General features: G+C 59.1%; 58 protein-coding genes and 1 tRNA gene (1 of these 59 running past the window's edge). 28 read left to right on the forward strand and 31 right to left on the reverse strand.

Annotated features, from left to right (window positions below):
* The 3 genes from SynMITS9220_RS10365 to plsY all read left to right on the forward strand — a co-directional run.
* Positions 1 to 138: the 3' end of a DUF3119 family protein gene (locus SynMITS9220_RS10365; RefSeq protein WP_115125535.1), read on the forward strand. It extends 270 nt beyond the left edge of the window; only the last 138 of its 408 coding nucleotides appear in the window; its start codon lies off the left edge, out of view; the stop codon is at positions 136 to 138.
* 88 nt (positions 139 to 226) lie between these two features.
* Positions 227 to 1,213, forward strand: coding sequence for a DUF3086 domain-containing protein (locus SynMITS9220_RS10370; protein WP_186989109.1), 987 nt, complete (start codon positions 227 to 229; stop codon positions 1,211 to 1,213).
* Positions 1,213 to 1,812, forward strand: a complete 600-nt coding sequence (gene plsY / locus SynMITS9220_RS10375) for a glycerol-3-phosphate 1-O-acyltransferase PlsY (protein ID WP_186989111.1) — start codon at positions 1,213 to 1,215, stop codon at positions 1,810 to 1,812. Before SynMITS9220_RS10370 ends, plsY begins: the two co-directional genes overlap by 1 nt.
* Before the next feature lie 43 nt (positions 1,813 to 1,855).
* Here plsY and pyrF read toward each other — a convergent pair whose 3' ends face one another.
* Genes pyrF through SynMITS9220_RS10390 form a run of 3 tightly spaced genes read right to left on the reverse strand, consistent with a single transcriptional unit; the run spans position 1,856 to position 4,186 of the window.
* A complete protein-coding gene (pyrF, locus tag SynMITS9220_RS10380; RefSeq protein WP_186989113.1) occupies positions 1,856 to 2,575 on the reverse strand; it encodes an orotidine-5'-phosphate decarboxylase in 720 nt (239 codons plus the stop codon).
* Complete coding sequence (gene tyrS / locus SynMITS9220_RS10385; RefSeq protein ID WP_186989115.1) at positions 2,575 to 3,819, reverse strand: tyrosine--tRNA ligase; 1,245 nt, start codon at positions 3,817 to 3,819, stop codon at positions 2,575 to 2,577. The genes pyrF and tyrS overlap by 1 nt, the downstream gene beginning before the upstream one ends.
* Before the next feature lie 40 nt (positions 3,820 to 3,859).
* Positions 3,860 to 4,186 (reverse strand): DUF1825 family protein, encoded by a 327-nt coding sequence (locus SynMITS9220_RS10390; protein WP_067095958.1) that lies wholly within the window; start codon positions 4,184 to 4,186, stop codon positions 3,860 to 3,862.
* Positions 4,187 to 4,310: 124 nt separating this feature from the next.
* Between SynMITS9220_RS10390 and SynMITS9220_RS10395 the strand changes: the two genes are divergently transcribed.
* The 5 genes from SynMITS9220_RS10395 to SynMITS9220_RS10415 are packed head-to-tail and all read left to right on the forward strand — an operon-like array spanning position 4,311 to position 8,066.
* Positions 4,311 to 5,036 (forward strand): response regulator transcription factor, encoded by a 726-nt coding sequence (locus SynMITS9220_RS10395; RefSeq protein WP_186989117.1) that lies wholly within the window; start codon positions 4,311 to 4,313, stop codon positions 5,034 to 5,036.
* Positions 5,037 to 5,070: 34 nt separating this feature from the next.
* Positions 5,071 to 5,652, forward strand: coding sequence for a type II secretion system protein GspK (locus tag SynMITS9220_RS10400; protein WP_186989119.1), 582 nt, complete (start codon positions 5,071 to 5,073; stop codon positions 5,650 to 5,652).
* A 5-nt stretch (positions 5,653 to 5,657) separates the two neighbouring features.
* Positions 5,658 to 6,245, forward strand: a complete 588-nt coding sequence (locus SynMITS9220_RS10405; protein ID WP_186989121.1) for a GIY-YIG nuclease family protein — start codon at positions 5,658 to 5,660, stop codon at positions 6,243 to 6,245.
* 49 nt (positions 6,246 to 6,294) lie between these two features.
* The gene (locus SynMITS9220_RS10410; protein ID WP_186989123.1) at positions 6,295 to 7,785 is read left to right on the forward strand and encodes a leucyl aminopeptidase; all 1,491 of its coding nucleotides are present in this window, start codon (positions 6,295 to 6,297) and stop codon (positions 7,783 to 7,785) included.
* A 26-nt stretch (positions 7,786 to 7,811) separates the two neighbouring features.
* A complete protein-coding gene (locus SynMITS9220_RS10415) occupies positions 7,812 to 8,066 on the forward strand; it encodes a hypothetical protein (RefSeq protein ID WP_067095947.1) in 255 nt (84 codons plus the stop codon).
* Positions 8,067 to 8,459: 393 nt separating this feature from the next.
* On the opposite strand, the gene msrA is transcribed toward SynMITS9220_RS10415, so the two are convergent.
* The 8 genes from msrA to SynMITS9220_RS10455 are packed head-to-tail and all read right to left on the reverse strand — an operon-like array spanning position 8,460 to position 16,545.
* Entirely contained in the window at positions 8,460 to 9,062 is a 603-nt protein-coding gene (gene msrA / locus SynMITS9220_RS10420) for a peptide-methionine (S)-S-oxide reductase MsrA (protein WP_186992114.1), read from the reverse strand.
* Positions 9,063 to 9,091: 29 nt separating this feature from the next.
* Positions 9,092 to 10,270: a lipid-A-disaccharide synthase gene (lpxB, locus tag SynMITS9220_RS10425; RefSeq protein WP_186989125.1), complete on the reverse strand. Its 1,179-nt coding sequence runs from the start codon at positions 10,268 to 10,270 to the stop codon at positions 9,092 to 9,094.
* Positions 10,270 to 11,121 (reverse strand): acyl-ACP--UDP-N-acetylglucosamine O-acyltransferase, encoded by an 852-nt coding sequence (gene lpxA / locus SynMITS9220_RS10430; protein ID WP_115125635.1) that lies wholly within the window; start codon positions 11,119 to 11,121, stop codon positions 10,270 to 10,272. The genes lpxB and lpxA overlap by 1 nt, the downstream gene beginning before the upstream one ends.
* A 5-nt stretch (positions 11,122 to 11,126) precedes the next feature.
* Complete coding sequence (gene fabZ / locus SynMITS9220_RS10435) at positions 11,127 to 11,555, reverse strand: 3-hydroxyacyl-ACP dehydratase FabZ (RefSeq protein ID WP_067096030.1); 429 nt, start codon at positions 11,553 to 11,555, stop codon at positions 11,127 to 11,129.
* Positions 11,556 to 11,597: 42 nt separating this feature from the next.
* Complete coding sequence (lpxC, locus tag SynMITS9220_RS10440; protein ID WP_186989127.1) at positions 11,598 to 12,452, reverse strand: UDP-3-O-acyl-N-acetylglucosamine deacetylase; 855 nt, start codon at positions 12,450 to 12,452, stop codon at positions 11,598 to 11,600.
* Positions 12,452 to 14,755, reverse strand: a complete 2,304-nt coding sequence (locus SynMITS9220_RS10445) for a BamA/TamA family outer membrane protein (RefSeq protein ID WP_186989129.1) — start codon at positions 14,753 to 14,755, stop codon at positions 12,452 to 12,454. The genes lpxC and SynMITS9220_RS10445 overlap by 1 nt, the downstream gene beginning before the upstream one ends.
* 45 nt (positions 14,756 to 14,800) lie before the next feature.
* Complete coding sequence (gene purC / locus SynMITS9220_RS10450; RefSeq protein ID WP_186989131.1) at positions 14,801 to 15,553, reverse strand: phosphoribosylaminoimidazolesuccinocarboxamide synthase; 753 nt, start codon at positions 15,551 to 15,553, stop codon at positions 14,801 to 14,803.
* Positions 15,550 to 16,545, reverse strand: a complete 996-nt coding sequence (locus SynMITS9220_RS10455) for a hypothetical protein (RefSeq protein ID WP_186989133.1) — start codon at positions 16,543 to 16,545, stop codon at positions 15,550 to 15,552. The genes purC and SynMITS9220_RS10455 overlap by 4 nt, the downstream gene beginning before the upstream one ends.
* Positions 16,546 to 16,646: 101 nt before the next feature.
* Between SynMITS9220_RS10455 and purD the strand changes: the two genes are divergently transcribed.
* Both purD and SynMITS9220_RS10465 read left to right on the forward strand, forming a co-directional pair.
* Entirely contained in the window at positions 16,647 to 17,963 is a 1,317-nt protein-coding gene (purD, locus tag SynMITS9220_RS10460) for a phosphoribosylamine--glycine ligase (RefSeq protein ID WP_186989135.1), read from the forward strand.
* A 24-nt stretch (positions 17,964 to 17,987) separates the two neighbouring features.
* The gene (locus SynMITS9220_RS10465) at positions 17,988 to 20,081 is read left to right on the forward strand and encodes an ATP-binding protein (protein ID WP_115125549.1); all 2,094 of its coding nucleotides are present in this window, start codon (positions 17,988 to 17,990) and stop codon (positions 20,079 to 20,081) included.
* On the opposite strand, the gene kaiC is transcribed toward SynMITS9220_RS10465, so the two are convergent.
* The 3 genes from kaiC to SynMITS9220_RS10480 form a co-directional block, all read right to left on the reverse strand.
* A complete protein-coding gene (kaiC, locus tag SynMITS9220_RS10470) occupies positions 20,082 to 21,620 on the reverse strand; it encodes a circadian clock protein KaiC (RefSeq protein ID WP_115125550.1) in 1,539 nt (512 codons plus the stop codon).
* Between the two features lie 66 nt (positions 21,621 to 21,686).
* The gene (gene kaiB / locus SynMITS9220_RS10475; RefSeq protein WP_067095928.1) at positions 21,687 to 22,046 is read right to left on the reverse strand and encodes a circadian clock protein KaiB; all 360 of its coding nucleotides are present in this window, start codon (positions 22,044 to 22,046) and stop codon (positions 21,687 to 21,689) included.
* A complete protein-coding gene (locus tag SynMITS9220_RS10480; RefSeq protein ID WP_186989137.1) occupies positions 22,043 to 22,933 on the reverse strand; it encodes a circadian clock protein KaiA in 891 nt (296 codons plus the stop codon). The genes kaiB and SynMITS9220_RS10480 overlap by 4 nt, the downstream gene beginning before the upstream one ends.
* Before the next feature lie 127 nt (positions 22,934 to 23,060).
* Between SynMITS9220_RS10480 and rplU the strand changes: the two genes are divergently transcribed.
* Both rplU and rpmA read left to right on the forward strand, forming a co-directional pair.
* Positions 23,061 to 23,435 carry a 50S ribosomal protein L21 gene (gene rplU, locus SynMITS9220_RS10485; protein ID WP_067095923.1) on the forward strand — a complete coding sequence of 125 codons (375 nt, stop codon included), beginning with the start codon at positions 23,061 to 23,063 and terminating at the stop codon, positions 23,433 to 23,435.
* A gap of 48 nt (positions 23,436 to 23,483) precedes the next feature.
* Positions 23,484 to 23,750, forward strand: coding sequence for a 50S ribosomal protein L27 (rpmA, locus tag SynMITS9220_RS10490; RefSeq protein WP_114994614.1), 267 nt, complete (start codon positions 23,484 to 23,486; stop codon positions 23,748 to 23,750).
* A gap of 18 nt (positions 23,751 to 23,768) precedes the next feature.
* Here rpmA and SynMITS9220_RS10495 read toward each other — a convergent pair whose 3' ends face one another.
* A complete protein-coding gene (locus tag SynMITS9220_RS10495; protein ID WP_186989140.1) occupies positions 23,769 to 24,230 on the reverse strand; it encodes a DUF2127 domain-containing protein in 462 nt (153 codons plus the stop codon).
* 12 nt (positions 24,231 to 24,242) lie between these two features.
* Complete coding sequence (locus SynMITS9220_RS10500) at positions 24,243 to 25,004, reverse strand: bifunctional 2-polyprenyl-6-hydroxyphenol methylase/3-demethylubiquinol 3-O-methyltransferase UbiG (protein ID WP_186989142.1); 762 nt, start codon at positions 25,002 to 25,004, stop codon at positions 24,243 to 24,245.
* An 81-nt stretch (positions 25,005 to 25,085) separates the two neighbouring features.
* On the opposite strand from SynMITS9220_RS10500, the gene truB reads away from it, so the two are divergent.
* Both truB and SynMITS9220_RS10510 read left to right on the forward strand, forming a co-directional pair.
* The gene (gene truB / locus SynMITS9220_RS10505) at positions 25,086 to 25,988 is read left to right on the forward strand and encodes a tRNA pseudouridine(55) synthase TruB (protein WP_186989144.1); all 903 of its coding nucleotides are present in this window, start codon (positions 25,086 to 25,088) and stop codon (positions 25,986 to 25,988) included.
* A 51-nt stretch (positions 25,989 to 26,039) separates the two neighbouring features.
* On the forward strand, positions 26,040 to 26,795 hold the full coding sequence (locus SynMITS9220_RS10510; protein WP_186989146.1) for a YebC/PmpR family DNA-binding transcriptional regulator: 756 nt from the start codon (positions 26,040 to 26,042) through the stop codon (positions 26,793 to 26,795).
* On the opposite strand, the gene SynMITS9220_RS10515 is transcribed toward SynMITS9220_RS10510, so the two are convergent.
* Genes SynMITS9220_RS10515 through SynMITS9220_RS10525 form a run of 3 tightly spaced genes read right to left on the reverse strand, consistent with a single transcriptional unit; the run spans position 26,743 to position 32,659 of the window.
* On the reverse strand, positions 26,743 to 30,489 hold the full coding sequence (locus tag SynMITS9220_RS10515; RefSeq protein ID WP_186989148.1) for a hydantoinase B/oxoprolinase family protein: 3,747 nt from the start codon (positions 30,487 to 30,489) through the stop codon (positions 26,743 to 26,745). The genes SynMITS9220_RS10510 and SynMITS9220_RS10515 overlap by 53 nt on opposite strands.
* Positions 30,486 to 31,274: a glucosamine-6-phosphate deaminase gene (locus SynMITS9220_RS10520; protein ID WP_255483057.1), complete on the reverse strand. Its 789-nt coding sequence runs from the start codon at positions 31,272 to 31,274 to the stop codon at positions 30,486 to 30,488. The genes SynMITS9220_RS10515 and SynMITS9220_RS10520 overlap by 4 nt, the downstream gene beginning before the upstream one ends.
* 17 nt (positions 31,275 to 31,291) lie before the next feature.
* Entirely contained in the window at positions 31,292 to 32,659 is a 1,368-nt protein-coding gene (locus tag SynMITS9220_RS10525) for a SpoIID/LytB domain-containing protein (protein ID WP_186992118.1), read from the reverse strand.
* A 136-nt stretch (positions 32,660 to 32,795) separates the two neighbouring features.
* Between SynMITS9220_RS10525 and rnz the strand changes: the two genes are divergently transcribed.
* Both rnz and psbV read left to right on the forward strand, forming a co-directional pair.
* Positions 32,796 to 33,767: a ribonuclease Z gene (gene rnz, locus SynMITS9220_RS10530; RefSeq protein ID WP_186989150.1), complete on the forward strand. Its 972-nt coding sequence runs from the start codon at positions 32,796 to 32,798 to the stop codon at positions 33,765 to 33,767.
* Between the two features lie 87 nt (positions 33,768 to 33,854).
* A complete protein-coding gene (gene psbV, locus SynMITS9220_RS10535) occupies positions 33,855 to 34,367 on the forward strand; it encodes a photosystem II cytochrome c-550 (RefSeq protein ID WP_222930431.1) in 513 nt (170 codons plus the stop codon).
* A gap of 66 nt (positions 34,368 to 34,433) precedes the next feature.
* Here the strand turns inward: psbV and SynMITS9220_RS10540 are convergent, their stop codons facing one another.
* From SynMITS9220_RS10540 to serA, 4 genes are all read right to left on the reverse strand, one after another.
* Positions 34,434 to 34,820, reverse strand: a complete 387-nt coding sequence (locus SynMITS9220_RS10540) for a hypothetical protein (protein ID WP_067095901.1) — start codon at positions 34,818 to 34,820, stop codon at positions 34,434 to 34,436.
* 104 nt (positions 34,821 to 34,924) lie between these two features.
* On the reverse strand, positions 34,925 to 35,224 hold the full coding sequence (locus SynMITS9220_RS10545; protein ID WP_115019479.1) for a ferredoxin: 300 nt from the start codon (positions 35,222 to 35,224) through the stop codon (positions 34,925 to 34,927).
* A 150-nt stretch (positions 35,225 to 35,374) separates the two neighbouring features.
* Positions 35,375 to 36,259, reverse strand: a complete 885-nt coding sequence (gene prmA / locus SynMITS9220_RS10550) for a 50S ribosomal protein L11 methyltransferase (protein WP_186989152.1) — start codon at positions 36,257 to 36,259, stop codon at positions 35,375 to 35,377.
* Complete coding sequence (serA, locus tag SynMITS9220_RS10555; protein WP_186989155.1) at positions 36,259 to 37,845, reverse strand: phosphoglycerate dehydrogenase; 1,587 nt, start codon at positions 37,843 to 37,845, stop codon at positions 36,259 to 36,261. Before serA ends, prmA begins: the two co-directional genes overlap by 1 nt.
* Positions 37,846 to 37,990: 145 nt before the next feature.
* Here serA and SynMITS9220_RS10560 point away from each other — a divergent pair, with 145 nt between their 5' ends.
* The 6 genes from SynMITS9220_RS10560 (at position 37,991) to SynMITS9220_RS10585 (ending at position 42,105) form a co-directional block, all read left to right on the forward strand.
* Positions 37,991 to 38,524, forward strand: coding sequence for a hypothetical protein (locus tag SynMITS9220_RS10560; RefSeq protein ID WP_186989157.1), 534 nt, complete (start codon positions 37,991 to 37,993; stop codon positions 38,522 to 38,524).
* Positions 38,521 to 39,300 carry a photosystem II S4 domain protein gene (locus tag SynMITS9220_RS10565; protein WP_186989159.1) on the forward strand — a complete coding sequence of 260 codons (780 nt, stop codon included), beginning with the start codon at positions 38,521 to 38,523 and terminating at the stop codon, positions 39,298 to 39,300. The genes SynMITS9220_RS10560 and SynMITS9220_RS10565 overlap by 4 nt, the downstream gene beginning before the upstream one ends.
* 73 nt (positions 39,301 to 39,373) lie before the next feature.
* A tRNA-Val gene (locus SynMITS9220_RS10570) sits at positions 39,374 to 39,445 on the forward strand.
* Positions 39,446 to 39,473: 28 nt separating this feature from the next.
* The gene (murD, locus tag SynMITS9220_RS10575) at positions 39,474 to 40,862 is read left to right on the forward strand and encodes a UDP-N-acetylmuramoyl-L-alanine--D-glutamate ligase (RefSeq protein ID WP_186989161.1); all 1,389 of its coding nucleotides are present in this window, start codon (positions 39,474 to 39,476) and stop codon (positions 40,860 to 40,862) included.
* 24 nt (positions 40,863 to 40,886) lie between these two features.
* On the forward strand, positions 40,887 to 41,348 hold the full coding sequence (locus SynMITS9220_RS10580) for an EVE domain-containing protein (protein ID WP_255483058.1): 462 nt from the start codon (positions 40,887 to 40,889) through the stop codon (positions 41,346 to 41,348).
* A complete protein-coding gene (locus SynMITS9220_RS10585; RefSeq protein ID WP_255483059.1) occupies positions 41,299 to 42,105 on the forward strand; it encodes a hypothetical protein in 807 nt (268 codons plus the stop codon). Before SynMITS9220_RS10580 ends, SynMITS9220_RS10585 begins: the two co-directional genes overlap by 50 nt.
* Here SynMITS9220_RS10585 and SynMITS9220_RS10590 read toward each other — a convergent pair.
* The 4 genes from SynMITS9220_RS10590 to SynMITS9220_RS10605 form a co-directional block, all read right to left on the reverse strand.
* Complete coding sequence (locus SynMITS9220_RS10590; RefSeq protein WP_255483292.1) at positions 42,057 to 42,347, reverse strand: DUF2811 domain-containing protein; 291 nt, start codon at positions 42,345 to 42,347, stop codon at positions 42,057 to 42,059. The two genes, SynMITS9220_RS10585 and SynMITS9220_RS10590, sit on opposite strands and share 49 nt — an antisense overlap.
* A 307-nt stretch (positions 42,348 to 42,654) precedes the next feature.
* Entirely contained in the window at positions 42,655 to 43,035 is a 381-nt protein-coding gene (locus tag SynMITS9220_RS10595; RefSeq protein WP_186989163.1) for a DUF1818 family protein, read from the reverse strand.
* Complete coding sequence (locus SynMITS9220_RS10600) at positions 43,032 to 43,259, reverse strand: DNA-directed RNA polymerase subunit omega (RefSeq protein ID WP_067095871.1); 228 nt, start codon at positions 43,257 to 43,259, stop codon at positions 43,032 to 43,034. The genes SynMITS9220_RS10595 and SynMITS9220_RS10600 overlap by 4 nt, the downstream gene beginning before the upstream one ends.
* 25 nt (positions 43,260 to 43,284) lie before the next feature.
* Complete coding sequence (locus SynMITS9220_RS10605; RefSeq protein ID WP_067095869.1) at positions 43,285 to 43,569, reverse strand: hypothetical protein; 285 nt, start codon at positions 43,567 to 43,569, stop codon at positions 43,285 to 43,287.
* Positions 43,570 to 43,608: 39 nt separating this feature from the next.
* Here SynMITS9220_RS10605 and SynMITS9220_RS10610 point away from each other — a divergent pair, with 39 nt between their 5' ends.
* Positions 43,609 to 45,252: an Hsp70 family protein gene (locus SynMITS9220_RS10610; RefSeq protein WP_186992121.1), complete on the forward strand. Its 1,644-nt coding sequence runs from the start codon at positions 43,609 to 43,611 to the stop codon at positions 45,250 to 45,252.
* 73 nt (positions 45,253 to 45,325) lie between these two features.
* The gene (locus tag SynMITS9220_RS10615; RefSeq protein WP_186989165.1) at positions 45,326 to 46,171 is read left to right on the forward strand and encodes a hypothetical protein; all 846 of its coding nucleotides are present in this window, start codon (positions 45,326 to 45,328) and stop codon (positions 46,169 to 46,171) included.
* A gap of 22 nt (positions 46,172 to 46,193) precedes the next feature.
* On the opposite strand, the gene pyrR is transcribed toward SynMITS9220_RS10615, so the two are convergent.
* Positions 46,194 to 46,754: a bifunctional pyr operon transcriptional regulator/uracil phosphoribosyltransferase PyrR gene (pyrR, locus tag SynMITS9220_RS10620; protein WP_186989167.1), complete on the reverse strand. Its 561-nt coding sequence runs from the start codon at positions 46,752 to 46,754 to the stop codon at positions 46,194 to 46,196.
* A gap of 149 nt (positions 46,755 to 46,903) precedes the next feature.
* Here pyrR and gpmI point away from each other — a divergent pair, with 149 nt between their 5' ends.
* Both gpmI and secG read left to right on the forward strand, forming a co-directional pair.
* On the forward strand, positions 46,904 to 48,535 hold the full coding sequence (gene gpmI / locus SynMITS9220_RS10625; RefSeq protein WP_186989169.1) for a 2,3-bisphosphoglycerate-independent phosphoglycerate mutase: 1,632 nt from the start codon (positions 46,904 to 46,906) through the stop codon (positions 48,533 to 48,535).
* Positions 48,536 to 48,559: 24 nt separating this feature from the next.
* Positions 48,560 to 48,790, forward strand: coding sequence for a preprotein translocase subunit SecG (gene secG, locus SynMITS9220_RS10630; protein ID WP_067095859.1), 231 nt, complete (start codon positions 48,560 to 48,562; stop codon positions 48,788 to 48,790).
* Positions 48,791 to 48,831: 41 nt separating this feature from the next.
* On the opposite strand, the gene SynMITS9220_RS10635 is transcribed toward secG, so the two are convergent.
* From SynMITS9220_RS10635 to groES, 3 genes are all read right to left on the reverse strand, one after another.
* Positions 48,832 to 50,154, reverse strand: coding sequence for an ammonium transporter (locus SynMITS9220_RS10635; protein ID WP_255483060.1), 1,323 nt, complete (start codon positions 50,152 to 50,154; stop codon positions 48,832 to 48,834).
* A gap of 246 nt (positions 50,155 to 50,400) precedes the next feature.
* Complete coding sequence (gene groL / locus SynMITS9220_RS10640; protein ID WP_067095851.1) at positions 50,401 to 52,035, reverse strand: chaperonin GroEL; 1,635 nt, start codon at positions 52,033 to 52,035, stop codon at positions 50,401 to 50,403.
* A gap of 74 nt (positions 52,036 to 52,109) precedes the next feature.
* Positions 52,110 to 52,421 (reverse strand): co-chaperone GroES, encoded by a 312-nt coding sequence (gene groES, locus SynMITS9220_RS10645; protein ID WP_066911278.1) that lies wholly within the window; start codon positions 52,419 to 52,421, stop codon positions 52,110 to 52,112.
* Positions 52,422 to 52,640: 219 nt separating this feature from the next.
* Here groES and atpD point away from each other — a divergent pair, with 219 nt between their 5' ends.
* Together atpD and atpC are read left to right on the forward strand one after the other, a co-directional pair.
* Positions 52,641 to 54,104, forward strand: coding sequence for a F0F1 ATP synthase subunit beta (atpD, locus tag SynMITS9220_RS10650; RefSeq protein WP_067095848.1), 1,464 nt, complete (start codon positions 52,641 to 52,643; stop codon positions 54,102 to 54,104).
* Positions 54,105 to 54,182: 78 nt separating this feature from the next.
* The gene (atpC, locus tag SynMITS9220_RS10655) at positions 54,183 to 54,593 is read left to right on the forward strand and encodes an ATP synthase F1 subunit epsilon (protein WP_186989173.1); all 411 of its coding nucleotides are present in this window, start codon (positions 54,183 to 54,185) and stop codon (positions 54,591 to 54,593) included.
* Positions 54,594 to 55,075 lie beyond the last annotated feature (482 nt).

Genomic DNA, 55,075 nt, shown 5'->3' on the forward strand with positions numbered 1-55,075 from the left:
TTTGCCCCCTGGCTGCCAGGACTGTTTTATTTCCGCGAAATCAAGAGCATCCACTTCCTGCCGATCCTCTTCAACCCTGCTGAGCTGCGGCAACAGTTGGAACAACGGGTCGGCTCCCTGGAAACCCCGAAGCCCTAAGCCAAACCAACACTTGAACACAACGAGAACGTTGTGTTTGGGCCATGAGCCCCGCAATCCGCTGAAATGAGTTGAGGAGAAGCCGACCATGCCTGACGACAACGATCTGCCACTCCAGGACACGCCGCAATCCACAGAGGCAGCCAACGATGCATCCAGCGAGGCATCCCACGCCGCCAGCGAAGACGTGCAGCCTGCGTCTGAAACGCTGATCCAACTGGCCCTGGTGGATCTGCAGACGCGGCGCGACGGCCTCCAACAGGAGATTGAAAGCCTCCAACAGCGCAAGCAGCAACTGGAGAAAGACATGGCCGCCAGCTTTGCTGGCCAATCCGATGCAATCGCCAGACGTGTGAAGGGGTTTCAGGAGTATCTGGGTGGAGCCTTGCAGGGGCTGGCCCAGTCGGTGGAGACGCTGGAGCTAGTGGCGCAGCCTGTGGTGGTGAAGCCTTCACCACTGGATGCCCAGGCAGCCGAAGCCGCCGCCGAACAGGCCATGGCGAACAGCGGCGGCGCGCCGGCGCTGGCCGACACTTTCCGTCCTGACGAAGAGCTGATCCGAACCAACCTCAGGCGTTTTCTGGAGCAGCCCGACTTCTATGCCGAACCCTGGAAACTGCGCCGTAGCCTCGACGACAGCGACATCGCTGTACTCGAAGACTGGTTTTTCAATCAGGGCGGCAGGGGTGCTCAAGCCAGCCGCGGTAGTCGACCTCGCAACGTGCTGCTGGGGGCTGCCCTGATCGCCATCATCGGCGAGCTTTACGGCGATCAGTTCCAGACGCTGGTCCTAGCGGGACAACCCGAACGCCTCGGTGACTGGCGACGAGGCCTGCAGGATGCGCTCGGCCTGGGGCGGGAAGATTTCGGGCCCAGCAGCGGCATCGTGCTGTTTGAACGTGGAGATGCTCTTGTAGAGCGAGCCGACCGGCTGGAGGAGCGCGGTGAAGTGCCCCTGATCCTGATCGATGCAGCCGAACGGGTGGTGGATGTTCCCGTGCTTCAGTTCCCGCTCTGGCTGGCCTTTGCAGCCGGTCCAGGCGAAACCTACGACTACGAAGACGACCTGCTCTGATGCCCTTCTTCACGCTGCTGCTGGGTTACCTGCTCGGCTCCCTACCCAGCGGCTTCCTGGCCGGTCAATGGTGCAAGGGGATCGACCTACGCACCATCGGCTCCGGCTCTACCGGCGCCACCAATGTGCTGCGCAACGTGGGCAAAGGCCCTGCACTGGTTGTGTTCCTAGTGGATGTAGCCAAAGGAGCAGCTGCGGTTCTGATCGCTAGCGCCCTCACCCAGAACAATCCACTCAACGATTGGATCCAGGTGCTGGCCGGTCTTGCAGCCCTGGCCGGCCATATCTGGCCGGTATGGCTCGGCTTCAAAGGCGGCAAGGCCGTGGCCACCGGGCTTGGTTTGTTCCTAGGCCTGGCCTGGCCAGTGGGGCTGGCTTGCTTCGGGATGTTCATGGCCGTGTTCAGCCTCAGTCGGATCGTGTCACTCGCCAGCGTGGTGGCAGCGATCAGCCTGCCGCTGCTGATGGCCGCCGACTCAGGGAGCAACGCCAATCTTGTGGTGGCCCTGGTCGCGATGGCGCTGGTGCTTTGGCGACACCGCAGCAACATTCAACGGCTGATCAACGGCACCGAACCCAAGGTGGGCCTGAAATCTTGAGTGCAGCTGGTGTACCTGAGATGGTCTCCACAGGAGGCTCGCGTCAGTCCAACAGCTCCGTGCAGCAGGCAGAGAAGGCAGCAGTGGGGTCTGCTGACCTGGTGATCGGGCGACCGATCACCAGCTGACTGGCGCCGGCTGCAATCGCCTCAGCAGGACCCATCACCCGGGCCTGATCGCCCACTGCGGTTCCTTTCGGGCGAATGCCTGGCGTCACCAACGCAAATGGATTCGGGTGCTGTGAACGCAGAGCCGCGGCCTCTAAAGGTGAACACACACAGCCGCCGATGCCAGCAGTTGCCGAAAGCTGCGCTAACGCCGGCACGCGCTCGGCGATGCCCTGGCTGATGGCGAGTTCACGTTGCAAACGCTGCTCCTCCCAGCTGGTGAGCACCGTCACCGCCAACAGCGTTGGAGCATTGAGGCCAGCCTGCTGAGCACCCTCCACCGCTGCAGCCTGAGCCGCCTGCAACGCTTCGCTGCCGGCACAGGCATGCACCGTGATCAACTCCGCGCCCAGCGCCGCCGCACGACGACAGGAGCCGGCCATGGTGGCAGGGATGTCGTGGAATTTGAGATCGAGAAACACCCGCAGGCCCTGATCGCGCAGCTGCGCCACAACCTCAGGGCCAGCCTGGACGAACAGCTCCAGACCCACCTTCACCCAGCACAATCCCTCCACCTGAGTGGCAAAGGCCAAGGCCTGATCCGGGGCCATGCCGTCGAGGGCCACGATGATCCGATCGGCGGGATGGATCGCCATTAGCCCACCAGCCGGCGGAAGGTCTTCTTGCCGAGCTGGAGCACCTTGCCTTCGAGTTCAGCCGCCGAGGCGAACTCCTGATTCGGATCGGTGATCTTCTCCCCCTCCAGGCGAGCGGCGCCGCCTTTGATCTGACGCCGGGCCTCGCTGCTGCTGGCGCAGATGCCCACAGCACTGAGCAGATAAAACGCCTTGGCTGGAAAATTCACTGCCGAAAGAGAGGCTTCAGGCACATCCGCTCCGGCATCGCCGCCACTACTCACCAGGGTGGCCGCATCGCTCTGCGCTTTTTGGGCTGCCTCCATGCCATACCGGCTGGCGGTCACAGCCAGAGCCATCGCCTTCTGCTTCTCGCGTGCGTTATCCGGCAAATCCTGCGGACTCAGATCCGTCAGCAAGGTCACGTAGTCATCAATCGCGGCATCGCCGACCTTCTCGAGCTTGGAATACATCGACAGCGCGTCTTCCTCCAGACCCACCGTGTTGCCAAGGCTTTTGCTCATCTTCTGCACGCCATCCAGGCCGACCAGAATCGGCAGCAGCAACCCGAACTGGGTGCCCTTGTTGAAATGGCGCTGCAGATCGCGGCCCATGGCCACGTTGAACTTCTGATCAGTGCCGCCCAGCTCCACATCGGCATTCACAGCCACGGAGTCGTAGCCCTGCAGCAGCGGATAAAGGAATTCATGCAGGGCAATCGGTGCACCACTGCCGTAACGCTTGGAGAAATCGTCTTTGGCGAGCATCTGACCCACGGTGGCGGTACCCAACAAGCCAATGACCTGAGGGAGATCCAAACCTGCTAGCCACTCACTGTTACGGCGCACCTCCAGGCGGCCAGGGGTCTCGAAATCAAGCAGTGCCGTCTGCTTTGGCTGGCCCTGGCCGAGCTGAGCCAGATAGGTGGCGGCATTGGCCTCAACTTCTTCAGCGGTGAGCTGCACCCTTGTGGCGCTCTTGCCGGTGGGGTCGCCGATGCGGGCAGTGAAATCGCCGATGATCAACACTGCTGTATGCCCCGCATCTTGAAAAGCCCGCAGCTTGCGGAACAGGATGCTGTGGCCCAGATGGATATTGCTGCCAGTTGGGTCAATTCCCAACTTGATGCGCAGGGGCCGGCTCTCTTGCTCTGCCTGCCTCAGCCGCGCCGCCAGCGATTGATCGGCGTCATCACCATCGCCGGCTGGAAACAGATCGGCCATGCCACGCGACAGCCATGCCGGCAGAGACGGTGTCGAGGCCATGGGCGAGTGAGCGATTGCGGGCTGAATCGTACGGGCCGCCTCAGCTGGGTGGCTGTTCCAGCTGACTTTTCATCCGCTCCAGGGTGCCTTGCATCTGCTCAAACATCTGCTCCGGGGTGATCCCGAACTGGCCCAACTGACTGCGCAGCTGCTCCACCGTGAGCTTGGCCTGGAAGTCTTCCGACAGCTCAAAGCGTTTCATGAATACGCGGTAGCGCTCCATGAGCTCCTCCATCGTGTCGATGAACTTCTTTTTGCCCTCGCGGTCGAACTTGCCGTAATCGGAACCGAGCTGCATCAACTGCTGGTAGTCGCCGAACAGACGCTTGGCCTCCTCCTGCACGATGTCTGAGTCGAAGAACGCCATGGCCCACCGATCAACTGGCGTGATTCTGAACAATTTGAGCTCCCCGTAACAGTGCGGATCCACGCCCCCTGATTCGGGTCAACATGAATTGGTCAGCGGCAACGGCCTCGAGCCTCTCCCTTCCTTGGATCTCAGCGAACGGATCCCGTCTCTGCAGCAACGGTCACGCCAGGGCCACAGCCTGCTCAAGCGCAGTCGCACCGCCATCGCTTCGGCCGACCTTGTGCTGCTCAGCAGCTGGACGGCCTGGTTCGAAGGCCAGGGACCTCTGGTGGCGGCCTGCACCAGCGAGGACGACTGCCTGCTGAGGCTTCAACGCAGCGCGGCCAACCTGTTGCTGTGTACGGACACCCTCGAGGGCGGCAGTGGCACCAGCCTCGTGCGTCGGGCAAGAGACCACAACCCCGACATCAAGGTGTTGATACTGCTTCAGCGCCCCATCCCGCGCACGATCCTGGATGCCATCGATGCCCGCTGCCATGGGATCTGCTCGGCGCAGGCCACCGGAACGGGCACGGTGGCGGCAGCGCTCACGGCCATCGACACCGACGGGCAGTATCTCGATCCACTGATTAGTGGCGTGTTGCACCACAGCAGGCTGCGCTGCAGCGGCGATCAAGTGCCATTACAGGAACTCACCATGCGGGAAGAGGACGTGCTGCGCGGCCTCTGCCGAGGAATGACCAATCAGGAGATCGCCGACGCTTTAGTCGTGTCGATTGACACCGTGAAAACTCATGTCGGCAGCCTGCTACGCAAGTTGCCGGCCCGGGACCGAACCATGGCTGTTGTCACAGCATTTCGTGAGGGGCTGGTGCAGGTTCCCACCAGGCCGCCGCGCTGGACCTAGGGTCCTGGCCAGGCTGCAAGGGAGAAACGCGGCGATGGCTCGCCGGCACTGGCTCGATCCACTGGCCCGCAAGGTGCTCCAGGCCATGGGTGATCTACCCAAGGACTCCGTGCGCGTGGACACCAGCCCCTGGCCTGCAGAAGAAACAACGGTCGCTCCGAGTTGGTGCATCGACGTAAACAGGGCCACGGCGGAACAGTGGCGCCAGTTACCTGGCTGCAGCGAAGTGATGGTTGATCAGCTGCTGCGTTTACAGCAGGGCGGGGTGCAATTCAGCCAGATCGAGGATCTGGCTCAGCTGCTCGACATCTCGGAGAGTCTCTGCGAGCGGTGGAGACCCCATCTAATTTTCCGCTGGCACGGCGATGCCCCACAGTTACCCGAGCAGTCACCGCTTGATCTGAATGCCGCCAGCCCCACCCTGCTGGCCAAAACCCTCCCGTGGCCCGATGAGCGGCTGGAACGCCTGATCGCCGAACGACGGCGCGAACCGTTTCAGAACCTCGCGGATCTACAGGAGCGACTCTGCCTGCCCCCGGCGACGGTGGAGGCTTTGATCGGGCGTGTCCGCTTCGGGGCCAGACCAGCCGGCCCGAGCCTGCCGCCGCGAGGTTGACGGCAATGCCTTCCCCTCCTCGCCAGGGCAATCTTTTCGAGCAGCCCGCCCCTGCTTCTCATGAGAACGAACCTGCTGAATGGGCACTGAATGAGCAGCAGCTACAAAGCTGGCAGGAACGCATCCACAGCTTCCAGAGCCCTCTCTTTGAATCCAACAGCCCCAGACAAGAGCAAAGCAGCCTGTTCGGTAGTGAAGAGGCTGAAGCGGCCGGGGTTCAGCCTTTGTCGCTCAAACCACTGCCGCTGAGTTTCTGGCGCTGGCCGCAAAGCCCCCATCAAGGGGCGGCGTTGTACTGGGTCATGGATCGACCCGCCGGCCTGAAACACCCGATCCTGCTTTACATCGGAGAAACCATGGCGGCCGATCGGCGTTGGAAGGGGGAGCACGATTGCAAGGCTTACCTCGCGGCTTATCAGGAAGCCTGCGTGCACTGCGGTCTGAGCTGCAGAACCAGCATTCGTTTCTGGGGCGACGTGCCCAGAGCCACCAAGGCGCGGCGGCAGTTGGAACAGACCCTGATCCATCGCTGGCAGCCGCCGTTCAACAAGGAAACGCGCGATCGCTGGGCCACGCCGTTTCAAGCCGACTGAGCACAGCTCCTAGCATCGGTTCAGGCAACGGCTCAGGCATCAGCTCTCCATGAAAATCTCCCTCTCTCCGGCCACCCCTGAGGCCTGGAGTGGTTCGGTTCTGGCGCTCGGCATACCCCAGGACGATCCCCAAGGCCTGGTGGAGGCGATGGAACAGCGCTTCAACATTCAGCTGAAGCAGTGGCTGAAGCAGAAGCCCTTCACAGGCAAGAGCGGTGACTTAGCCAGCCTTCAATTGCTGCGCGGTGACTGCACCACCCTGGTGCTGCTGGGGCTGGGAGAGGCCGGATCCATCGAACGCGACAGCCTGCGCATGGCCGCAGCGGCCGCCGCCCGCGCAGCACAGGGGCAGGGAGGCTCCCTTGGGCTGTTGCTGCCGTGGGGATCCGTAGACCTCATCGCTGATGCCACTGCCGCTGCTGAAGCTGTGCGCCTGGCGCTCTACAGCGACTTGCGCTTTCGCAGCAAGCCCGAACCCAGCCCACGGCCGGAACAGGTGGAGCTGCTGGGCCAATGGCCAGCGGGCCTGACGCAGACGCTGGACACAGTTCATCCGATCTGCGCCGGCGTGGAGCTCGCCAGGGAACTGGTGGCGGCACCACCCAACAGCGTGACCCCGGAGGAACTGGCCCGCACCGCGGCAGCTCTGGCCCATGAGCATGGTCTTGAGCTCACCGTGCTGGAACGATCCGACTGCGAGGAGCGAGGCATGGGCTCTTACCTGTCGGTCTGCCAGGGCTCGGACATGGCTCCTAAATTCATCCACATCACTTATCGGCCCAGCGGAGTCGCCAAGAAACGACTGGTTCTGGTGGGCAAGGGACTCACCTTCGATTCCGGCGGATACAACCTCAAGGTCGGTGCCGCCCAGATCGACATGATGAAGTTCGACATGGGCGGAAGCGCGTCGGTCTTCGGAGCGATGCGCAGCATTGCTGAGCTGCGCCCTGCAGGAGTGGAGGTGCACATGGTGGTGGCCGCCTGCGAAAACATGATCAACGGCTCCGCGGTTCACCCCGGCGACATCGTCACGGCATCCAACGGCACCACAATCGAGATCAACAACACCGATGCGGAGGGACGCCTCACCCTCGCCGACGCCCTGGTGTATGCCTCCAAGCTCAAGCCCGACGCCATCGTTGATCTGGCAACGCTCACCGGTGCTTGCGTGGTCGCCCTCGGTGATGAGATCGCCGGACTCTGGACCCCGGATGATGCGCTCTCGAGTGATCTGGAAACCGCTGCAAGCGATGCCGGAGAAGGACTCTGGCGCATGCCGATGCACAGCTCCTATCGCAAAGGCCTCAAATCGCTGCTGGCCGATATGAAGAACACCGGACCTCGCCCCGGTGGATCGATCACCGCCGCTCTGTTCCTCAAAGAGTTCGTGGATGCCGGCATTCCCTGGGCCCACATCGACATTGCCGGAACGGTCTGGAGTGACAAAGGTCGCGGAATGAATCCCTCCGGCGCCACGGGCTACGGGGTCCGCACGCTGGTGAACTGGGTCATGAAACAGGCCTCAACCGCCGAGGCCTAAATTCACCTCTAAGCCGATCAAGCTGCATGGCCTCCAGCCCTCTTCGCTGGTATGTACGCGCCCAGCTGGGTGTTTTGCTATTGCCGGCAGGTCTATGCCTGTTCGGGGAGGCCGTCAGCCGCAGAACACTCCAGCTGGCAGGAAGCGACGGTGGTCCCTGGTGGTGGTACGGCACGCTCAGCCTGATCGCCATTAACGCGGGCGTAGGGCTGATGATCGAATCCGGACTGCTGCGTGGTTATCCCGGGCGCCAAAAAACAAGGCCAGAAACGCAGGATTGAGAAGCCGAATGATCTGAGTCTTCAGAGCCAGATCTCTCTCAGGACGCAGCAACCATCGTCAGAGAACGAGGATTTTCGAGCGCATGAATCTGCCAGCGTGCCCTCTCCGAACAACTGGCCATGACGCGCTCTAAATCGTCGGAAGCCTGTTTCGGGGATGGATACGGACCAACATGACGCGTCACGAGACCGTCTTTGATGGTCAGCAGATACATACAGACCTTTCACAACTCACTGCAGAATGGTACGCAGTCCAATCTGTATCGTCGATGGCGTAAAACCCGCACCTTCACTGAGAAGTCACTGAATCGGAGCGCAACGATCGCTACAGAATTTCCTCAGATTCCCGCAATCAAACCATCAGAAGTTGATGCGCCCCGCTGTCGACAACGATCATTTCGTCCAAGCATCTCCGCTGCGAGCTTGCTCACCCCAGACCTCATCGAGGCGTTTATCTCGTCCGCAAGCCCAGCGGTAGTACTTGTACTTCACTGAATTCAATTCGGCAAAATTCTGGTGGTAATCCTCAGCAGGCCAGAACTTTTCAAGAGGTTTGATCTCCACCTTGAGAGCGGATTCAAACACACCGAGCTCCTTGGCAGCTGCTGATTGACTGGCAAGAGCCTCCCTGGTCTGCTGATCATCACCGGTGAAAATCACCGGTCGGTAGGAGTCGCCGCGATCACAGAACTGACCTGCACCGTCGAGGGGATCCACATTGCGCCAATACGACTGGAGAAGCTTCGGATAACTGATCTTTTCGGAGTCAAACAGCACTTCCACCACCTCCTGATGCCCGGTGGTTTCAGCACTCACCTGGTTGTAAGTCGGCTCGGAAACACTGCCGCCGCTGTAGCCGCTTTCCACCGAGATCACTCCTGGAAGTTTCTCCAGATCACTCTCCATGCACCAGAAACAGCCCCCAGCCAGCACGGCGCTCTGCTCCTCAGCAAGCACTGAAGCAGGTGAGACCAGGAGCAGAGCTCCCACAACCATCGACAACAGGATCTGAATCACAAACGAGTTCAAGTAGACAGCTGATCGAGAATGGCGGCAGCAGCGCGATCGGTCACTCCCGGCTCCCCCAGCGTTTGGCGCAGCCGTTCATAGCCACTCAGCATCGTTTGGCGCGCTTCAGGGTTCTCCAACAGCGGAATGGCTTGGGCAAGCAACTGGTCGGCAGCAAAGTCTTCTTGCACAAATTCGGGAACCAGCCGCTCATTGAGGAGCAGGTTCACAGGCGAAATGTGATCCACATGGAAGCCCAACACATTGCGCGCCACCCAGGCCGTCAACCGGCTCACCCGGTACCCCACCACCTGGGGCACCCCTTGTAGAGCCAGCTCGATATTCACTGTTCCCGACTTTCCAAGCGCGAGATCCGCCGCGCTGAACAGGGCCGGTTTCAGCGCATCCGCATCAGCAGCTGGAATAACCCGTCCACGCACACCGGCGGCTTCAAGCCCTTCCTGCAGGTCACGCTCGAACCGACTGAGGCCTGCAGGAACCATCACCATCAACTGGGGATCACGTGCCTGCAAACGTGCAGCCACCTCAACAAGCGCAGGCATCAAATAGCGCAGCTCCTGGGGCCTGGATGCGGGCATCAGCAACAGCAGCCGTCCTTTCGGATCAAGACCGAGCTGTCGACAAGCCTCAGCACGGTCGGGCTTGCCTGCAGCAAGATCAAGCAGAGGATGACCAACCCAGGTGACCTGCGCACCATGGGATGCATAGAAGGATGCTTCCTGGGGGAAGATCGCCAGGATGCGATCGGTAAAAGACAAAAGGCTGCTCGTGCCGTTGTCATTCATACGCCAAGCCCATTCCTGTGGGGCGATGTAGTAGGTGATCGGCACCTCAGGCAATTTGCGGCGCAGACGCTTGCCCAGACGCACATTGGCGCCCATGTAGTCAATCAGCACCACTGCATCGGGAGGCCTGGCACTGAGCTGCTTATTGACACGCGACTGCAGCTTCAACGTCGGCACGACCTGGGGAAGATGCTCCAGCAGACCGATCGAACCCAGTGGAGCCGTATCGGCAAGCAGTTCCGCACCGGCTGCATGCATCCGTGGTCCCCCCAAGGCCAGCACCTCGAGATCGAGGCTCCTCAGGCGAGCTTGGCGATGAAGAGCCTGAACCAGAAGGCTTCCCTGAAGATCACCAGACACCTCACCGGTGCTGATCAGCACACGCACCATCAGCGGCCACCGACAGCAGGCATGGGGCCACGCCGTCCCTGACTGATCGATCCCTCGAGGAAGGAGCAGAGATGATCGGCAAGAGGCATCAGGGGCTGCTCACGGGCCAGCCGCAGACCCTCAGCGATGACGTGGTCTGAGCGATAGAGCAGTGCCCAAACATCCTGAAGCTGCTTGATTTCCTGACCCTGATCCTTGCGATCAAGTCCGCGCCTGCGCAGACCCACGCGGTTGAGGCCGCGCACCCTTCCAGGATGACCCTCAACAAGGCAATAGGGAGGCACATCCCTGTCCACTCTTGTCATGCCTCCAACCATGGCCATTCCGCCGATCTGCACGAACTGGTGGATTCCCAAGCATCCACCGATCACAGCCTTGTCCTCGATCAGAACATGACCGGCAACTTGGATGCCGTTGGACATCACGATGCCGTTGCCCAGAAGGCAGTTGTGTCCCAGATGGCAATAGGCCATCAACAGGTTGTGGTCGCCGATGCGGGTCTGCTCACCCTCGTCCGTCGCCCGGTTGATCGTGACGCATTCACGAATGGTGTTGTGATGTCCGATCACCACCTCTGTCGGAGCTCCCTTGTACTTGAGATCCTGAGGCTCCAGCCCGAGGCAAGCACCGGGGAAGATCTTGTTGTGGTCACCGATCACAAGTCGACCATCAAGCACCGCGTGAGGCCCGACCCAGGTGTTTGAGCCGATGCGAACATCAGGACCCACGACGGCACCAGGACCGATCACAACACCGGCGGCGAGCTCAGCACGAGAATCAACCACCGCAAGCGGATGAATCTGGGGAGGACGGTCCTCAGCAGTCACGGCGGGGGATCGCTGTTCACTCATCATGCTCAATCAACCAGCGAGAACATGAGCTCGCCTGAGCAGACCAGCTGACCATCCACAGTGGCCTCCGCCTTCACCTTGCCAAAACGCTTGCGTTTGAGACTCAGCAGCTCACAAGTGATCAGCAACTGATCACCTGGAATCACCGGACGGCGGAAGCGAACGCCATCGATACCAGCGAACACAAACAGACCTTTGGGCAGATCTGGCATCTGGGTGACGATCAGGCCACCCACCTGTGCCATGGCCTCAACGATCAACACCCCGGGCATTAACGGGCGCCCCGGGAAATGGCCCTGGAACTGAGGCTCATTGAGCGTGACGTTCTTGATGGCCACTGCTTTTTCACCGGGCACATGCTCCAGAACGCGATCCACAAGCGCGAAGGGATAGCGGTGGGGGAGCAGACCCATGATCTGCTCCGCGGTGAGCAGAGGCTGAGCTGCGGCGGTAGCGGAGGAGGAAGTCAAATCGTTTCAGCGCTGAGCATCGGATCGATCGGCCAAAACCGCTGCCAGGTCGGTATGCAGACCATGGGAGCCGCGGTAGACCAGCACCTGCGCCCGCGGAAAACCCACAAGGGCCAGATCACCGATCAGGTCCAGAAGCTTATGGCGCACCGGTTCATCGGGATAGCGCAGAGGTGGATTCAGCCATTGGTCGCCATCACAGACCAGGGCATTATCGAGGGCTCCACCTTGAATCAGCCCCGCTGCACGCAGTTGATCCACCTGCTCACGGAAGCCGAAGGTGCGGGCCGGAGCGATCTCTGCCACGAAGCTCTCTGGCGTCAGCTCCAGGGCACATTGCTGACGACCGATGGCCGGCTGGGGGAAATCAATCACACCCACCAGCATGAACTGCTCAGCTGGAGTAGCGGTGATCACACTGCTGCCTCGATGCAGAGCGATCGGTTGCTGCAGTTGCGGACGAGCGGGAGCAGGCGTTGATGCCGGAACAAGACCAGCCTCAGCGATGGCTTCCACCCATCCCTGAGAGGAGCCGTCCAAGAGGGGGATCTCGCTACCTTCAACTTCGAGATGCACGTGCGTAAGACCACAGCCGGCGATGGCTGCGAGCAGATGTTCCACCGTGGCGAGCTTGCGATCACCCAGCTCAAGGGTGGTGCAGAGCGGACTGTCTCGCACTTGCGAAGGCTCGAGCTTGAGCGGCTCACCGCCGTTTGCTGGCCAGCTCACCCAGACGCCCGGCTGAGACGAAGGCTGAAGGGTGACGGAGACCTGATCACCGCTGTGCAGGCCGATGCCGCTGCGGCGGGCTGGTCCCGCCAGGGTCCAGGCTCCGTCGTAATCATGAGGCAAAAAGCCCATCAGAATTTCCAGCCGACGCCCAGATTGAAGCGGTACTCACCAGTGAAGTTTTGACTGGCAACCTCCAGACGCAGTGGCCCAACGGGCGTGGTGACGATCACACCAACACCTGGAGAAACACCCGATCCAGGTTTGTCGAGCAGCTCGCCAGGTTTGCCGGGAACATTGGCTTGAGATCCGAAATCGGTACCTGCATCGATAAACACTTCGCCGGCGAAAATACTGAAGATGGGGAATCGGTATTCGATGGTTGCTTCTCCGAAACTGCGACCGACGGCCAAATCACAATCGAACCAGCCACGAACTGAATTGGATCCACCCATGCAGAAGGCTTCATAGGGAGGCAAATCACCAATTACGGTGCCAGCCTTAATTTGGAAAGCCAGTGCCTGAGGGCAGTTTTCTGGTTCACCCTCCTTGGGACGACAGCCTTTGGCGAACTTCAGCCATTTCACAGGAATGAAATGGGTGTAGCTGGTGCGAACGCGGTTAAAGGTTGGCGAGTTCTCTCCAATCGAAACGTATTGCTCAGTGCCAAAACTGAAGAAGTTACCTGAGGTCGGATTGCGACCGTCGTTCAATGTGTTGTAAGTGGTTGCAAGTCGAACACTCGCAAGAGTATTTCGATCGGCACAATTAAACGAGGTACAAATGACTTCGTTATTGTCTATTCGATCATTTTTAATCTTATCGCTGGGTATTCCATAGGGTCTAGTATCACCTGCATAATTAATCGGACGAACAGCCTGAAGATTTAGCCCAGCCAGAACCTGCCAGGGGACCTTCTTAAAAGGATCTCCACCATTGAGCGGACGGGAAAAAATCACGTTGCCGCCAAGACGTTCTAACGCGATTGAATCACCCTCGTAGTCAAACCAGCTGGTGCTGCCAAATTGCTCACTGGCTTCAGCAACATTATCAAATTTACTGTTAGCCGGATTGTTAGTGGAGTCAATTGAATAGGAATATTCAGAATTGCTGTTCTGATAATCGCGAAGACTGACAATATCTCCATTGTTCTGGCTCTGGAAGACCTGAGGAACTTCCCGGCTCAGGAACACGGAAGTCCGGAAAGAGGTGCGGTGACTGTCTCCTTTGATCCAGGGATCGGAGAAGGTGAGGTTAGCCAGCCCGCCGAACTGTCCGTAAGTGACATTGAGTGCCAGGTCCCAGGCACGCCCAAACAGATTGCTATCGGAAAGCTGAACCTGACCAAAGACGCCCTGACTTTGGCTGTAGCCAAGACCACCTGAAAGCGAACCAGTGGACTGCTCGACGATGCCGAGAACGATGGTGACGAAACCTGGCTCACCAGTCACAGGTCTCAAGGTCACCTTCACATCACTGAACAGCGAGGTGCCGTACAAACGCCGGATGTCGCTCTCGAGCTGATTGCGATTGAAGGGTTCGCCTGGCTTGATGGAGATCTCCCTACTCACAACCCAAGGCTTGGTCTTGCCGTTGATCGGCTCTCCTTTCTCGTTGGTGTCTTCCCCTTCCTTATTGATGAATTTCACCTCGATACCCGCCACGCTGCCGATCAGCACTTTCAGCTGCACGACTCCATCAGGACTCACCCTGGTGGGCCCACTCACACGGGCGAGTGAATAACCCTGATCGGCATACCACTTTTGCAGTTCCTTAATACGCAGCTGCAACTCATTCAGGTTGAGAGTGCGTCCGTAATCAGAACTGAAGGTGTCCTCGATTACCTGAGGCTCAATCTTGTTGTCTTCAGGCTCGAGAACAACCTGAGTCATCACAGGGTTGGGCACCACCTGAACCGCAAGCTGAACACCCAAGGGGCCGTTGACCGGCTCAATGCGCACGTCTGAGAACCATCCGGTGGCGTAAATGGCATCAAGATCAAGCTTCAACTCCTCCCTCGTCACCCGGCTACCGGGGCGTACACGCATGGCGTCGTAAGCAGCAAGTTCGAGACGTTCTTGCTCTGGATGTCCATCGATGCCCTCAATGATCACCTCGGTGATCAGCACCCTGGGCTGTTCAGGCCCTTCGTCAATGGGCTCGGCGACGGGAGTTGCAGCAGGGGCAGGGGTGACCTCGATCTGTTCGACCTCGATCTGCTCTTCCGTTATCTCTGTCTCTACACCATCTGAATCAACCGCTTCCGCCTCTCCATCCACCTGAATGTCTTCAACCTGCGCAGTCTCAATCTCTGTTCCCTCAGGCTCAGCCTGGGCTTGAGCCGGCAGGCCACTAATCAAGGGCAGAGCGAGGGCAAACCCCACTGCACCTCGCCGAACGGCGTTCTTGGTTCGGATGGAGGAGAAAGCGACCATTGGGGAGACGGAAGTCGGCCGATCCGGCCACAAACGTCGCTGAACTTAACTGCAGTTGCGGGGGGTCGGGCAGGCCCCTTGTACCCGTTTGCAGACCTCCCCGTAGGCCTCGATCACTCCACCTAGGTCCTTACGGAATCGGTCCTTGTCGAGGATGCGCTCCTCCGCATCCGTACACGACAGGTCCCAGAGCCGACAGGTGTCAGGGCTGATCTCATCAGCCACAAGCAGCTCACCGGCAGCATTCAGCCCAAGCTCAAGCTTGAAATCCACCAGATTCAAGCCGATTTCCTTGAAGAAAGGAATCAGCACCACATTGACTTTTCTGGCGAGAACCTCGATCCGCTCCCGCAGCTCGCTAGAGACCAGTCCCAGCAATGCCAGGCGAGCATCCGTCAGCAACGGATCACCAAGACCATCATCTTTGTAATACAGATCGAGCAAAGCCGGCTCAAGGACTGTGCCCTGGACAATCGGCGTCTCGCGACAAAGCGAGCCAGTCGCGATGTTGCGCAGCACCACCTCAACTGGAATCACCTCGACGCGCTGGACAACCATCCAAGTCTCCTCAGCGATTCCGCAGTAATGGGTGGGAATTCCCGCCCGCTCCAGCACTTCGAACAAACAGGCTGAAATCCTGCAGTTGAGACGCCCCTTGTCTGCCAGCTGAGCCTTTTTCTGAGCATTGAAAGCAGTGGCATCATTTTTGAACTCCACCAGAACTTGCTGGTCGTCTGAACCGGCATAAATGCGCTTGGCTTTGCCCTCGTAGAGAAGGTCGCCGTGGGGAATGGTCATGGCTGCTCGTTGACGCCGGTCGCGCCGGCTTCAGGTGATGGTGATTCTCCCAGCGCGGCGTGGCCACCCGGTGCCCGTGGAGAACGCAGTTCCTGCTGAAGCTGCTGGTGGTTCTCAAGAGACACTCCTGGCAGATCCTGATCAAGATCCAACAGAGTGAAGCGATCATCCACCCTGGTTGCCAGCCGCCGCAGACGTTCCCGGGGACGATCACCGCTGCCGCCACTGGCAAGCTCAAGCCGCAGCTGCAACCGCAGCAAGTCCTCCGCCTGGTTCCAGGCCTGTTCAGCCGCCGCCTGATCGAGAGCCGCTTCGATCAACGATGCGCTGCGTTCGGACTCCATCACACCCAGCAGTTCAGCCGCGAGACCCAGACGACGTGCCGCAATGACCCCTGTCGTCCGCCCGGCAAGCAAGGTGATCACAGCCTGATCGGGCTGCCCGGAGGCGATCTGCGCTTCGGCCAAAAGATCAAGAGCTGATCGAGTGGTGGGCATTCCTTGCCCATCCAGACCCACCACAAGCTGCTCCGCATCGAGCCTGGTGAGATCTCCTTCCGCCAAACGCAACAGCGCCAGGACAATGCGCTCCTGGTCCAATGCCGCACTGGCAGCCTGCCAGGACAACAGCAACCACTCCCGACGGCGAGGGCCTGGACCGGGTCCGTAGCGACTGAGGACCACCTGTGCGCTATCCGGCGCCTTGCAGGACATCAGAGCCCTGGCATTGGCCATCACCACATCAAACGTCTGCGGGGCTGGCGCAACCAGCATCAGTCGATCACGCAGCAACTGGAGACGTTCATTGGCTCCAAAGCTGGCCGACTGCTCGCAGGCCAGTTTCAGATCAGCAAGACCTCCTTCGATCAGCACAATCTCAAAGGCCTCCTGGGGCATTGGTGCTGCGGATTGGAGCGACACCGAGGAGCCAGGCCCTGCAGAGCCTGGCACCGCCGCCAAGAGAAGTGAAAGAGGCAGAGGGAGCAAACCCATGGGCCGGAAGGCGTTCAACAAAGATGGAACGATCTCTCCGCCATCAACAACAGCGGAGCGACGTTCAAACCTAAGGGCCTTAGCCCGAAACGCTTGCCTCCATGGCCCATTCCAGCTCCCGTCCTCAGACCCTGCCTCCGCTCCGTCATCTGCTGGTGGTGGGTGGTGGTGGCCGTGAACAGGCTTTGGCCTGGGCCTTGCGCCGCTGCCCAGGAGTTGAGGCTGTGTGGGTGACTCCTGGAAATGGAGGAACCGAAGACCTCGACGACTGCAAATCGCTAGCGGTTGGGGAACAGGATGCCGCGGGCCTGATCAAAGCCTGCAGGGAGCAGGCGATCGATCTAGTAGTGATCGGACCGGAAGCACCCCTGGCCGCCGGGGTGGCCGATCGTTTGCGAGAGGCAGGACTCGCGGTGTTTGGCCCCAGCGCCGAAGGAGCCCAACTGGAAGCGAGTAAGGCCTGGGCGAAGGCTTTGATGCACGAAGCCAAAATTCCCACCGCGGGGCACTGGACTGTCGCGAGCGCCAGTGAAGGGCTGGAGCTGCTGGAAGAGCTGCAACGACCCCTGGTGGTGAAAGCCGATGGCTTGGCAGCCGGCAAGGGAGTGACTGTCGCCGAAACCCTCGAAGAAACTGCCGCAGCGATCCGTGAGGCCTTTGCTGGACGCTTCGGCTCCGCAGGCGAGCGGCTGGTTCTGGAAGAACGCCTTCAAGGTCCTGAGGTGTCCGTTTTCGCTTTGTGCGATGGCGATCGCATGGTGCTGTTACCGCCGGCTCAAGACCACAAGCGTCTGCTCGAGGGCGATCGGGGACCGAACACTGGAGGCATGGGCGCCTACGCACCCGCTCCATTGCTTGATCAGGCCGGGCTCGATCAGGTGCAGCAGCTTGTGCTCGAACCCACTCTGCAGGCCCTGAGAGAACGGGGAATCCAGTACAGGGGAGTGATCTATGCCGGCCTGATGCTGACCCAGCAGGGGCCCCAGGTGATCGAATTCAACTGTCGCTTCGGTGATCCTGAATGCCAGACCCTGATGCCCCTGATGGGTCCTGAACTCGCGAAGGTTCTGCAGGCCTGCGCCTGCGGCTGCCTGGATCAGGCACCCGAACTGTCAGTTGCCAAAACATGCAGCGCTTGTGTTGTCGCAGCCGCTGAGGGCTATCCCGAGACTCCACGCAAGGGAGATCTGATTCAGCTGCAGCCTGATCCAAACCAACAGCGACAACTGTTTCATGCCGGTACACGTCGTCAGGACGATGGCCAGGTGATGACTTCCGGAGGACGGGTACTAACGCAGGTCGCCCAGGCGGCGGACTTTGATCAAGCCTTCGCCAGCGCCTACGCAGGACTCGCATTGGTGCGGTTCAACGGGATGCAGTTCCGTCGCGACATCGGTCACCAGGTGCGCCGGCCCTAGGCTAAGTCGATGTGATTCGGCGGAATGGCCAGCGATCCAGCCACGGCTCAGAACGAGGCCCCTGCGGAATGGGCAACTCCAATCGCCGGAGCTGAGCAAACAACCACGAGGGGGTTTTGGCCGCAGGCCCGCTCCTGGTGGGCCGAATTCAGCCTTCAGACCAAACTGCTAGCTGTGGCCACCCTGGTGGTGAGCCTGATGATGACGGGCATCACCTTCTTCGCGCTGAATGGAATTCAGCGCGACACGGCGATGAACGACACCCGTTATGCGAGGGATCTAGGCCTGCTGCTGGCGGGCAATGTCAGCGAGCTGGTGGCTGAAGGTCGTGATCGCGAACTCGCCAATGTCACGGAAACCTTCTGGCGCTCGAGCAGAAGCCTCCGCTACATCTTTTTCGCCGACCCTGACGGCATTGTCTATCTGGGTATTCCCGTCAGCGGCAGTGATGATGCCAGCAATGCAGATCTGCGCCTGAGCCGGCGTCTGGAACTGCCTGATGAACTGCGCAACCGAACTCAGAATCCGTTGGTCCGCCAGCACATGACGCCCCAGGGGCAAGTCACGGATGTGTTCGTGCCGCTGGTGGAGAACAACAACTACCTCGGCGTGCTGGCTCTTGGCGTCAACCCTAATGAGACAGCTCTCGCCAGTGCCGCCCTCACCCGTGAGGTCACGGTGGCTGTGTTCATCTCAATCTGGGTTCTGGTGATTCTGGGCGCTGTTTTTAACGCGCTGACCATCACGCGTCCGGTCAAGGAGCTATTGAGAGGCGTCCGATCAATTGGTGATGGTGACTTCCGCGCTCGCATCGGCCTACCGATGGGTGGCGAATTGGGAGAACTGTTGGATGGCTTCAACGCCATGGCCTCACAGCTGCAGGACTATGACGCCGCGAACATCGAAGAACTACAGGCAGCTCAGGTCAAACAGGCGTCGCTGATCGCCACCATGGCCGACGGCGCGGTGCTGCTCGACGGTGATGGTCGCATCGTGCTCGTCAACCCGACGGCGCGACGCTTGTTCCGCTGGGAAGGTCGCAATCTCGAAGGCCAAGACTTTCTCAATGAGCTGCCGGAACTGCTGTCCGTTGAATTGCATGATCCGCTCGATGCCGTGTTCTCCAAGCAAACAGACACCAACGAGCTGCGCAGCAGTGTTGGCGATCCACCGAGGACCCTGCGTTTCGTGATCCAGGCGGTGCGCGAACCCAGCGGCGACACCCTCAAGGGCATCGCCGTCACCATCCAGGACCTCACACGGGAAGTTGAGCTGAATGCCGCTCAGAGCCGTTTCATCAGCAACGTCTCCCACGAACTACGCACACCGTTGTTCAACATCAAGAGTTACGTGGAGACTCTCCACGACATGGGAGACCAGCTCAGCGAAGAGGATCGAAAAGAATTTCTGGGCGTTGCCAATTCGGAGACAGATCGCCTCACCCGACTCGTGAACGACGTTCTCGATCTGTCCAGGCTGGAATCCAATCGCGTTGTGCAGTTTTCTCCAGTCGATCTCCGTCCTGGCCTGGAGCAAGCCCTGCGCAGCTATCAACTCAACGCGAGCGACAAGCAGGTTGAGCTGAGCCTGGAAGCTGACCGCGACCTCCCCGATGTTCTGGGTAACTGGGACCTGATCCTGCAGGTGCTCGACAATCTGATCGGCAATGCTCTGAAGTTCAGTCGCAGCGGCGGACGATTAACGGTCAGGGCTTACACCTGGCCAGACAGCTGTCAGATGACACCTTCGGAAGCAGAGATCCACAGCAACGATGGGCCCACCTGCACCCTGAGTTCACCATTGCCGAAGATCCGGGTTGAAGTCTGTGACACCGGCTATGGCATCAGTGAAGAAAGCCAGCAACGCATCTTTGAGCGCTTTTACCGGGTTGAGAATGCTGTTCACACCGAGGTGGGCACTGGCCTTGGACTGTCGATCGTTCGAGGCATCCTCGAAAAACACGGCAGCATGATCTCAATGGCCAGTGAGCCTGACGTTGGCACCACATTTTGGTTTGAGCTGCCGCTAGCTCAGGAAGACCCTGAGGAGTTGAGGTGGAAAGCTGAACGCCAAAGTGACGACGAACGCCTGGCTTTGACGCAGAACACAGAAAGCTGATCAGGCGTCGGGAGCGACGCCGCGTGCAATGCGCGCGAGTTCACTGCGCTCATCACTGCTGACCCGATTCGGCACCCCAGAAATGATCCGTTCAAAGTTGGAGAAGGAATCCTTGATCTGCGGACCGTTGCCGGTGATCACGAATTCACGGATGCCCTTGTCATGCCAGGAACCACGCATCTTGAACACGTTGACTGCGCGGGCCATTTCTCCACGGATCTCCACGTACTGCAACAGCAAAATCGTGTCGGTAATGGTGGAGATGTGCGAGTCAGTAATCGAATGGCTGCCCATGAACTCCTCGGAGGTGTTCGTGAAGAAGCCAGCGATTTCTTCCTGTTTCGCGTATCCGGTCACGCCGATGACGAATTGACGGAAGGCGTTATGGCTGACGCCGCGAGCGAGAGCAGACAAGGAGTCAATCGCCATCCGTGAAGGCTTGAACTGACTGATCTCCGTCTTGATGATCTGCAGGTGATCCTCGAGGCCCGTCGATTCCGGATAAGCGCAGATGATCTTGAGCAGACCGTCCTGCTCCATCTGTTCGAAATCGATGCCCCAGCTGGTGCCGTTACGGAGCAGCTGAGCACGCGACTCCTCATAAGCGAACAAGATGGCGCGTTCTTTATTGCGGCAAGCATCCTCGATGAAATTCGAGACCAGCAGGGTCTTTCCAGTACCCGTGGCTCCGGTGGCGAGAATGATCGAGTCTTTGAAGAATCCCCCGCCGCACATCTCATCGAGACGGGGAACGCCCGAACTGATCCGCACATTGGAGGAGCGCTGGGTGAGTTGCATGGCACCAAGCGGAAAGATGCTGATCCCATGCGCACCCATCGTGAATGGGAACTCTCCCTTCATGTGCGTGGTGCCGCGCAGCTTGAGAATCTCCACGGTGCGCCGCCGGCGTTCTCCTTCGAGCACATTGCGCAGAATCACCACGTTGTCAGAGACGAACTCTTCAACCCCATAGCGAGCAATCGGCCCATATTCGTCGATGCGCTCTGTGGTCATCACGGTGGTGACCCCGATTTCCTTGAGACGAGCAATCAAACGGAAGATCTCGCGACGGACAACGAACACTGCGTCGTATTGCTGAAACACCGCGGTGATCGAATCGATCGCCACCCGTTTCGCCTTGTATTTGCGAATGGCGTAGTTGATCCGCTCGATCAGACCAGACAGGTCGAAACTTCCGGCCACATCCTGACCATCGGGATCGGGAGAAGCATCAAGGATGAACAGCTTGTCCTGTTCAACCATCTCCTGCAGATTCCAACCGAAGCTGGCGGCATTGCGGAGGATATCGAGCGGCGACTCTTCGAAGGTGACAAAGATCCCTGGTTCGTCGAAGTGGGCGACGCCGTTGTGCAGAAAATGAAGAGAGAAAACCGTTTTGCCAGTACCGGAGGTACCGCTGATCAGCGTGCTGCGACCGATAGGAAGGCCGCCATGACACACATCATCAAAACCTTCGATCCCTGTCGGAAGCTTCTGAACCTGCATCTGTGGAGAACCACTGGAGCTGGAGATCTGCATAACGACGCTCTTATGGCTGCAAGGTAAGGAAAAAACGAGTCATCACCTGCGAGTGCACGGGCAGGCTTAAGAATCTGATTCGCCTGTCTCCGCCTCTTCCAACGCATCCATCAACGATGAGGTGAGGTTGTTATCGGTGAGTTCGTCGTAGAGAAGGTCCAAACCGATCAGCACCCGCTCGCGATCGGACAAATCGCCGATGATCCGACGCACCGGTGGCGGGAGGATCTTGGACAGAGTCGGTGTCGCGAGGATTTTGTCCTCCTCCGCCAACTGCGGGTTTTTGAGCACATCAATCACTTTCAGGGCATAGACGCCTTTGAACTCCGTCTCGAGGATGTTGCGCAGAGTCTTGAGCGCCCTCATGGAGTTCGGCGTGTTGCCGGCCACGTAGAGCTTGAGGATGTAAGTCTTGCGTGGGCTCATGGGGCCACCTCCGGATCGGTGAGAACGCGACGTTCCCCGGCCGCGGGTGTCAGGGAGACCTCAGGAGGGATCGAACGTCGATACATCTCGCAGAGGTGAGCCATGACATCGAGCAGAGCGAGGCGATAGTCCTGAAGAAAATCGTTTTTATGCCCTTCAAGTCTGAGCTGCTTCCAGAAGTCGTCAATGAGATTCATGTGGATCTCCACAGCTCGGGTGATGGGCAGATCACCGAAAAAGGCTGTGTTCACGAAACTCTCCAGTGCCTGGTTGGCCGCAGCCGGATCCCTGAAGTAGCTGATCAACAGGTCCCGGTAAGTGCGCTGCAGCGACTGAACAAGGTCCCGCTGCTCATCAGGAGGCAGATTGGCAAGAAAGCGCGAGGGGTCTCGCTTGTAGAAGACGCCCAGATAGCCGAGGCGCTCCTGCAGACGACTGGACAGCTTCCAGGCACTGCCTTCCATCGCAGGCATGGCGTTCTGTTCAGCACCGTCTTCGGGCCTGGCATCCTTTTGGCCCTGGCGCAGGAAGCGTGAAATGGAAGCATCAACGTTGTACCCAAGCTGCTCCAGCTGATCTCCAGGCAGATGGAGCTCTTCAGGGTGGTAATCCACGCGACCCATCAACTCACCCACCACCACGGCGGGGAACAACAAACCCTCGCTGCTGAGGGCTTCACGGGTCTTGTCGTCCAGCAAGCACTGCTCAATGACAACGGCATCCACCGCTTCGCGCTGGCGGGAAAGCAGTTCCACAACACCCTGACCAGATTCGACGGCACCGAGATCCACGGGTGAGTAGCGATTCACCGGCAGCCATTGGCAACAGACCTCAACGAGATCTCTCGTTTGAAGCAGCAAAGCGATCGTGAGTGCCGGACGAGCCATCCACCGCGACAAGGTCCTGAGCTGAATCTTGACGAAAGGGACTAAGAAGACCGAGGATCTTTGTTTGTCTTTCGATTGCGGTTCAGGCCAAATCGGCTTGTCCGAGCCTGACCGCGTCCCTCAGCACATGGCCGAAACCAGCTCCACAACCTCTGCAGCTCCCGAAACAGGGTCTTACGCGATCGTCGAGGCCTCCGGTCAGCAGTTCTGGCTGCAGGCCAATCGTTACTACGATCTCGACCGGCTCAATGCTGAGGTCGACGCAACCGTCACCCTCGACAACGTTCTTTTGGTGAAGGATTCCAAGGGCACAACTCTTGGCAAGCCTTATGTCAAGGACGCCAGTGTTGAGCTGAAGGTGATGGCGCACCGCCGCGGCCCCAAGGTGATCGTTTACAAAATGCGCCCCAAAAAGAAGACCCGTCGCAAGAATGGTCATCGTCAGGAGCTGACCAGAGTCATGGTTCAGTCGATTTCCGTCAGTGGCAAAGCCATCAGCTGATCATCCAGATCCACCTCAACGAACGTTCTCCTCTTCAAAATCCTCCCCATGGCTCATAAGAAAGGCACAGGTTCAACACGTAACGGCCGCGATTCCAATTCCAAGCGTCTCGGCGTGAAGGCTTACGGCGGAGAATCCGTCACCGCCGGCTCCATCCTGATCCGTCAGCGCGGCACCTCAGTGCTGCCTGGAGTCAATGTGGGTCACGGCAAAGATGACACTCTCTTTGCTCTAACCGATGGCGTCGTAAAGTTCGAGACGATTAAGCGCGGTCTGCGCAATCGCAAGCGCATCAACATCACAGCGGCGGTCTGACCAGAACGACTTCTCCCGTCACGGGCTCCGCTCCGAGCTCAGCGCCAGACGGGTTGTCAACACAAGACCAATCACAGTGAGCCCCAGAACAACCCATGTTCTGGGGCTTTGTTCATGCAGGGCATCCGCAAGTTCCAGAGGCAGAGCGAGACCGAGCACCCCGACAAGCAACCACTCGCCCCAGCGGCGTCCAACCCAGGTGGCCCAGGCCGCTACAAGGATCAAAGCGGCGTAGAGCCCCGAAACCAAGGCCAGACGCATCAGACGTGTTGGGCCCAGCAGGGTTCCCTTCGCTGCCAGCGAAGAAAGGAATTGACGGTCCGCATTCCCCCAGGTTTCGGCGAAATCAGAGAGTTCGGCGTAATGAACATCACCAAACACGGCGGCCAGGCTGATCGCGAACAGAGCCCCGGCGAGCAGCAGCTTCTTGATCACAATTAAGCGAACCAGCAAGCGCCCTTGTCCGGCGATCTGTGCCATCGATCGTTTCGGCTAGACGTTCTCAAGCGGACGGTAGACCCTTGTTGTGATCAGCAAGGGATGAAACAGCTCGAGGAAACGACTCTGAAGGCAGAGGAAAAAGTCCTCCACCAACTGCGGTTCATCGAAATGGAAGGGGTACTCACCGTCATGCCCTTTGAAGAAATACCAGTTGAGTAGTGCCCGACCGCCGGGAGTGAGGCGGCGGTGAAACTCCATGAGCTGCGCCGAGGGGTCGGGGAGGTGTTCCAACACATCAAGGCAAACCACCGTGTCGAAACGCCGCCCCGGAAGGCTGTCGAGATCGCGATGGACACTCACACGCTCCTGAAGTCCCAGACGGAATGCACGATCCTGCACGAATGCACGGTTCTGTGGATTGAGATCGACAAACCAGACATGCCGAACGCTCTCCAGCCCCGCTGCAGCCAGAGCATGCGTTCCGATCCCGCCTCCAAAATCAAGCACGTCACCATGCGCAAACTGCTGCTGCAGCCGCAAGGTGTCGGCGATGTAGTCGGCACTGCTGAGATGCCATGCTGCCAATTCGAACAAATGGCCCGTGCCAACGGTGTCCTCATAGAAATCAGCAGCTCGCTCGGGGTCAAAAGCTCCCGGATGCATCGCCGCCAGATCCTCCGTGCTCTGGGGCAATCGCTCGGCAACATCCGCCGCTGAGAGCGACAGATAAGACGCCAGATGCTCCTTCACGGAGAAGCCATTCTCGAGAAACTCCTGAATATCCACAGCAGCGGAGGCATTAAGTGGCTGCATGAAGCTTCAGGACGCGACCGGGCAAACCTACGTGCGAGCCCACTGATGCCAAAGGCAAAGTGCCACAGTCGACAGCTGGACATGGCTTGCACCTTGACTGCGCCTATCGGCTTCGCCGTCATTGACAAGCCTGCTGGGCTCACCTCCCATGCCTGCGTCGCACGCATTAGGCGGCTGCTGGGCATCCGCAGGGTTGGTCATGGCGGCACTCTGGATCCAGCGGTGACAGGCGTGCTGCCGATCGCCGTGGGACAGGCGACACGACTGTTGCCGTACCTACCTGGTGAGAAAACCTATCGAGGCGTGATCCAGCTAGGGATCAGCACCAACACCGACGACCTGCAAGGTGAGGAACTGTCCAGACAATCCGTCCCCGATCTGGCCTCAGAAACACTGGATCAGACACTCAGTCTGTTCCGCGGCGCCATTCGCCAACAGCCCCCTCAGGTTTCAGCGGTCCACGTGGATGGTGAGCGTGCTTATGCCAGGGCCCGTCGCGGCGAGCAGATGGAGCTTGCAGCACGGTCTGTGACCATTCATCAACTGCATCTCTTGGCATGGGATGCTGCACTAGCCCAGTTGAGCGTGGAGGTGCACTGCTCAGCAGGCACCTACATCCGTTCACTGGCCAGAGATCTCGGAGCAGCACTCGGATGCGGAGGTTGTCTGGCCAGTCTCAGGCGGACCCAGGCCCTCGGCTTCCATGACCACCAGGCGGTACCTCTGCCTGATGCTCCAGACGTGGTCGGCCAAGGCGAAATCACCTTGCTTCGGCCGGAGCTGGCCTTGCCTCATCTGCCTCAGCGCCTGCTCACTGCGAGCGAACAGCTGGACTGGAGCTGTGGGCGCAGGATCACTCCTGGCATCAGCGGCACGGCGGATGCTGTGGTCATTCTCAGTGAGGGTGGGCGCATGCTCGGACTCGGCGTGCCCGATGCAGAAGATGGTCTGAAACCGAAGGTGGTGTTTGAAGCTCGGGGCTGATGCTGCAACCTCAGTAATTTGCTTTGAAGCAGACGGACGCCGAAGCATCCGATGGCAGGCCACAGCAAATGGTCCCAGATCAAACGCACCAAGGCGGTGGTGGATGCCAAGCGAGGTGCTGTGTTCACCCGGATCGGACGCGAAATCACGGTGGCTGCACGCCAGGGCAGTGACCCCGATGGCAACTTCCAGCTGCGCACCGCGATCGTCAAGGCCAAGGCCGCTGGCGTACCAGCGAGCAATATCGAACGTGCCATCGCCAAAGGCTCTGGCAAGGCTGGTGACACGCAACAGCTTGAATCAATCCGCTACGAGGGTTATGGCCCGGGCGGAGTGGCTGTGTTGGTGGAGGCACTGAGCGACAACCGCAACCGCACAGCAGCGGCTGTGCGGTTGGCGTTCAGCAAACACGGCGGCCACCTCGGTGAAAGCGGATGCGTGAGTTATCTCTTCCAGCACCGCAGTGAAGTAACCCTCCAGGACCCAGTCATTGATGAGGAGGCATTACTGGAATGCCTGCTCAATCTGGAGGCCGATGGTTATGAACTCAGAAGCGGCGAAGAGGCCTTGATCCATGGTCCCTTTGAAGCACTCGAATCCCTCCAGAACGGACTCCGCGATCAAGGCTGGGGAGTCTTGGAATGGTCACACTGCTGGCACCCTCTCACTCAGGTGAGACCGGACAATGAAGACAACATCCAACAGTGTCTGAAGTTGCTGGATGCCTTGGAGGACCTCGACGACATCTGCAATGTCAGCGCGAACCTCGAATTGAAGAACGAACTGAGGGATGAGCTGAGCGAGTGATTGGATCAAAGCCACCGCCACCGGGAGTGGCGATCAGCAATCGATCCCCTGCATCGACCTGAAGCTCCACGCAACCATCCAGCACCTGCACAGTTCCATCAGCACGGGTTAACAGAGCCGTTCCCGTTGCACCCGGTTCTCCACCGGTCAGACCAAAAGGGGCGACGGTCCTGGAACCAGACAACAACGCTGCAGTCATCGGTTCCAGAAAGCGGAACTCCCTCACAAGGCCGTCTCCTCCTCGCCAGCGACCAGCTCCACCGCTGCCTCGGCGGAAGCCGAAACGTTCCAACCTCACTGGATATCTCTGCTCGAGAATCTCCGGGTCCGTGAGCCTGGAGTTGGTCATATGCGTCTGTACACCGCTTGATCCAGAGAAACCCTTGCCTGCTCCTCCGCCTCCGGCGATGGTCTCGTAGTACTGCCGACGCCCGTCACCGAAGGTGAGGTTGTTCATCGTGCCCTGGCCCGCGGCCATCACCCCGAGCGACGCAAAAAGCAGATTGCAGAGAGCCTGCGAGGTTTCCACATTGCCGCCGACCACTGCGGCCGGTGCGCTGGGGTTGAGCAGGGATTCCTCCGGGACAATCAGGGTTAATGGCCGAAAACATCCGGCATTCAGGGGAATCGGCTCCTGAACCAGACAACGGATCACATACAGAACCGCAGCCTTGGTCACCGCCAATGGAGCATGGAAATTGTGCATGCCCTGGGGACTTGTCCCACGGAAATCGAGCAAGACTTGTTGCCGTTTCCGATCGACCGTCAAGGCCAGCTTGAGCTTGGCACCGTTATCGAGCGCAACCTCAAAGGTCCTGTCCTCAAAGCAGCCGATCAGCCTCTGAACGGTTCGCGCCGCATGATCCTGAACGTGCTGGAGATAGCGCCGAACACGCTGGCGGCCCTCAAGCTGCAGCAGCTGATCGAACAGTTCAGTCCCCAGATGATTGGCGGCTGCCTGGGCCTGAAGATCTGCCCAGAGCAGTTCGGGGTCTCTGGGAGGTGAGCTGACCCGCTCCAGACACTGATTCCAGGCCGAACGATCCGGCGTTCCCCGTGGGTTCAAGAAGTGATTGCGCACCAGCAGACCTTCCTCCTCAATGCTGGAGCTGAAGGGAGGCATCGAACCTGGTGTCAGCCCGCCTACATCCGCGTGGTGCCCGCGACAGGCCACAAAGGCGAAGGGATCGGGGTCTCCCTCCACGAAGCAGGGTGTGATCGCGGTGATGTCGGGCAAGTGGGTGCCACCGTGGAATGGATCGTTGCTGATCACGGTGTCTCCGGCCGACAACGCAGGCCTCTCCCCTTGGCGGATCTGACCGAGAAGATCCTCAACCGCATCACCCATCGAACCCAGGTGCACGGGAATATGAGGAGCGTTGGCGACAAGCGCCCCCTGTGCATCGAACAGCGCACAGGAGAAATCCATCCGCTCCCGCATATTCACGGAACGACTGGTCTGACGCAGCCGCTCTCCCATGCGCTCAGCAATTTGCATGAAACGGTGATGGAAGAGGCTGAGATCAACAGGATCCGGGTCCGAGTGCTGGTCGGAACTCACTGCACTGGCATCCGCCCCGGCAGAGGAGCGTTCAGCGGCAAGCCTCGATGAAGCCTCGAGCAGCACACTGCCGTCAACCAGCAGCCGGGCCGTCCAACCTGACTCCAGGACGATGGCCGCCGTGGGGTCCAGGATGAGCGCGGGCCCCGATAGAGGCTGATCGCGCTTCAATTGCAAGCGCTCCAGCACAGGCACCTCACACCAACCCTGCTCTCTGCAATGAACGCGAGCACGCTGAACCATGGTTGATCGAGCAACCGATGCAGTGGCTGCGGTTCCATGACCTTCAAAGGTTGATGGCGAGGAGCTCTCCGCGATCGCATCCAGCACCTCCACCTCGAGGCGTTCGGCGATCAGAGGAGCAGTGCGAGGCGGCGCATAGCCAAACCGACGTTGATGCGCCTGGTCAAACAAGCTTTCCAGCTGATCCTGATCCAGCTCTTCCACAGCTGAGACCAGGGAGAGCATCAGCCCTTGTTCCGAAGAGGCATCGCGCAGCTCAAGCCTGATCTGATGCTCTGGTGTTGTTGTGGAAGCTGCCGTGAGCTTCTGCAGATCCAGGAACGCCGTGTTCAGATCCGACCTGACCATGGCGGGCAGCTGAGCGAGCAGATCAGCATCCAGAGGACGGCGGATCGACCGCTGATGCAGCTGACGCTGACGGGCCTGCCCAAGGCCATAGGCCGAGAGCACACCCGCCAGAGGATGCAACAGCACCTGACCCAGCCCCAGAGATTCGGCCAAGCGACAAGCCAGCTGCCCTGCGGCACCGCCGTAGGCAATCAGTGCCCCTCCACGGATGTCATGCCCACGGAACAGCGACACGTGGCGGATCGCTCCCGCCATCGCCTCGACAGCGAGGTCAAGAGCACCTTCGGCCAGCTGCTCAGGAGCCTGACCCAGTTGCGATGAAAGCGCCTGGAACTGATCCCGGGTCGCCTGAAGATCAGGAGTCTGATCGCGGTCCGGTCCGAACACCGCCGGGAAGGCAGTCACCTGAAGCCGGCCCAGCAGCAAATGACAATCCGTGATGGCCAGAGGTCCACCTCGGCGGTAGCAGGCTGGGCCTGGGTCAGCACCTGCCGAGCGTGGACCCACCATGAGGCGACCGCCATCGCCACTGACAATCGATCCCCCTCCTGCCGCCACGGTGTGGATCGGCAGCCGCGACGCTGTCAGCTGAAATCCGGCAATCTCCGTTTCAGCACTCCGTTCCCACTCCCGGTCGGCAGCGCCCGCCGGCAGGCAAAACACATCCGTGCTCGTGCCCCCCATATCCACACCCACCAGGGCGGAAGCACCAAGGCCAGCTTGTTGAGCGGCAGCAACAGCTCCGACCATGCCGCCGGCCGGACCCGACAGGATCGTGTCTTTGGCAAGCAGCGAACTGGGGTGCTGCAAAGCCCCACTGGATGTCATGACCCGCAATCGGGTCTGATCCCCCAAAGCGGCTTGGACCTGTGCCAGGTAGGCGGACAGCACAGGCCTGACGGCAGCCTCCACCAGCGTGGTTTGTCCTCTGGGAACCAGGCGCGGCAATGGGCTGGCCTCATGGGAACAGACCACCGTCTTGAACCCCGCGGTGCGCACCAGCTTCGCCAGAGCCTTTTCATGCACAGGATCACGCCAGGCATGCATCAGAGCGATGGCACAAGAGCGGATCCCGGCCTTGCGATGACGCCCAAGCCTCTGCATGAACCCATCGTCGAGCCGCAGTGCTTCCAACTCCCTCCCTTCCGCATCCAGACGACAGGGGACCTCTTCAACGGCGGCCAGCAGCGAAGGTGGCTCGGGAATTGCCAACGCAAAAAGATGCTGACGGTGCTGGTCACCGATCAGCAACAGGTCCTCCAGACCGCGATTGGTCACAAGCAACACAGGCTCACCAGCTGCCTCAAGCAGTGCATTCGTGGCCACGGTGGTGCCCAACCGCAGTTCCTCGATCAATCCAGGATCAATCCGCTGCTCCGGAGTGAGTCCCATCAATTCGCGCATGGCCGCAACAGCCGGATCTCCGGGAGCGTCCGGCTGCTCCGACAGCACCTTGCGCACCAACAGCTGGCCAGAAGGATGACGTGCCACCAGATCGGTGAAGGTGCCGCCACGGTCAATCCAGAACTGCCAGCGGTTCAAGACAACAGCGGAAGATGGGCACCGGCCGCATCATCGACCCAGAGATGCACGCTTGAGTGGCTTTGCAGCCAGCTGGCGGGAACGTCGGCACTACAAGGGTTCAGCAACGCTGTGCGCAGAATCTCCGCCTTGGCCGCTCCGGTCACGATCAGATGGATCTCATCGGCAGCAAGAATCTCATCCAGACCAAGGGTGATGGCCTGCTCAGGCACCTCTTCGGAGTTTCCCCCGAAAGCACTGGCATTCTGAATTCGCGTAGCTTGCTGCAACGTCACCACGCGGCAGCGACTGCCGGCTGGAGATGGCGGCTCATTGAAACCCACGTGACCGTTACCACCTAGGCCCAGCAGCTGAAGGCCGATCCCCCCTGCGTGATGCAGCGCAGATCCATAGCGTCTCGCCTCCTCGGCAGGATCTTTGGCCGTTCCATCCGGCAGCTGCAACTGGCAGGGAGAAAGCTCGAGATGACAACCCAACTGGGCATGCATATAGGCGGCGAAGCTGCGGCTATCACCTGGCGGCAGGCCAACGTATTCATCAAGGTTGAAACTCAGCCAGCAGCGCTTCAACTGTTCAAGCTGCGGCGCCGGCCATGTCATCAAACGCTGAACCAGGGCCGCGTAAAAGGGTTCCATGGTCCTTCCGGTCGCCATTCCCAACGGCTTGAAGCGCTCATGGTCAAGGGCCGTGGCGAGATAGGCAGCGACATGATCCACAATCGCCTCCATCAATGCGCGCGGATCCGGGCGGTGCTGCACCGCACATCTGGACAGAAACTGGGGCACGCAACGATCGCGGCAGGTCAACCCATCAAGGCTGGCTCCGAACCGGCCCTGAATGCCACTGATGGGTCATCAGCCGGTCGGTACGGCCTGATCGTTGCCCCGCGGTAGTAGTGATGGAGAATTTCACGGAAATCAGCGCCCTGACTGGCCAGACCGTGGGCTCCCCACTGGCTCATGCCCACACCGTGGCCATAACCCTGGCCTTCTGCTTCCAGCACAATCGTGCCGCGAGAAGTTCTTGGAGTTGTTCCAGCGGGGATCAATGAGGCTCGGCGCGAGCTGAGTGGAGGAGGAGGCAAGGGGGGTGCTGCCATGACGCGACCAGCTGGACCCTGATCAGCCACTCCGCTGAGACCGCTGGCGGAATCACGCCAGAGTCCGATCAGCTGCGGCGGTGATTCCGAACCATGATCGACAGGATCGATGGACTCGATTGCATCTCCTCGGTCTCCCTGCAGCAGGGAAAAGCTCACCATCGTGCTCTTCAAGCCCAGGCGCTGTCGCAGTTGACGACCCGTGAGCACCAATGATCCAAGCGGACCTTGAATCCGCGCTGAACGCACCCTGCCGGTGGAGCTGGTGCTGAGCACACTCAACCGCTCCAGTCCGCCAGTCTCCTCAAAGCGGCGGCGTAGATCACCGGCCTCGAAACGCTGGTTCCAGCGATGCACAGGACTGTGCTGGTCGTGATCTTGAACGCTCACGAGGTAGGGGAGCTGGTTTTGCCAAACCTCGCCACTCGGCTCAGTGGATCCCCCTGAACTGCTGTGAAAAACAGCATTGATCAAACGGCCGCCATGCACCAGAACCAGCGAGCGCGTTGTGGCAACCGCTTCCCTAGTTCTTGGAGTTTCAGATTCGATTCCCTTGTAGACCTGGCTGCTCACCGTGGCCTTCACATCGAAATCCGCCTTGCGTCCTCGTTGGCGAAGGGCGTAGGTCCGAGCAGCGACGGCCTGAGCTTGCAGAGCTGCCAGAGGCCACTTTGCTGGCATCTCACTGCCCACAACACTGGGAAGATACGTCTCGATACCCAGCTGATTGATCGCCTGGATCCTGCCGCCGCGGACCAGCAGCAGCAGATCACCGCGATAGCGGCGGCGCCCGAGCCAGATACCGCGAGGATCAGTCGTGCTGATCCGAAGCGAGGCATGGCCATGGGAGCGGCCCTCCGCGATCGTCAGCCGACCATCCCGCAAGCGAACCTGCAGACGCTGGAGGCGGCGTTCGTTATTGGCGAGGCCGTGCACCAGCAGGGGCTGATCGCCATCGGCGCGCAGGATCAACTCCGAACCTTCGGCCACCAACACACGCATCTGCGGCTCCTGAGCGGTCACCGCAGTCCTGGCTTCAGCAACCAGAGCAACCACGACAACTGGCAGCATCAGAGCTACTCCAGCAGCAGCCCGACCGATGGAGATGTGCAGAACCACTCGGGAGGCCAATGGTTGCTCAGTGTGCCCCGCCCAGCGGACTGCAGCCAGGCCTTCATGGCAGATTGACCATTGAGCCCACCATGCCGTGCAGGTCACCTTTCTGGGCACCAGTTCTGGAGTCCCAACCAGAGCCCGCAACGTTTCAGCGGTGGCCGTGCGACTGGCTCAGCGCTCGGAACTGTGGTTGTTCGACTGTGGTGAAGGAACCCAGCATCAGTTCCTGCGCAGTGATCTGAGGCTGTCGCAGCTGCGCAGGATCTTCATCACGCACATGCACGGTGACCACGTTTTCGGTCTTCCAGGCCTGCTGGCCAGTCTTGGCCTGAGCGGCAGCAGTGGTGGGGTGGATCTATACGGACCCGATCCGCTCGAGAGCTATCTGGAGGGGGTGTTGCGAACCAGCTCAACCAGGATTGGCTATCCCCTCGAGGTGCACCAGGTCCGCAGTGCCGCTGAAGCGAATCGGATCGTTTTTGAGGACGCAGATCTCACCGTGCGGGCCACACCGCTGCACCATCGCGTTCCTGCCTATGCCTATCGCGTTGAGGAAAAACCGAAGCCGGGCCGCTTTGACATCAAAAAAGCACAGGAGTTGGCGATCCCCCCCGGGCCGGTTTATGCCTCCCTGAAGCGGGGGGAAACCGTCACCCTGGAGGATGGACGGCGGATCGACGGCAGAACGCTGTGCGGGCCGGAAAGAGCCGGAGCAAGCTTTGTTTACTGCACGGACACCGTGTTCTGCGAAGCAGCCGTGAGCCTGGCGAAGGGTGCAGACCTGCTCATTCACGAATCCACCTTTTCCCATGCGGAGGCCGACATGGCCTTCCAGCGTCAGCACTCCACCAGCACGATGGCAGCCCAGACCGCGGCTGAAGCGGGTGTCGGCCAACTTGTGCTCACCCATCTCAGCCCCCGATATGCGCCTGGAAACGCAGTGACAGCAGACGATCTACTGGCAGAAGCCAAAGCAATTTTCCCGAACACGGTCTTAGCGAAAGACTTCCTCTGCCTCGATGTGACCGCTTCATCACAAACTACATGCTGCAACAGTTCGTGATCGGTGGAGCCTGAACAGCGTCACTTTGATACTGCAGCGTGATACAAGAGCTTGGTGCGCTGTATCCATCAGTCTCTGGCATCCTTCATGGTTCCTTTTCTCTCCAACCTGCGACAGTCGCTGAGCCGACTGCTGATCGTCCTGCCGGTGCTGGCTGTCTTGTGGATCAGCTCCCCCGCTCAGGCCGCCCAGTGGGATGCCGAGACACTGACCGTTCCTTCCGACCCTGAAGGCACCGCAGTGACCTTCAGCGAACAGCAGGTCAAGGCGGGACGCAAAGTGTTCAACACCAGCTGCGGCACATGCCATGCCGGCGGCATCACCAAGACCAACCAAAACGTTGGCCTCGATCCTGAGACCCTGGCATTGGCCACACCATCGCGCGACAACATCGCCGCGCTGGTGGACTACATGCAGGACCCCACCTCCTACGACGGCGAGTACAGCATTGCCGATCTTCACCCCAGCATGCGCAGCCGTGACCTTTATCCGGCGATGCGTGATCTCACCGATGAAGATCTAGAGCTGATGTCGGCCTACATCCTCGTAGCACCGAAAGTTCTCGGCCAGGAATGGGGCGGCGGCAAGATTTACTTCTGATTCACATGGATCGATCCGGTCAACGCCGGATCGATCAACTGAACTGATTGGACAACATGTGGGCCTTCAGGGCGCAAGATTGCCCGGATCCATGGATCTAGGTCGACGGCTGTACCACCACTCCTGCATCTCAGCCGTGAAGCGCATGGGGAAAAGAGTGAGCACAGTGACCGTTGGTCTCGATCCAGGCTGAAGCAGTTCAACGGAATAAGACGGGCAACGACGCGAACCGAGATCAGCAACAAAGCGACGGCCCACACGGCGCCAGCTTGGCTCCTTGCTGCGCCATGCCAGCCGACAACAGGGCCAGGGAAGTTCTTCGCGGTCGTAGAGACGGCAGCAAGGCCCAATCACTCGAAAGCTGTACTGGCCTCCAGGACTGGTGTGAACCGATCCATGATCAAGCAACCGTTCCACCTCAGGTCTCAGCGGTGCAGCGGGAACGGCGGTCATCGGCAAGAGAGCCACGTGGCACCACACTGACAGCAAAAAGCCACCCCCGCGGGGAGGTGGCAATGAACCCTGTCGTCAGGACTTGGGATCAAAAGTCCTGAAGCTCAGTAGAGCTCTTCCTCAGCATGGGTCTTGATGGTGCAGTCGGAGGTGGGGTAGGCCACGCAAGTCAGCACGAATCCTGCTTCGATCTGATCGTCGTCAAGGAAGCTCTGGTCGGACTGATCAACAGTTCCCGAGGTGATCTTGCCTGCACAGGTGGAGCAGGCACCCGCACGGCAGGAATAAGGCAGGTCAATGCCTTGCTCTTCAGCGGCATCGAGGATGTACTGATCGTCGGGAACCTCAATGGTCTTGTTGAGACCCTCGCTTTCGGCGACCAGGGTGACCTTGTAAGAAGCCATGGATAGAGTGAATTTGCAGAGGCTCGTAACAAACGAGCCTGCCGGACTGATCATTTCTACATCGTCTGGGCGTCAAGGCACACGCTTGAATGCCTGTTTCGGTGTAAGGCCAATCAAAACAGAAGAATTTATAAGGCTCGCTTATCAAGGCTAGCGCCGAATCTCGAGCAAGCCCCATCGACCTTGCTCGGCAAGCGGCTCAACCGACCAGCCCAGGCTCCCCAGCACTTCTGTGAGCCTCGGTGCCTGTTCCACCAGCAGGCCACTCAGCAGCCCCCGCCCCCCAGGCCGGAGCACCGATTGAAAGTGAGGAGCAAGAGCCTCAATCACGGGAGCAAGGATGTTGCAGAGAAGCAAATCTGCAGGCTGACCCTCAAGCAGCGTCGCCAGCACCTCTACCGACCCCTGGCTCACCCTGAGCGCATCCACAGAACGGCCATTCAAAACTGCGTTGTCGGTCGTTGCTCTGACAGCCAGGGAATCGGTGTCGACAGACAGTACTTGACGAGCCCCAAGCCCGAGTGCCGCAAGTCCAAGCACTCCACTTCCGCAACCCAGATCCGCAACCCTCAATCCTGCGGGGGGCTGTTGCTCAAGCGCTTCAAGGCAGAGGCGGGTGGTGGGATGACTGCCGGTCCCGAATGCACTGCCTGGATCCATCTTCAAGACAAGCCTTTGAGCATGCTCGATAGGCACATCAAGCCAGGCCGGCAGGATGAGCAGCCTCTCACCCACAGGGTCTGGCTGCCAGTGCTGTTTCCAGCTGAGACTCCAGTCTTCATCAGCCAGTTCATCCCAAACCGGCTGAGCCAGAGCGAGGCCGAAGGTTTCAGCCAGAGGGATCAGGCTGCTGATTAGCTCAGATCGCTGGTCTTCAGGCCATTCATGGGCCGGCAACCAGGCCAGAAGAGTGCGTTGATCAGGCGTCTCAGGTGCATGTTGTGTGGCCACCCGGTGTACACCGAGAACGTTCAGCTTCCAGAGAAGCGACTCCTCCAGCTCAGTCTGAACCGGCAGAGACAAACGCCACCACATCACAGCGTGACGGGATGGGCTTCCTGAATCCCGTTGATGCCGTTGATGGTGGCCAGAAGCGCAGGCGGAATCGGGTCATCAATACTGAGCACCATCACGGCGTCTCCCCTCACAATCCTCCGCCCCACCTGCATTGAGGCGATGTTCACGTTGTGTTCACCCAGAAGCGATCCGAGATGGCCAATGATTCCAGGCATATCCCGATGGCGGGTGAACAACATGTGTCGGCTCGGCGGCACATTCACCGGGAATTCGTCGATGGTGGTGACCCGCAGTTCACCATCCGCGAATACCGCACCGGTCACACTGTGACCACCCTGTCCACCGCGGGTGGTGAGCTGCAAGGACCCCCCCGCAAAATCGCGGCTGGCATCGTCCTTAACCTCCAGCACGTGAATGCCGCGCCCCTTGGCCTCGAGAGAGGCATTGACGTAGTTGATGCGCTCTCCGAGAGCGCTGGTGAGCAGTCCCTTGAGTGCTGCCACCACAAGGGGCTGGGAGGGATGGTTTGCGAACTCACCCTGAAGACGCACCTCCAGTTCCTGCACCTGGCCACCGCTCAGCTGACTCACGAGTAGGCCGAGGGTTTCGGCGAGCTGCAGATGGGGTTTGAGGCGCTCCATGATCTCGGCGCTGAGACCTGGAATATTGACGGCACTGCGAGCTGGGAGTCCAAGCAGCACATCGCGGATCTGCTCAGCCACATCGGTGGCCACATTTTCCTGGGCTTCCTCGGTGGAAGCCCCGAGGTGAGGCGTCAACACCAGCCCGCGCTCGACTGCACGCAGTGGAGAGTCCTGGTCCAAAGGCTCAGAGGCGAAGACATCCAAACCGGCACCGGCAATCACACCGTTATCAATGGCTTCGGCGATGGCAGCCTCATCAACAATGCCTCCCCGAGCACAGTTCACGATCCTGGCCGTCGATTTCATTGAGCGGAGCAGTTCCGCATTCACGAGATTTTCGGTATCGGGCGTTCTGGGAATGTGCAGCGTGATGTAGTCGGCCTGACGGAACAGATCCTCCAGGGTCGTGAGTCGAACCTGCATCTGCTGAGCCCGGTCAGCGGAGATGAAGGGATCGAACGCGATCACCTCCATCCCCATCGCCTTGGCAACCTTGGCGACGTGTGAGCCGATTTTGCCCAGACCCACAACCCCAAGAACCTTTTTGTAGAGCTCATTGCCCACATATTTCTTGCGGTCCCAGGCACCGGCTCGCATCGATGCATGCGCCTGAGGCACGTGGCGAGACAGAGACAACAACAAGGCCAGGGCATGCTCCGCAGCCGCGATCGTGTTGCCCTCGGGTGAATTCACAACCAGCACACCTCTCTGGGTGGCGGCAGGAACGTCAACGTTGTCGACCCCCACGCCTGCCCGACCAATGATGCGCAGACGGTCCGCCGCCTCGATCACATCGGCAGTGACCTGAGTGCCCGATCGAATCATCAGAGCGTCATAGTCACCGATGATTGACTTGAGCTCGTCCTGAGACAGGCCTGTCCGCTGGTCCACCTGGGCAACCTGCCCGAGGATGTCGATCCCAGCCTGATCAATGGGGTCTGAAACAAGAACTTTGGTCATCCAGCGGCGGAGAGAAAGCCGTTCAGAAGTTTAGAGATCGGTCCGAACATCACTGCTGGACAGGGAGATTGACGTGCTCCGAAGCCAAGCTTCCCCCTGAAGTCCTGAACTTCCGTGGAGAATGGCTGTCCGCACCGCTCCGCTTATGCCTGTCTGCGTCCTGGTGCTCAAAGAACGCGCCGCCGCCGAGACTCTTGTCCAGGACCTTGAAGAGTCCGGTAAACCGCTCATCCGAGTTGTGCTGGTCGCGCCGGAAGCGGCTGAAGGGACTGAAGCGGGCCGCCTCAAGGCGGAGCAGATTGAACAGGTCGATCTGCTGAACCCGAGCATGGCCCGCAGCCGCCGCCAGCGTTCCATGTCTCGTTGGTTGATGCCCTTCGGCTTCATGGCTGGGCTGACCTTCACTCAGATCACCACGCTCGATACCTTTGCGCGCTTCGGTGCTGTTGGAGAAGCACTGATCGGCGGCCTGCTCGGCATGGGGTCAGGATTGATGGGGAGCTACGCCGCGGCAGCAAGTGTTCCCTCCGACAATGAGGACGGAGTCCGGATCCTGCGCAACCGGCATAACGAGCGGTTCTGGTTGCTGCTGCTCGAGACCCCAGCAGGGATTGAAGTTCCCTGGCAACTCGTTCAGAAAGTTCGTCCTCAGCAAGTGGTCCGCCTGAGTGAGCTGTGAGTCTTCCCCGTGAGACGTTGATCGAAGGGCTCGCTGAGCCAGAGGCCATGCATCGCCTGATCGAACGGGCGGAAGACGTGCTGCGCACCTGGCAACCGAGCTGGAGCAGCTTTTTAAGCGGACCTGAACTGGAGGACTCGCGCCGCCTCGAATCGCTCACTGAACTGCGAGTGGTCCGCGACGGTGGAAGACCAGGCACCGAACGCTGTCGTCTCCAGCTCAGTCGCAGCGATCAGGAACTGCCACTTGAACCGACTCCAATCTCTGGATTGAGGCTTGAGGGCAATTTCCTGTTTGATCGGGCTGAACCGCAAGACATGCGCCAGGCCCTGATGGATCTTGGTGTGAAAGCTGATGAACTTGGCGATCTCTGGCTTCGGGGAGATCGTGGCGCCCAGGCCGTCTGCACACCAGAGGCCGCACTTCATCTCAACGGCCTGACCGGACAAGTGCGCGACGTCATGCTGACCGTAGAGGCGGTGAGCATCGACGGCTTGCAATGGCCCGCCCAAAGACTGCCAAAGCAATTGACCAGCGTGGAGGCATCCTGCCGCCTGGATGCCATCGCCTCAGCGGGTTTCGGACTGTCACGCTCCAAGGTGATTCGTCAGATCAAGGATGGAAAGCTGCGGCTCAACTGGCATCCCGTCCGGCAGGCGAGTCGTGAGCTGAAAGTCGGCGACCGACTCCAGCTTCAGGACCGTGGAAGCGTGGAGGTTTTAAATCTCGAAACCACCAAACGCGATCGCTGGCGAGTGGAGATGCTGCGCCGGTGAGCTGCTAACTTCAGTCGCATCCGGTTGGCAAGCGCTCAACCGTCACCGCAGATCCTCTGAAGGGTGAAAATGCGGGCGATTAGCTCAGAGGTAGAGCACTACCTTGACACGGTAGGAGTCACTGGTTCGATTCCAGTATCGCCCACTTCCCTCGTGAGCAGAGAACGAAAAGCATGACCTTGAGTGTCGTGGTCGGACTCGGACGCTCTGGAATCGGGGCAGCCCGTCTTCTCAAGGCCCAGGGATCTGAGGTGGTGGTTCTCGAGAAAGCTGAGAACGACGCTTGCACGCGAAAATCCGCGGAGCTCAGACAGCAGGGCATTGATGTCCAGCTCGGACAACCTCTGGAGATCTCCAGTTTCGAGCCCTGGCTCGATGAGATCGATCAGGTAGTGATCAGTCCTGGCATCGCCTGGACTCATCCAACTCTCGAGGCGTTACGAACCCGGGGAGTTCCAGTGAAGGGAGAAATGGCTCTGGCCTGGGAGACCCTCAAAAAACATCCCTGGATTGGCATCACCGGTACCAATGGGAAGACCACCGTGACCCATCTCCTCCACCACGTGCTCAAGCATGGGGGGTTAAAGGCTCCTATGGCCGGGAATGTGGGGTATTCCGCCGCAGAACTGGCTCTGGGTTGCCTTGAAGGCTCCAGCCCTCTGCCCGACTGGGTGGTCATGGAGATGAGCAGCTATCAGATTGAAGCGGCCAACGACATCGCTCCGCGCATCGGGATCTGGACGACGCTGACCCCTGACCACCTGGAGCGACATGGATCGTTAGACGCCTATCGAGCGATCAAGCGCGGACTGCTTGAACGGTCCCAGCTGGCAATTCTCAATGGCGATGACCCTGATATCAGCCGAACTCGCGGCGGCTGGGGAGAAACCCAAGTGAGCTGGGTCAGCACCGGCCAGAGGTGCTCAGACAGCGCCAGCGATCGGTTGAACTTGAGTGATGACGGCTGGGTCTGCGCAGGAGAGCGAAAGCTCTTCTGCGCCAATGCTCTCGCCATGCCTGGAAAGCACAACCTTCAGAACATGCTTTTGGTTACTGCAGCGGCTCTCGAGGCTGGGTTACCCCCGGAAACCATTGAATCAGCGTTGCGCTGCTTCGATGGGGTTCCCCATCGACTCGAATCGCTTGGAACCGTTCAAGGCGTTGCTGTTTTCAACGACAGCAAGGCAACCAACTACGACGCAGCTGCCGTGGGTCTGCAGTCCGTACCCAATCCGGTCGTGTTGCTAGCAGGAGGTCAGACCAAGCAAGGCGACGCTGAGCATTGGCTGCAACTTCTGAAGGAGCGCAGCAGCGCTGTTGTGCTGTTTGGCGCCGGAGCAGACGAGCTGCGCGGCCTGATCGAAGCATCTGCCTTCCCCGGTACTGTCAGCACGCATCGAGACCTGGATGAGGCTGTTCCGCACGCTCTGGAACTAGCCCGACAGCAGCAGGCTGCAAGCCTTCTGTTGTCGCCTGCATGCGCCAGCTTTGATCAGTACTCCGATTTTGAAGCTCGTGGCAATCACTTCCGGAAGCTGATCGAAACGAATCGATCAACCTAGTCTGGGAAAAATTTTGTAGAACGCGTGGCCTACTGGCTGATGAAAAGTGAACCCGATGTTTACGGGATTCATCATCTTGAGCAGGAGCAGACAACTCTCTGGGACGGGATTCGCAATTACCAGGCGCGTAATTTCATGCGCACGATGGCTGTTGGCGATCAGGCCTTCTTCTATCACTCCAATTGCAAGCCCCCTGGGATCATCGGCCTGATGGAGGTGACGGAAACAGGACTGGTAGATCCCACTCAATTCGATCCATCATCGAAATATCACGACCCTGCGTCGAAACCCGAGGCACCACGCTGGGACTGCGTGCGGCTGGCCTATCGAGGCAGATTTCAAGACATCTTGAGTCTTGAGGACTTGCGTCAGTCCTATCAACCAGAAGAACTAGCCGTCGTTCGACGAGGCAATCGACTGTCGATTCTTCCTGTGGATGACCGAATCGCCCAAGACCTCCTCAAGCGACTTGGCTCAATTCAATGAACCAAGGGAACATCGCCTGACAGAGCGAATTCCTCTCACAACAATCATTCCCAGAGCCTGGGTCGGTTTCGGCCAGGCTCCCTGGCGCTTTGTGGGCCTCACAGCTCTGATGCTGATCACTGTCACAGGACTGAGTTTGATCTCTAAGGATCTTCAGCAGGGAGATGGCTGGTGGCAGACAACCATCAGCGATGCGCTCTTTCTTACAACGATTCCTACGACTCTCCTAGCAGTTGTTGCCTTGCTGCGCCTGGCCGACCAACTGCTTCCTTCGATCCAAACGGCAAAACAGGAGAAGCCTGCCCAGGAGCGTCAACAACTGCGATGGATCTTCCGGCAAACAGCCGCCCTAGTGCTACTGGAAGGGGTGATCCTGATCGGAGGCCTGAATTCCATCAGGATCATCGGCGCACTGATTGCCAGGCAGAGCGGCGCGCTCTCGACTCTGGTTCTGATCGCTGGAGCACTTGCACTGAGCCTCTGGACCCTGAGCCAGATCCTGGCCCTTCCTCTTCTGATCCATCACGGTCATCGTCCACTGGCAGCGATGGAACATAGTCGCCGGCTGGTTCAGACCAATCGGCTGAAAGTTCTGGCGCTGCTTGGTCTACTGATCGGGGTCAACCTGATTGGCCTGATGGGAGCCTTCATCGGCCTGCTACTGAGTCTCCCGTTCAGCGCCTTACTGCTGATGGCAAGTTGCCGGACTCAGACGCCCTGGGTCAGGGATTCTCGACGGAACATGTTGCCCACATAAAGGCGCGTGATTTCTCTTGACTCCACTCCGTGCTGAATCAGGAATCCGGCCAGAGCGGCCTGAACCAGGCGGTATTGATCCCAGTTCGGGCAGCGCTCAATGAACGCAACCATGGCTTGCTGCAGGGGCTGAGGAAGCTCGGACTGAAAGCTCACTGCTGACTCCTCAGCAGCAGTGGCCGCCTCGACAACCTGGTCTGGTGCTGATGCCTGAGCCTGCTGTAACTGATCGGCCAAATGCATGCAAACGCTTCGAATGCCAACTAGTTCTCCACAGATGCCGGCCCGAGTCAAGAAGCAGCTCAGGAGCAATTCCCACTGACTCTCCCAGTGAGACTTCAGCCGCCAGAACCATTTCCAGCAAGCGATCTCCTCCCCTAGTTGCGAAAGAGCCATCGGCGTGATTCGTCAACCAAAACCGACCCCCTGAATCCGGTTTTCCACAGACGTCGGCCATACCAACCCAGATGCTCTGAAGCCTGTGGAAAACACCCCTTCCAGCGTGGGAAAGACCGGGGGAAAATCAATGAAGAGCCATTGATTAGCCGCTCTAATCTTTACTGCTGTCCCACACCGTTCTCATCGCCTCGGCGATGGCCTGCGCAGCAGGGTCAGGCCAGCAGACTTCCAGGCCACGAGCCTGAACACCATCACCGCGGCAGATACCCCGAAGCGACCAGCGCGAACGATCACCTTCAAGGCAAGCCCACCAACTGCCACGCTCCAATTCCACGCTGATGGATTCCTCCGCCATGAGCTGATCGCAAATAGAGCGATGTTGATCTGTCAGATCAGTGATGAGTGAAGCCAGCTCGCAGGCCTCACTCTCCTTGAGTTCGAGAGCCCAGTGTTCTCCACCAATGAGGACGGAAAACACTGAGCGGGTCGGGTCCCTAGACAATCTCCAGCCCGGGCCCTCCTGTTGAATCATCCAGGAAGGAGATCAGGCTGATCCTGTTCGTCACTCAGTTCAACGATGGCGCGTTGCACAGGCTTCACGCTGGACTCTTCAAGCAGACCATCGAAATCGTCGAAGCGACGCTGCTTGGCACGGAAAGCAATCCGAACAGTGGTCAGATAACGATTGCTGGACTGACGGATCAGGCTTTCACCGCGCTTGGCGAGATCCTGATGATCGACTCCGGCAGAGAGCATGCAAACAACGCGAGAATCCTGAATTCTAAGTGAGCAGATCGCTGTGGAAAGGAACATGCATGGGATAGCTGCGTTGCGGACGCCCTGGAACCCTCAGAACGATCTGGCGACCCAGCCCCATCGCTGCCAGAGGTCGACGTAAATAACTGAGTAGTGCGCTCACCTCCTCGAGGTGCTGCGCGTCCACACACTCGATACGGATGCTGCCCCAGCTGCGTGACATCCTGCAGTCTCGAAGCGGTTCGAGCTCAGCCTCGATCTGCGGATCCTCCCGATAAAAGGAAAACACCAACCGTCTTAAGCGATCCATCGTTACTCCCCGTAGCCTCGACCTGACTCCAACCTGCCCATAGCGGTGGTTCAGCCCCTCGCTGCCGAACAAAACCTTCAGGTTTCCGACGCGTCTTACAACGTCGGCACCCTGGCGATCGACCTAGGAAGCACCACCACGGTGGTGGCGTTTCAGTCTGCTGAGCGATCTGAAATAGATCTGCTCGATCTACCTGCCATTACCCGAGAAACGGGAGCGATCCCATCGCTGATCTGGGCGGAGGATGCGGTCTCAGGTCCTGCGCTGGTCGGGCTTGAGGTGCTGGAAAACGGCCTGCATGAACGCGATGCCCCTCAGCTCCACCGCGACTTCAAGCGTTGGATCGGCATGGCATCAGATCCGCAGAGTGCCGAGAGACGGCTCAGCCCGGAACAGGCTGGCGCGCGGCTTCTGACTGAAATCTGGAAGCGGATGCCCCCTGAACTCAGCATCGAACGCCTGGTGCTGACAGCCCCCGTGGATCAGGGCTCCGGCTATCGCGACTGGCTTCTCAAAGCCTGCGAACCGATGCAGGTTGCAGAGATCGCCCTGGTGGACGAGCCAACGGCAGCTGCACTCGGCGCTGGCCTGGAAGCTGGATCCAAGCTTTTAGTAGTCGATCTCGGTGGAGGAACTCTGGATCTTTCCCTGGTCGCTCTCGAGGGAGGTGAAGGTCGTGCTGCCCCAGTGGCACAGCTCCTGCGCTTCCGCGGCCAGGACCTCACCAACAGCCGTCAGACACTTCGTCAGGCCAAAGTGCTCGGCAAAGCTGGCATCAACCTGGGTGGCAGGGATCTTGATCGCTGGATTCTCGACGAACTCTGTCCAGAGGGCCTGCCGGAAGAAGGCAATGGTCTGATGGCTCTGCTGAATGCGGCGGAACGCCTCAAATGTCGCCTTAGCGATCCCAATATCCTCAATCGGGAGAGCCTTACAGAAACAGCCAATAGCCCTGATCTTGACGCGCCGAGCAAGCTCTCGATGGATCGACACAAGTTCAGTCGACTGCTCCAGGACCGAGGGCTGTTTGACGCCCTTGAAGGACTGCTTAACAAGACCTTGCGTGATGCGGAACTCAACGGCTGTCCTGCCGAAAATCTCGATGGTGTCGTTGTGGTCGGAGGGGGCGCCCATCTTCCCCAGTTGCGCGATTGGCTCACCGAGAAGCTTGCGCCCACACCACTGCTGACACCGCCGCCAATGGAGGCGGTGGCCTGCGGCGCCTTGAGCCTCACTCCAGGAGTTCGCATGCAGGACCTGCTGCAGCGGGGAATTTCACTGCGCTGCTGGAACCAACGCAGCAACACCCATCACTGGCATCCCCTGTTCCTGCCGGGTCAGCCCTGGCCCTCCAGCAAGCCGTTGGAATTGATCTTGAGCGCCAGTGGTCCAGACCAGCAATCACTTGAGCTGGTGCTTGGAGAATCCAGGGGAGAGACGAGACATGAAGTAGTGATGATCAATGGACTGCCCAAGGTCATTGAAAAAACCGATGGATGGGATGACGTCACAAGGCGGCCAGACACCGCCTGTGAGCTCCCCCTGAACCCTCCTGGACAACCTGGAGAAGATTGCTTGAAACTTCGTTTCCATCTCAATGATCAGGCGGAACTGATCCTGGAGGGAGAGGATTTGCGGACCGGAGAAAGCCTGGACCCGAGACCACTCGGGACCGTGCGGTGATCGTGCCGTCCACAAGAACGTGTGTGTTGGCGACAACATTTATAGAAAGGACTCTGTCGTTCCCTGACCACCCTTGGCGCTGCGTCGCCATCTCCCAAGATTTTGGCTGATCGCCACACTGGGTGGTGTCGCAGCCCTTTGTGGTTATGCGTACTGGTGGGAACAGCAGTTACCGGGTCGCCTGCGTGAAGCAGCTTCACGGGAAGATCTTGAGGCCTGCCTGCGCTATGGCGAACAGCTGGCAGCATTGCGATGGCTGGACCGGGAAGCACCCAGTGAACAGGCGGTCTGCCGTCGCCGCCAGGCTGAACTTGCCTGGAAAGGAGGTGACAGCAGTCAAGCACTCACCCTGCAGTCACAGCTTGTTAATTCGAATGTGGGCAGCGAAGAGCAGCGACGCAAGGATCGATCCAGATTGCTCCTGTGGCGCCAGACCCTGCGTGAGCGGGCATTGGATCAGTTCCGAGCGGGAGATCTCAAACTGGCCCTCACCACCCTCCAGCCTCTGGAACACAAGGGCCAGAGGCCGGGAACACAGCTGAGCGACAGCCTGCGCGAGACCTGGAACCGCAACCAAGTCGATCACGAGCGGCTGAGGGACAAAGTGCAACGACAGCAGTGGTGGGAAGCACTAAGCGTGCTGAATCAACTGGACCACCCCTGGTGGCAGGACCATGCCCTACCTCTTCGCAGGCAGGTGGAGGAAGCCATCCAGAATCTGCGCGATCGGCAGGAACATCACAGCCATGGGGCTCTACCGGCTCACACGGTGGATCCTGAACGTCTGAATACAGCTGTCGAAGAACGGCTATCCAGCGGCATGGATCCGTGGAGTGCCTTCGTTGCCGGGTGTGCTGATCTGGGCGGCGTTCTTGTTGAGGAAGGACCAGAGAGCCTCTGTAAGGCGAAGAGACGATGAAGACCGTGAGCAGGGAGGAAATTCAGTTCTCCGCCTGAACACTCCTCAGAAAAACGCCTTCTTCCCCATCAATATCCAGCAGCCTGAGCTCGATGGTTTCGGTCCGCCGCGTGGGAACGGATCGACCGCAGAAATCAGGCTGAATCGGCAGCTCCCGATGGCCGCGGTCCACCATCACCAGCAGCATCACCCTGCGGGGCCGTCCCCAGGCCTGGATCGCTTCCAGCGCAGCACGCACGGTTCGGCCGGTAAAAATCACGTCATCAACCAACAACACATCACGACCTTCGACACTCACCGGCAGCTCAGTCGCCTGCACAGGCCTCATGGCCACTCGCTCGAGATCATCGCGATGGAAGGTCGGATCGAGCGTGCCCTGGGCAATCGCCTTACCGCTCTGCTCTTGAAGGAATCGCGCCAGCACTGCTGACAACTGAACGCCACGGGTGGGAATTCCCAACAGCAGCAACTGCTCGACCTCTCCCACGCATTCAAGAACCTGGGAAGCCAGGCGCGACAGAGTTCTGCCGACGTCCTCGGCTGAAAGGATCTCGATCCGCTCACTGTTCCCAGACGTCACCATGACCGATGCAGTGGGATAGATGACTGTATGTCGGATATCACCTGTCAGATCCGCAAAAGCTGACCATCGTCAGCACAGGAGTTCACCAGGGGCGGGATCCGGGGGTAGCTTATGAATCTAGAGAAGACCTTAAGAACGGATAGAGCTGAGTGAACGTTGCCGATCGCCATACAGGACGACCAAGCAGGGAGCGATCCATTGCTCCCGTTGTTCTGGCGATCCTGGACGGGTGGGGCGAACGCAGCGACACGGACCACAACGCCATCCGAGCTGCCAGCACTCCTGTGATGGATGCGCTGCGTCACGCCTATCCCCAGACACTGATCCAGGCGAGCGGCTCCCATGTGGGATTACCTGATGGACAAATGGGTAATTCCGAAGTCGGGCACCTCACCATCGGCGCGGGCAGGATCATCCGCCAGGAACTCGTGCGGATCGGCGACACGGTTCGCGACAACCAGTTGCGTGCTGTTCCGAAACTGCGTGAACTGGCCGAACGCCTGCGTGCAAGCAACGGCACGCTTCACCTGCTGGGCCTCTGCTCGGACGGTGGTGTGCACAGCCATGTGGATCACCTCTGTGGACTCCTGCGATGGGCAGCCGACGAAGGCCTGAAACATGTGGCGATCCATGCGATCACCGACGGACGTGACACCCCCACTCAGAGTGCTCCGGCTTATCTGAAACAAGTCGAGGAGGCCATTCAGGCCAGTGGAGTGGGTGAAGTCGCCAGCCTCTGCGGTCGCTACTGGGCCATGGACCGCGATCGCCGCTGGGAACGCACAGCCCGCGCGCATGAACTGCTCACCTCTCCTGACGTTCCGGTGAGCCAGATGTCAGCCGCTGAGGCACTGCAGGCCAGTTACGACAGCGGCATCACCGATGAGTTCGTGGAACCTACGCGTTTACAGGCAACCCATCTCAACGATGGCGATGCCTTACTGATGTTCAACTTCAGACCTGACAGAGCTCGTCAGATCATTCAGTGCCTGGCCAGAACGGATTTCTCTGATTTTGAGCGCCCTCATCAGCCTCGGCTGGATGTGGTCACGTTCACGCAGTACGAGGCTGGCCTCCCCGTGGAGGTTGCATTCCCACCCGAGTCCCTGGATGACCTGCTGGGCCAGGTGGTGGCATCACGAGGACTGCGCCAATACAGAACAGCAGAGACCGAAAAATACCCCCACGTCACCTACTTCATGAATGGTGGTGTTGAGCAGCCTCTCGAGGGGGAAGACCGCCATCTGGTGCCCTCTCCGCGGGTGGCCACCTATGACCAGGCCCCTGCCATGAACGCTGAAACCCTCACCGTGAGCTGCATTGAAGCCATCGAGAAGGGGATTTATTCCCTGGTGGTGATCAATTACGCCAATCCAGACATGGTTGGACACACCGGCGTGATGGAAGCCGCAACTGAGGCGATTCAAACGGTTGACCATTGCATCGGACGGTTGCTCGATGCCGTGGGACGCATGGGAGGAACGATGATCATCACTGCAGACCATGGCAACGCCGAGCGAATGCAAGGCGATGACGGTCAAGCCTGGACGGCCCACACCACCAATCCTGTGCCGTTAATCCTCGTGGAGGGAGAACGCAGAAAACTGCGCGGCATGGGCAATGCAATCCGCCTGCGGGATAACGGCGGGCTGGCTGACATCGCACCCACTCTTCTGCAGCTGCTCGATCTCGAGAAACCCGATGCCATGACCGGCAGCACCCTGATCGAACCAATCGAGACACCTGTGCCCTCCACCGCTCTCCTGCCACAACCGGTCTGATCGGCTCGGACATAAGATCTGCCCATGATTACCACCGTTCTTTCCTGGATCTGGATCGGCAGCGGCCTTTTGCTGATCCTGTTTGTGCTGCTGCACAGCCCCAAGGGTGATGGCATGGGTGGGCTCGCCGCCAGTGGTAGTACGTCGTTTACCAGTGCCAGCAGCGCTGAAGCGACTCTCAACCGCATCACCTGGACCACCCTGGCCATCTTTCTGACGCTGGCTGTGATCCTGAGTGCCGGCTGGCTGAACTAAATCAGCAGGGCCGACAACAACAGGTCCAAGCGGATCGCGACTTAATGAAACTGGGGAGAACCAATCCTTTCCGGATAGGCCTCTTCACCGTGCTCACGCACATCAACGCCAAGGTTTTCAGCCTCTTCCGTCACTAGGAACGGAAGGCCAAGACCTCGTAAGACTCCTGCGATCAGCAGTGTCCCAAGGGCCGCCAACCCATAGGCCACAAGCACAACCTGAAACTGATCAACAATCAAGCCAACTCTGCCCTTCTCAGCAAAAACCTGGGCTGCGGGGTGAGTGGCGATCAGCTCAGTGCTAGCGAAGACACCGGTCAGAATCGCGCCGACTGTGCCACCGACACCGTGGACGGCAAAGGTGTCGAGGGAATCATCAAAACGCAGCGAAACCTTGAGCTGCACAGAGCAATAACAAAGCAGACCAGTGATCGCACCGATCGCCATCCCAGCCCCCGGCGTGACAAACCCAGCTGCTGGGGTGATGCCCACCAGACCGGCCACAGCCCCGGTCGCCATACCGACAGCAGTGGGCTTGCCATCACGCCATGTTTCGATCAATGACCAAGCAACCAAGCCAGTTGCTGCAGAGATATGCGTCGTAGTGAAGGGGAGTTCCGCACCACTGACACTCAGCTGACTACCGCCGTTGAAACCGAACCAGCCAAACCAGAGCAGACCAGTGCCGAGCAAGATCTGAGTCACATCGTGAGGTGGGCGCACCGAATTGGGCCACTGCTTGCGCCAGCCAACAAGGCCAGCAAGCAAGAGAGCAGAAACACCAGAGCTGATATGCACCACCGTGCCTCCAGCGAAATCAAGGTCTTTCCCAAGGCAACCACCTCCCCAGACCATATGAGCAAGAGGGGCATACACCACCAGGAGCCACACGGGGGTGAAGACGCACCAGAAGCGAAAACTGATCCTCTCCACCAAGGCCCCTGAAATCAGAGCCGGAGTGATGATCGCGAACATGCCCTGAAAGAGAGCGAAGCTGAGGCCAGGTATCGCCAGGCCAGGCCAAATATCAGGGACGTTCTCCAACATGGCGAAGGAGAAGGGATTGCCAATGACGGCATTCAGAGCTCCGCCGTCGGAGAAGGCAAGACTGAATCCGAAGCTGACCCACACCAGCGTGGCGATGCCCATCATCACGAAGCTCATCGCCATCGTGTTGAGCACATTGCGAGCTTGAACGAATCCTCCGTAGAAAAACGCCAATCCAGGAGTCATCAGCAGCACAAGTGCCGCCGAGGTGAGGATCAGAGTGTTGTCGGCAGCCGAAAGTGAGGCATCACCTGCGTACGCAGGCAGCAGGGCAGAACTCAGCAGCTGAAATGCTGGAACCACCAAAAGGGCGATCAAAAATCGCCTCAGACGAGGCTGAAACACGTATTTTCAGTAACCCTCGATACCATTTCAGACCATCTGCGCCAAAAACTGTTCACTGCGAACATTTTGAGAGGCGTGGAGATTGGAGGCGTCCAGAACCGAGACGTCGACAAAAGCGCCACGTGCCGCCTGAATTCAATCCCGAGCTGGCAACAAAAAAGCCCCGCAACAGCGGGGCTTAACAAGCCGCCGAGGCGGCTTTGATCGAGAAGCTGCGACTCAGTAGTCGAAATCGCCACCGCCCATGCCGCCACCGGCTGGTGCGGCGTCTTTTTTCTCGGGCATGTCAGCAACGATGCATTCGGTGGTCAGCACCATGCCTGCGATTGACGCAGCGTTCTGCAGACCGGAACGCGTCACCTTGGCGGGATCGACAATGCCGGCAGCCAGCATGTCGACATAGTCACCGTTGGCCGCGTTGTAGCCATCATTGAAGTTCTTGGCCTTCACGTTTTCAGCCACAACAGCACCGTTGACACCTGCGTTCTCAGCGATGCGCATCAGTGGTGCAGTCAGAGCGGCAGCCACAATGTTGGCTCCGATCAGCTCCTCTCCCTCCAGGCTGGACGATGCCCACTGCTCGAGTGTGGGAGCCAGGTGAGCCAGGGTGGTGCCACCTCCAGGAACGATGCCTTCTTCAACAGCAGCCTTGGTTGCGTTGATGGCATCCTCAAGCCGAAGCTTCTTGTCCTTCATCTCGGTTTCGGTGGCAGCACCCACCTTCACCACAGCAACACCACCGGCGAGCTTGGCCAGTCGCTCCTGAAGCTTCTCCTTGTCGTAGGTGGACTCGGTTTCGTCCATCTGCTTACGAATCTGCTCACAACGCGCTTTCACTGCCACGTCATTGCCTTCGGCCACGATCGTTGTGGTGTCCTTGTTGATGGTCACGCGACGGGCAGTGCCAAGCATCTCGATCTTGGCGTTCTCAAGCTTCAGACCGGCGTCTTCAGTGATCAATTGACCATTGGTCAGCACAGCCATGTCTTCCAGCATGGCCTTGCGGCGGTCACCAAAACCGGGGGCCTTCACCGCAGCCACATTCAAGACACCGCGCAGACGGTTCACCACCAAAGTGGCAAGAGCTTCCTTCTCGATGTCCTCAGCGATGATCAGCAGAGGCTTGCCAGTGCGAGCAATCTGCTCGAGCACGGGTACGAGATCCTGCACGAGGCCGATCTTTTTGTCGGTGAGCAGGATATAGGGCTCGTCCAGGACGGCTTCCATTCGCTCAGTGTCGGTGGCGAAATAGGGAGAGATGTATCCCTTGTCAAAGCGCATTCCCTCGGTGACCTCCAGCTCGGTGGTCATCGACTTGCCCTCTTCCAGGGAAATCACACCTTCCTTGCCAACTTTGTCCATGGCGTCGGCGATCATCCGACCCACTTCCTCGTCGTTACCAGCGGAAATGGTGCCCACCTGGGCGATGGCATTGCTATCGGCAATCGGCTTGGCGTTTTCTTTGATCTTGTCGACCAGAAAATCCGACGCTTTGTCGATGCCCTTTTTCAGGGTGATGGCATTGGCACCGGCAGCAACGTTGCGCAGGCCAGCCTTGACCATGGCATGGGCAAGAACGGTCGCAGTGGTGGTGCCGTCACCAGCTGCGTCATTGGTCTTGGATGCAGCCTGACGAATCAGAGCAACACCAGTGTTCTCGATGTGGTCTTCGAGTTCGATCTCTTTGGCGATGGTGACACCGTCATTGATGATCTGGGGAGCACCGAACTTCTTTTCAAGAACAACGTTGCGACCTTTAGGGCCGAGAGTCACAGCAACGGACTCGGCCAGGATGTCAATGCCCTTTTCAAGAGCGCGGCGAGCGTTCTCGTTGTAAATGATGCGCTTGGCCATGGGGGCGGAAATGGATGGAAAGGAATAGTTGGTGACTACCGACCTGTCTCAGGCGCGTGGCAGTCAGGAGCCGGTCAGTTGACGATGGCGAGAATGTCCTTCTCGGACAGGAGCACGAACTCATCGCTTCCGAGCTTGATGTCGGTGCCTGCGTACTTGCTGTAGAGGACCTTGTCGCCGACACCTACTTCAGGAGACTGGCGGGAACCGTCGTCGTTGCGCTTACCAGGGCCAACTTGAACAACTTCGCCCACCTGAGGCTTTTCCTTCGCGGTGTCGGGGAGCAGGATGCCGCCGGAGGTTTTCTCCTCGGATTCTGAAACCTTGACGAAAACGCGATCGCCGAGGGGCTTAACAGTGGAGACGCTGAGAGAAACAGCTGCCATGGGTTCTTGCAGGAGCAGGGACAGTGCGCCGAAGCGCCGATGCGACTCGAGCTGGCACTCAAGGTCGTCGAGTGCCAACCTATGTCCGGGTTCTGCACTTCGGCCACGGGACAAGCGTGCGGGTGACCGAACCACTCCCCCCTCTCTCGCGACGGTGGTATCGTTGCCCCGCTCAGGAAGGGATAGCTCTAGACGCTTCCCTCTCACACCCCCTTACTTATGGCCGCTGCTGCTCCCGCCTCCGCCGGTACCAAGGGCGTTGTCCGCCAGGTGATTGGCCCGGTTCTGGACGTGGAATTTCCCGCCGGCAAGCTGCCCAAAATTCTCAACGCTCTCCGCATCGAAGGCACCAATACCGCCGGGCAGGCGGTTGCTTTGACCGCTGAAGTCCAACAGCTGTTGGGCGATCACCGTGTTCGCGCCGTTTCCATGAGTGCCACCGACGGACTTGTCCGTGGCATGGAGGCCCTCGATACAGGTGCACCGATTTCAGTGCCCGTCGGCGAAGGAACCCTTGGCCGCATCTTCAATGTTCTCGGCGAGCCTGTCGATGAACAGGGGCCGGTTAAATCCAATACGACAGCTCCGATCCACCGTTCAGCTCCCAAACTGACTGAACTGGAAACGAAGCCCAAGGTCTTTGAGACCGGCATCAAGGTGATTGACCTCCTGGCTCCCTATCGCCAGGGCGGAAAAGTGGGTCTTTTCGGTGGTGCCGGCGTCGGCAAAACCGTGCTGATCCAGGAACTGATTAACAACATCGCCAAGGAACACGGTGGTGTTTCCGTGTTCGGCGGTGTGGGTGAGCGCACCCGTGAGGGCAACGACCTTTACGAGGAATTCAAGGATTCAGGCGTGATCAACGCCGATGACCTCTCCAAGTCCAAGGTGGCGCTCTGCTACGGGCAGATGAACGAGCCTCCCGGCGCTCGCATGCGTGTGGGCCTCTCAGCTCTGACGATGGCCGAGCATTTCCGTGACGTGAACAAGCAGGACGTGCTGCTGTTCATTGACAACATCTTCCGTTTCGTTCAGGCCGGTTCGGAGGTGTCCGCACTGCTCGGACGGATGCCTTCCGCTGTTGGATACCAACCAACGCTCGGAACTGACGTGGGCGAACTTCAGGAGCGAATCACCTCCACTCTGGAAGGTTCCATCACCTCGATCCAGGCGGTTTACGTCCCTGCGGATGACCTGACTGACCCAGCTCCCGCGACCACCTTCGCTCACCTGGACGCCACCACGGTGCTGAACCGTGGCCTCGCGTCCAAGGGCATCTATCCCGCTGTTGACCCGCTCGACTCCACCAGCACCATGCTTCAGCCCGCTGTTGTGGGCGACGAGCACTACCGCACAGCTCGCAGCGTGCAGTCCACGCTTCAGCGCTACAAAGAGCTGCAGGACATCATCGCGATTCTCGGTCTCGACGAACTCTCAGAGGACGATCGCCGTACCGTTGACCGTGCTCGCAAGATCGAGAAATTCCTCTCTCAGCCTTTCTTTGTGGCTGAGATCTTCACCGGCATGTCCGGCAAGTACGTGAAGCTCGAGGAAACCATCAGTGGTTTCAACCAGATTCTTGCTGGTGAACTGGATCACCTTCCTGAACAGGCTTTCTACCTCGTTGGCAACATCGACGAAGTCAAGGCCAAGGCTGCAAAGATGGCCGAAGAAGCCAAGTGATGGCATCTGGGGCATGAAATTCATGCCCCAGTCCCTTTCATTTTGAGCCCAAGCTTTTAACCCAAACACTCCATATCCATGTCCCTCACCCTCCGCGTGCTGGCACCAGACCAGAGCGTGTTCGATGGCTCTGCTGATGAGGTCATTCTCCCCAGCACCACTGGGCAGCTGGGCATTCTTCCCGGCCACGTTTCACTTCTTGCAGCGCTTGATGTGGGCGTTTTGCGTGTCCGTGCGGACGGCGGCTGGAAATCCATCGCCCTGATGGGTGGGTTTGCGGAAGTGGAAGCGGATGATGTCACCGTGTTGGTGAACTCCGCTGAACTGGGAAGCTCGATTGATGGCAGTTCTGCTGAAAGCGAACTGCAGGCTGCACGTAGCGCAGTCAGCAAATTGGAAGGCCAGCCAACCTCGCCTGAAAAAGTGAAGGCCCAACAGAGCCTTAACCGCGCAAGAGCTCGTGCACAAGCAGCTATGAACCAGAAATAATTTAGCAACCAAAAAATCTTCATGATCAATTTAACCGGGAGATATTCCCGGTTTTTATGCATTAATTTCAGGCAATAGACTTTGATACTATGCTAGTTCTCTTAATATCAATCAGCAGCCTTGTCAGTTAGAGACATGCATTAAAGCCTGCCGCCAAGATGCCTAAAGCATCATCAACGAAGAACAAGTTACAAAGATTTTGCCACCCTTCTCATCAACACGATTACCAATACTCTAACCCCAAGAAAAAATCAACTGATATTCTTAGTCGAACAAGCGGCAAGAATCTTGATCCGAATAGAAAAAGCAGATCAGAATAAGCAAGCCTCTATACAGCAAGAGCTCATACGAGACGCGGCAAGCTTGGCATATAGTTTTAGAAAACAGGCCTGAAACTCATGAGCAACCACCAGCCATAAAAGTGATTACCAATGAGACCCTTCAACTCAAAGGATCTCTTATTCACGCAATTCTCGGCAATA

The sequence above is a fragment of the Synechococcus sp. MIT S9220 genome, assembly GCF_014304815.1.
Classification (GTDB): Bacteria; Cyanobacteriota; Cyanobacteriia; order PCC-6307; family Cyanobiaceae; genus Synechococcus_C.

Excerpts from the sequence above, each read along its gene's own strand:
- SynMITS9220_RS10605 (WP_067095869.1), bottom strand. The coding sequence starts at position 43,569 with ATGGATCGCTTAAGACGGTTGGTGTTTTCCTTTTATCGGGAGGATCCG.
- atpD (WP_067095848.1), top strand. The coding sequence starts at position 52,641 with ATGGCCGCTGCTGCTCCCGCCTCCGCCGGTACCAAGGGCGTTGTCCGC.
- psbV (WP_222930431.1), top strand. The coding sequence starts at position 33,855 with ATGGTTCCTTTTCTCTCCAACCTGCGACAGTCGCTGAGCCGACTGCTG.
- truB (WP_186989144.1), top strand. The coding sequence starts at position 25,086 with ATGGCTTGCACCTTGACTGCGCCTATCGGCTTCGCCGTCATTGACAAG.
- prmA (WP_186989152.1), bottom strand. The coding sequence starts at position 36,259 with ATGTGGTGGCGTTTGTCTCTGCCGGTTCAGACTGAGCTGGAGGAGTCG.
- SynMITS9220_RS10595 (WP_186989163.1), bottom strand. The coding sequence starts at position 43,035 with ATGATTCAACAGGAGGGCCCGGGCTGGAGATTGTCTAGGGACCCGACC.
- SynMITS9220_RS10545 (WP_115019479.1), bottom strand. The coding sequence starts at position 35,224 with ATGGCTTCTTACAAGGTCACCCTGGTCGCCGAAAGCGAGGGTCTCAAC.
- kaiB (WP_067095928.1), bottom strand. The coding sequence starts at position 22,046 with ATGAGCCCACGCAAGACTTACATCCTCAAGCTCTACGTGGCCGGCAAC.
- msrA (WP_186992114.1), bottom strand. The coding sequence starts at position 9,062 with ATGGTTGTGGGAGCTCTGCTCCTGGTCTCACCTGCTTCAGTGCTTGCT.
- rplU (WP_067095923.1), top strand. The coding sequence starts at position 23,061 with ATGGCCGAAACCAGCTCCACAACCTCTGCAGCTCCCGAAACAGGGTCT.
- SynMITS9220_RS10590 (WP_255483292.1), bottom strand. The coding sequence starts at position 42,347 with ATGCATTTGGCCGATCAGTTACAGCAGGCTCAGGCATCAGCACCAGAC.
- SynMITS9220_RS10585 (WP_255483059.1), top strand. The coding sequence starts at position 41,299 with ATGACCGAATCGCCCAAGACCTCCTCAAGCGACTTGGCTCAATTCAAT.
- SynMITS9220_RS10370 (WP_186989109.1), top strand. The coding sequence starts at position 227 with ATGCCTGACGACAACGATCTGCCACTCCAGGACACGCCGCAATCCACA.
- SynMITS9220_RS10600 (WP_067095871.1), bottom strand. The coding sequence starts at position 43,259 with ATGCTCTCTGCCGGAGTCGATCATCAGGATCTCGCCAAGCGCGGTGAA.
- SynMITS9220_RS10455 (WP_186989133.1), bottom strand. The coding sequence starts at position 16,545 with ATGGGTTTGCTCCCTCTGCCTCTTTCACTTCTCTTGGCGGCGGTGCCA.
- groES (WP_066911278.1), bottom strand. The coding sequence starts at position 52,421 with ATGGCAGCTGTTTCTCTCAGCGTCTCCACTGTTAAGCCCCTCGGCGAT.
- serA (WP_186989155.1), bottom strand. The coding sequence starts at position 37,845 with ATGACCAAAGTTCTTGTTTCAGACCCCATTGATCAGGCTGGGATCGAC.
- plsY (WP_186989111.1), top strand. The coding sequence starts at position 1,213 with ATGCCCTTCTTCACGCTGCTGCTGGGTTACCTGCTCGGCTCCCTACCC.
- pyrF (WP_186989113.1), bottom strand. The coding sequence starts at position 2,575 with ATGGCGATCCATCCCGCCGATCGGATCATCGTGGCCCTCGACGGCATG.
- SynMITS9220_RS10525 (WP_186992118.1), bottom strand. The coding sequence starts at position 32,659 with ATGCTGCCAGTTGTCGTGGTTGCTCTGGTTGCTGAAGCCAGGACTGCG.
- SynMITS9220_RS10560 (WP_186989157.1), top strand. The coding sequence starts at position 37,991 with ATGCCTGTCTGCGTCCTGGTGCTCAAAGAACGCGCCGCCGCCGAGACT.
- SynMITS9220_RS10445 (WP_186989129.1), bottom strand. The coding sequence starts at position 14,755 with ATGGTCGCTTTCTCCTCCATCCGAACCAAGAACGCCGTTCGGCGAGGT.
- SynMITS9220_RS10465 (WP_115125549.1), top strand. The coding sequence starts at position 17,988 with ATGGCCAGCGATCCAGCCACGGCTCAGAACGAGGCCCCTGCGGAATGG.
- lpxC (WP_186989127.1), bottom strand. The coding sequence starts at position 12,452 with ATGGGCTTTTTGCCTCATGATTACGACGGAGCCTGGACCCTGGCGGGA.
- murD (WP_186989161.1), top strand. The coding sequence starts at position 39,474 with ATGACCTTGAGTGTCGTGGTCGGACTCGGACGCTCTGGAATCGGGGCA.
- rpmA (WP_114994614.1), top strand. The coding sequence starts at position 23,484 with ATGGCTCATAAGAAAGGCACAGGTTCAACACGTAACGGCCGCGATTCC.
- SynMITS9220_RS10390 (WP_067095958.1), bottom strand. The coding sequence starts at position 4,186 with ATGGCGTTCTTCGACTCAGACATCGTGCAGGAGGAGGCCAAGCGTCTG.
- SynMITS9220_RS10510 (WP_186989146.1), top strand. The coding sequence starts at position 26,040 with ATGGCAGGCCACAGCAAATGGTCCCAGATCAAACGCACCAAGGCGGTG.
- groL (WP_067095851.1), bottom strand. The coding sequence starts at position 52,035 with ATGGCCAAGCGCATCATTTACAACGAGAACGCTCGCCGCGCTCTTGAA.
- tyrS (WP_186989115.1), bottom strand. The coding sequence starts at position 3,819 with ATGGCCTCGACACCGTCTCTGCCGGCATGGCTGTCGCGTGGCATGGCC.
- atpC (WP_186989173.1), top strand. The coding sequence starts at position 54,183 with ATGTCCCTCACCCTCCGCGTGCTGGCACCAGACCAGAGCGTGTTCGAT.
- secG (WP_067095859.1), top strand. The coding sequence starts at position 48,560 with ATGATTACCACCGTTCTTTCCTGGATCTGGATCGGCAGCGGCCTTTTG.
- pyrR (WP_186989167.1), bottom strand. The coding sequence starts at position 46,754 with ATGGTGACGTCTGGGAACAGTGAGCGGATCGAGATCCTTTCAGCCGAG.
- SynMITS9220_RS10540 (WP_067095901.1), bottom strand. The coding sequence starts at position 34,820 with ATGACCGCCGTTCCCGCTGCACCGCTGAGACCTGAGGTGGAACGGTTG.
- purD (WP_186989135.1), top strand. The coding sequence starts at position 16,647 with ATGGCCCATTCCAGCTCCCGTCCTCAGACCCTGCCTCCGCTCCGTCAT.
- lpxA (WP_115125635.1), bottom strand. The coding sequence starts at position 11,121 with ATGAGTGAACAGCGATCCCCCGCCGTGACTGCTGAGGACCGTCCTCCC.
- SynMITS9220_RS10495 (WP_186989140.1), bottom strand. The coding sequence starts at position 24,230 with ATGGCACAGATCGCCGGACAAGGGCGCTTGCTGGTTCGCTTAATTGTG.
- lpxB (WP_186989125.1), bottom strand. The coding sequence starts at position 10,270 with ATGGTGCGTGTGCTGATCAGCACCGGTGAGGTGTCTGGTGATCTTCAG.
- purC (WP_186989131.1), bottom strand. The coding sequence starts at position 15,553 with ATGACCATTCCCCACGGCGACCTTCTCTACGAGGGCAAAGCCAAGCGC.
- SynMITS9220_RS10415 (WP_067095947.1), top strand. The coding sequence starts at position 7,812 with ATGGCCTCCAGCCCTCTTCGCTGGTATGTACGCGCCCAGCTGGGTGTT.
- SynMITS9220_RS10400 (WP_186989119.1), top strand. The coding sequence starts at position 5,071 with ATGGCTCGCCGGCACTGGCTCGATCCACTGGCCCGCAAGGTGCTCCAG.
- SynMITS9220_RS10410 (WP_186989123.1), top strand. The coding sequence starts at position 6,295 with ATGAAAATCTCCCTCTCTCCGGCCACCCCTGAGGCCTGGAGTGGTTCG.
- SynMITS9220_RS10500 (WP_186989142.1), bottom strand. The coding sequence starts at position 25,004 with ATGCAGCCACTTAATGCCTCCGCTGCTGTGGATATTCAGGAGTTTCTC.
- kaiC (WP_115125550.1), bottom strand. The coding sequence starts at position 21,620 with ATGCAGATCTCCAGCTCCAGTGGTTCTCCACAGATGCAGGTTCAGAAG.
- SynMITS9220_RS10480 (WP_186989137.1), bottom strand. The coding sequence starts at position 22,933 with ATGGCTCGTCCGGCACTCACGATCGCTTTGCTGCTTCAAACGAGAGAT.
- SynMITS9220_RS10405 (WP_186989121.1), top strand. The coding sequence starts at position 5,658 with ATGCCTTCCCCTCCTCGCCAGGGCAATCTTTTCGAGCAGCCCGCCCCT.